The sequence below is a fragment of the Pseudomonas karstica genome (genome assembly GCF_009707515.1).
GTDB classification, from domain to species: Bacteria; Pseudomonadota; Gammaproteobacteria; order Pseudomonadales; family Pseudomonadaceae; genus Aquipseudomonas; species Aquipseudomonas karstica.
The window spans coordinates 1-43,313 of sequence record NZ_WLYI01000040.1; the positions used below are offsets into that span (position 1 = coordinate 1).

Genomic DNA, 43,313 nt, shown 5'->3' on the forward strand with positions numbered 1-43,313 from the left:
GCGTGTACTTGGCAATCGTTGAGCACGTGGATGCAAGACGAATCTATGGACAAGTATTTCCAAATATTTGGTATGGTGCAGCGCTTTCCACAAGGACTCAGTGTTCATCCGCAGGGAGCGGCGTCGACCTTCAATGAGATGCTGTAGAAATGCCTGAACCGATACCCATCAAGGATCACGAAAAGGAAAACCGCATGGTCAACAAGCGCCTGTTGGCCTGTGCGCTGTTTGTGGTCGGCATTACCTGCGCCCTGGTAGGTCGCATGTATTTCCTGCAGGTAGTGGAATTTGACTATCACTCCACCATTTCCGAAAACAACCGGCTCCATGTCCTGCCCATCACGCCCTCCCGTGGTTTGATCTACGACCGCAATGGTGTGGTGTTGGCTGATAACCGGCCCAGCTACAACCTGACTATCACCCGTGAACGCGCCCCCGACCTCAAGGGCGAACTGAACTCCATCATCAGCATCCTGCATTTGCCTGTCGAAGACCGGGAGCTGTTCGACAAGGCCATGAAGCAGGCCCGGCATCCTTTCGTGCCCGTGACGTTGTTTTATGAGCTGACTGAAGAGCAGGTCGCTTTGTTGGCGGTCAACGAGTTCCGGCTGCCTGGGGTGGACGTCGCCCCGCAGTTCGTCCGTCACTACCCGTTGGGGGCGCACTTTGCCCACTCCATTGGCTATGTCGGTCGCATCAACGAGAAAGAATCCAAGGCCCTGGACTCGGTGGAGTACCGTGGTACGCAATCGATCGGCAAGACCGGTATCGAGCGCTTCTACGAGTCGCAGTTGCATGGTCACGTCGGTTACGAAGAAGTCGAGACCAACGCTCAGGGCCGTGTCTTGCGAGTGCTCAAGCACACAGACCCGATCCCCGGCAAAAATATCATCCTTAGCCTGGACGTCAAACTCCAGGAAGCCGCCGAAAAAGCCTTGGGGAATCGGCGCGGCTCAGTGGTCGCCCTTGATCCGCAAACCGGCGAAGTCCTGGCCATGGTCAGCAAGCCAAGCTTCGACCCTAACCTGTTCGTTACCGGCATCAGCTTCAAGGAATACGCCGCGTTGCGCGACTCCCCTGACCGGCCGTTGTTCAACCGGGTCTTGCGCGGCCTCTACGCCCCCGGTTCTACTATAAAGCCGGAAGTGGCGATCGCCGGGCTCGACAGCGGTGTGGTCACTGCCCAGACCCGTGTGTTTGACCCCGGTTATTACCAGCTTCCGGACTTCGAGCACAAATACCGCAACTGGAACCACAGTGGTGACGGCTGGGTGGACATGGACGCGGCGATAATGCGCTCCAATGACACCTACTTTTACGACTTGGCCCACAAGCTGGGCATTGATCGCCTGCACGACTACCTGGCTGAATTCGGCCTTGGCCAGAAAGTTTCTTTGGACATGTTCGAGGAATCCGCTGGCTTGATGCCATCACAAGCCTGGAAGCGTGCCACGCGAGGTAAGCCCTGGTTTCCGGGGGAAACTGTAATCCTGGGCATCGGCCAGGGGTACATGCAAGTCACGCCGCTGCAACTGGCCCAAGCTACGGGGCTGATTGCCAACAAAGGCGTGTGGATCCGGCCGCACTTGGCCAAGACCATTGATGGCGTGCCCCCGGTGGACGACCATCCAATGCCCAATGTCGTCCTCAAGGACCCGCGAGAGTGGGAGCAGGTCAACCACGGCATGCAACTGGTGATGCACGATCCACGGGGTATTGCCCGGGCCGCTGCCGCCGGCGCGCAGTATCGCATTGCCGGCAAAAGCGGTACGGCGCAAGTGGTGGCGATCAAGCAGGGCGAGCGCTACAACCGCTTGAAGACCCTGGAGCGTAACCGGGACAACGCCTTGTTTGTCGGTTTCGCCCCGGCGGAGCGTCCAAGAATCGTCATTTCCGTGATGATCGAAAACGGCGAGGCGGGCGGTCGTGTGGCCGGCCCGGTTGTGCGGCAGGTTATGGATGCTTGGTTGCTGGATCAGAACGGTCACTTGAAGCCGCAATACGCGGCCCCGAGTAAGCCGCCGGGCTATCCCCACGTCTGAAGTTGGAAGGCATGAGTCCGTTCATGCCTTCCATTGCTCACACTGCTCAAGCCCTTCGTGAGACAGCCACGGCACATCATGGGACGTCCATATATGGCACGTCGGTTGCGTTCCTGGGTCGTCATCCAGCGTCGCAACCCGCACGATCACATGGGGCTGATGCTCTCGTTCAGCCATCAGATGCGAACCGCATCGCGAGCAGAAGTGCCTGAGCTTGCCCGGCGAAGATTCGAAGGACGATAAAAACTCCACACCCTGAGACCAGCGAAAGTGCTCGCGCATCACGCCTGCCGTGGTGACGAAAGCGGCTGCGTGGACCTTGCGGCAACTGTGGCAATGGCAATGGCTGATGGGCATATCCAGGCTATCCGCCTGGTAATGCACGGTTTTGCAAAAGCAGCTGCCATGGAGCAGTTTTACTGGGTTGTGCATAGCATATCGGCCTTATCGGAAGGAACCTCGGTCTACCATCTACCTTGCGGTTTGATGGAGTGGCAGCGCAATGCGTAATTTATAGGTTGCGCATTGATCGATGTCGCCTACTGTCAATAGAGGAGGTGACTTATGGATGTACCTGATCGCATTGAACGAAAAGTCCTGCTCAAGGCTCGCCGTGAGCAAGTCTGGCAAGCGCTGACCGACGCCGAGCAGTTTGGCAATTGGTTCGGGATCGCCCTTTCGGGCAAACAGTTTGTCGCAGGCCAGTCGATTGAGGCCCGTATTACATTCCCAGGTTATGAGCATGTCGTGTGGAAAGCCAGAGTCGAACGTCTTGAGCCGCAAACACGGTTCTCTTTCAGTTGGCACCCTTACGCGGTAGAGGAAGGGGTCGACTACGGCTCGGAAACTCCGACACTGGTGGAGTTCACCCTGGAGGACCATCCCGAAGGTATCTGGCTTCGGGTGGTCGAGTCAGGGTTTACCGCGATCCCCAAGGCTCGCCGTGAGAAAGCCTTCAAGATGAACTCCCGAGGTTGGGATGAGCAGATGAATAATATCGAAGCTTATCTTGCCTGACTCCCATAGCGTCGTGAGCCGTGGTGAACTCCAGGGTATAGATCAACTGTTCCTTGGCCTGGCAGTCGATACACGACCGACGAAAACGAACCCCTGGCGCCAAACTTGATCACAACAGTATCGACAGCTGTCTGACAAGGAGAACGTCCATGCCCCGTAAAGGCCCGTGCCCGGGATTTATCCCACCGTATATTCTCCACCGCTTGATCGACCATGGCTCCGAGTGGCAGCGTTCTCGGGCGCTCAATACGCTGACTCATATACGCCAGCTACTCCCCAATCCCGGCGTTGCACCGGTGATCGGTGCCAGGGCGGAGCAAGTCACGCCCGGTGCCCTGAAACGCCATATCTACGATGCTCAGCACCTGACTGTATTGCCCGGCGCCCTGGCGCGGGACGAGGGTCAGAGGGCCAGTGGCGATGCGGCGGTGGACGAGGCCTATGATGCGCTGGGGGCTACCCACGATTTTTTCTGGCAGGTCTATGGACGCGACTCCATCGACAACCGAGGCCTGGCACTGACTGGCACCGTGCATTATGGCGAAGGCTACGACAATGCTTTCTGGAATGGTGCGCAGATGGTCTTCGGTGACGGTGATGGCGAGGTGTTCCAGCGCTTCACCCGATCCCTGGATGTCGTGGCCCACGAACTGACCCACGGTATCATCGAGAGCGAGGCGAGCCTGGTCTACCGTAACCAGTCCGGGGCACTCAATGAGTCAATCTCCGACGTGTTCGGTGTCCTTACCAGGCAATACGTCCTCAAGCACACCGCGGACCAAGCCGATTGGCTGATCGGTGCCGATTTGCTCACAGACAAAGTCAAGGGCAAGGGCCTACGCTCCATGTCTCACCCTGGCACCGCCTATGATGACCCGGTACTGGGCAAGGATCCGCAACCGGCCCATATGCGTGACTTCATTGTTACCCAGGATGACAACGGCGGGGTACACCTGAATTCCGGTATTCCCAACCGGGCGTTTTACCTGGTGGCGACGCAATTGGGAGGGGCGGCCTGGGAACAGGCGGGACAGATCTGGTACGACACCCTGTGCGATAAGCGCCTGGACAACGATGCGGACTTCCAGGCATTTGCCACACTGACCCTTGAACATGCCCGCGAACGTTTTGGCGCGGTCCAGGGTACGGCGGTACAGAAAGCCTGGGCGGGCGTGGGTGTGAATCTGGCGTGAGGAGAATGCAATGAAAGAGTTACCACCCTTGGGCAACGATGCCACTGTTCGACTTTCTCGCCAGGGTGGCGTGACGGCCATGTTGAGTCGACCTCGTGAAATCGAGTTTGCCCAATGTAGCCTGGATGAGCGTGAGCAGATCTGCAGCCTGCTCAAGGGCTGCCTGCCATTGACCTCGTCTGAGTCGGGGCGAGGCGATCAGCGCTTCTATCAAATCGAAGTGCGCTTTCGTCAGGATGAGCGCGATGACCAGTTGATGCTCCAGGTACCTGAAGAGCAGGCACCTGGAGAGTTGGTGCTGTTATGGGATAAGGGGCAGGTATCCTGATCTTCCTTCGCTTTTGTCGGATTGCTATCGGTGTGAATGCAGGAAATTTCCGTTAACGTGCCGCGTTTTGCGGGATGCCGAGTAGAATCACGCCCTGAAAATGATTCTTGAGGTGCGGTACGGTGGATTTACAGCAGGGTTTTGTCCTGACCCGGCATTGGCGCGATACCCCGTCAGGGACGCAGGTCAGTTTCTGGCTGGCCACCGATCAAGGTCCGAGGTATATCTGCCTACCTGTGCAGCCTTCGGTGATGTTTATCCCTCTCGCCCACCGCACACCCACCGAGTTGCTGCTCAAGGGCGAGCGCGATGTCGAACTGCGGCCTCTTGAGCTGTGCGACTTTCACCACCGCCCGGTCATGGGGCTCTACACTCGTCAGCATCGTCAATTGATGGATCTGGAAAAGCGCCTGCGCAAAGCTGGTGTGGATGTCTATGAAGGCGACGTGCGCCCCCCTGAACGCTACATGATGGAGCGCTTTATCACCGCTCCGGTCTGGTTCGACGGCACGACAAGCGACAGTGGAATACTGGTGGATGCGCAGATGAAGCCCGCACCCGATTACCGTCCGCCGCTGAAGCTGGTGTCTCTGGACATCGAGACCACCGCCCAGGGCGAGCTGTATTCCATCGCCCTGGAAGGCTGTGGCGAGCGCCAGGTCTATATGCTCGGCCCGCCCAACAAGGGCGACGCGGTGGACTTCAAACTTGACTACTGCGACACCCGTGCGCAACTGCTCGAATGTCTGAATCTGTGGCTTGCCACCCATGATCCCGATGCAATCATCGGCTGGAACCTGGTGCAATTCGACCTGCGGGTCCTCCATGAACATGCCCAGCGCCTGAACGTGCCGCTGCTGCTGGGCCGTGGCGGCGATGCCATGGCCTGGCGCGAACACGGCAGCCGCAACCACTATTTCGCCGCGGCGGCGGGGCGGTTGATCATCGACGGTATCGAAGCGCTACGCTCGGCTACCTGGAGCTTTGAGTCCTTCAGCCTGGAAAACGTCGCCCAGACCTTGCTCGGCGAAGGTAAGTCTATCTCCACACCTTACCAGCGCATGGATGAAATCAACCGCATGTTCGCCGAGGACAAGCCCGCCCTGGCGCGCTACAACCTCAAGGACTGCGAATTGGTGACGCGAATTTTCCAGAAGACCGACCTGCTCAAGTTCCTCCTGGAGCGGGCCAGCGTTACCGGGTTGCCGGCAGACCGCAATGGCGGCTCGGTGGCCGCTTTCACTCACCTGTATATGCCGCTGATGCATCGCCAGGGGTTTGTCGCACCGAATCTGGGAGACAAGCCACCTCAAGCCAGCCCCGGCGGATTTGTCATGGACTCGCGCCCCGGTCTCTACGAATCGGTGCTGGTGCTGGACTACAAAAGTCTTTATCCATCGATCATCCGCAGCTTCCTGATCGACCCTGTAGGCCTGATTGAAGGGTTGCGTCATCCCGGCGACAGCGAGTCGGTGGAAGGCTTTCGTGGTGCGCGTTTTTCCCGTACCCGGCATTGTTTGCCGGCGATTGTTGCTCGGGTGTCAGAAGGGCGTGAAGTGGCCAAGCGCGAACACAATGCACCATTGTCCCAAGCCTTGAAAATCATCATGAACGCGTTCTACGGTGTCCTCGGCTCCAGCGGTTGCCGATTTTTCGATACACGGCTGGCATCGTCCATTACCCTGCGCGGCCACCAGATCATGCGCCAGACCCGCGAACTGGTCGAAGCCCAAGGTTACGAAGTGATCTACGGCGACACCGACTCCACTTTCGTCTGGCTTGGCAACGCCCATTCCCAGGCGGATGCCGCGCGTATCGGCCAGGACCTGGTGCAGCACGTCAATCAATGGTGGCGCGAACGTCTGCTCAATGAGTTCGGCCTGCAGAGCGCCCTGGAATTGCAATACGAAACTCACTTCAGCCGCTTCCTGATGCCCACCATTCGTGGCGCGGAAGAAGGCAGCAAGAAGCGCTATGCCGGCCTGGTCATCCGTGCCGATGGCAGTGAAGAAATGATCTACAAGGGCCTGGAAACCGTGCGCAGCGACTGGTCGCCCCTGGCCCGACAGTTCCAGCAGGAACTCTACCAACGGATCTTTCACCGCCAGCCTCACCAGGATTACGTGCGCGATTATGTATGCCGTACCTTGAGCGGTGAGTTCGATGAGCTGCTGATCTACCGCAAGCGCCTGCGCCGGCAATTGGGCGACTACGAACGCAACGTTCCGCCCCACGTGCGCGCTGCCCGGTTGGCGGATGAATACAACGACCGCCAAGGGCGCCCGCGCCAGTATCAGAATGGCGGTTGGATCAGCTATGTGATCACCGTCAACGGCCCGCAACCTTTGGAAGTGCGCCAGGCACCGATTGATTACGACCACTACGTTACGCGGCAACTGCAACCGGTGGCCGATGCGATTCTGCCGTTTGTAAACGATGACTTTGCCACCTTGGTCGGTGGCCAGATGGGACTCTTCTGAAAGACTTGCATTGAGGTTGCGAGAGCCTGCAATCTTGGCTTCCGACCACCACCACAGGGTGCAGTATCCTCAATGGGTTCAGCGTGAGGTCAGATCGGCCTCATGGCTCAGTTCTTCTACCAGCTCATCCATCCGGTCGGCAATTTTTGGCGTGGTCGACAGCACAAAACCCTTCTGGGTGCCTATGTAGGTCTCGACGATATACAGCGTATCGCCTACGTCCAGCCCCAGTTCCTGCAAGGCTTCATCCGGCAGGCGGATGGCACCGTCGCCGTCCCAGTCTTCGATGGTGACTTGTTTGCTGTGCATGATGGATTTTCCGTTAAGCGATTGAGCGTCCCAGCCTAACACTTCGACTATCTGCCAGGAGGTTCAATACCATGTATACCCTCTACGGAACCCAAGGCGCCGGTTCGTGCATGATCGAGATCGCTCTACAGCGTTGCGAAGTGCCATGGCATCAGGTCGATGCCTGTTCCTGGGAAGACACCGTGGGCAGCAAGGCACTGGCCAGGATCAATCCGCTTAAACAGATCCCCACCCTGCAACTGCCCGATGGCAGCGTGCTGACGGAAAGCGCGGCGATATTGATTCACCTCGGCCTGGCGTTCCCCGCTTCAAACCTGCTGCCTGCCAACGCTGCGCAGGTTATTCGTGGCCTGGTGTATATCGCTGCCAACTGTTACTCGGCAATCGGTATCATCGACTATCCACAACGTTGGCTGGACAGCGCAGACGAAAGGTTGCAAGCGCAACTGGTGGCAGGTACTCGCCGGCATCTGCACTTGGCCTGGGAGATGTTTGCCGATCAATTTGCCGGGCAATTGTTTAACGCATCCGATGTCCCGAATGCCTTGGGGATCATGGCCGCCGCCGTTTCTCGCTGGTCAGGTGGCCGAGGAGCGCTGCAGCAGTCGCGACCCGAGTTTGTCCTGAGTCTGGTACAGGTGGATATCGATCCGAACGTGGCGCCGGTGTTTGCCCGGCATTGGCCACAGTGGACTGGGTGATAATTGGACTATGCAATCAGAAGAAACAATGAGCCCTGAGGGCTCCAACCCCTTGCACCACGGGCATCCTGACCTACTCTTTCTGAAAGTCTTGTAGGAATCATCCTTGAATTTGACTGTCGCAGACATGAAACTCAAGAACCCTGTACGGAATTCAAAGGAGGTGTGCATGTTTATCCGGTCGCTGACCCTGGCTACTTTGGTGGCTTTTACGGGGCCGCTGTTGGCTGCCGATAACCGAGGCCCGCTGGAACAGGATCAAGGCAAGTTTCGCCCGCTGATTGTCATTGCGCCCAGCTCCATTGACCCAACGCAAGTCAAGCTCAAGGAAGACCTCGAAAAGGCTGACAACAAGCAAAAGTTCACCGAGCGCAACATGGTGCTCTACACCGTCAACTACACCAACATCGGCACCGTCGGCCAGCGTGATGGCAAGGATTTGGGCGCCCAGGACACCAATGCCCTGATCCGCGCACTCAAGCTCGGCGCCAGCACCGGCACCAAGGTGATCCTGGTGGGCAAGGATGGCGAGAAGAAACTCGAGAAGACCGTACCGCCGGATACCCTCGACCTGGCGGAGTTTTTTGGCGCTGTCGACATGATGCCAGCGGCTGAAAAAGACGCTGTGGCTCCCGCTGAACCAGAACCTGTGGCACCGGCCTCCGGCAAGGCAGGCACTAAAGCAGGTAAGGGCACCAAGCAGGCCGCCCCACAAGTATTGGAAGACTGAACGCTACATCCCTCGTAGGCGCTTGCTCCTACAAGAAACCTGCCTTAGCCCAAGCGTGTCGCCGCCCGTGCTGCGATCTCGCTGCGGGTCTTGCGTGACTCCACCGTGCGCTTGTTGGCTTCCTCCAGCACATGTGCAGGTGCGGTGTCCGGGCGGCCGGCGTTGAACGGCGGGGCAGGGGCATATTCCAACTGCAATTGCACCAGTTGCGCCGCCGCTTCGCTGTACAGCTCTGCCGCCAGGGTCAGGGCAAAATCAATCCCGGCGGTGATCCCGCCGCCCGTAAACAGATTGCCGTCGCGCACCACGCGCTCCTGCACCGGGAGCGCACCCAGGGTGGCCAGTATGTCGTGAAAGGCCCAATGGGTCGTCGCCCGCCGTCCGCGTAGCAGGCCCGCCGCCCCTAACACCAGCGACCCGGTACAGACCGATGTCACGTAACGCGCGGTCAGGGATTGCACATTGAGGAAGTCCAGGGTTTGCGGATCCTCCATCAAGGCACCGACACCAGAGCCCCCCGGAACGCAGATCACATCCAGCACAGGGCATTGCCCATAAGTCATGGTTGGCGCGAACACCATCCCGGTGCTGGAAGTGATGGGGGCGAGATCTTTCCAGATCAGATGGAGTTTCACATCCGGCAAGGACCCCAGCACATCGTAGGGGCCGGTCAAGTCCAGCTGTTGAATACCGGGGAACAACAGGAAACCGATTTGCAAGGTCATGGTGAAACTCCGCATAAGGGATAGACGGCTTCACTTTAGTGGCCTACGCTTGGCGAATACGCCATTAACCCCACGAATTGCGCCAAGCATGCCAAAAATCATCCATGTCCTCGCTTTTCCTAATGTGCAAGTGCTTGACGTTACCGGACCGCTACAAGTGTTTGCCTCGGCCAATGATTTGGCGCGCCAGCAAGGGTTACCGTTGCCGTACGCTATCAGTGTGATTGCCTCTCAGGCAGAGCCGGTGATGACTTCCGCCGGCCTGGCGTTGGTGGCCGAGCCATTGCCTGCAGCAGATGCACCCTGCGACACCTTGGTGATTGCCGGTGGTTGGGGCGTGTACGGCGCCGTTGAGGATCCTGCGCTGGTGGATTGGGTTCGGCAAAAAGCCGTGCATTCGCGACGCATGACGTCGGTGTGCACCGGCGCTTTTTTACTGGCCGCCAGTGGCCTGTTGGACGGTTGCCGTGTGGTGACCCACTGGACACGCTGCGAAGCATTGGCGCTCAAATATCCGAAGTTGCAGGTCGAAGCCAATCCGATTTTTATCCAGCAGGGCTCGCTATGGACCTCGGCCGGGGTCACCGCGGGTATTGACTTATGCCTGGCCCTGGTCGAGCAAGATCTGGGGCGCGACACGGCATTGGAAGTGGCGCGGCACCTGGTGGTGTTTCTCAAGCGCCCAGGCGGGCAATCGCAATTCAGCGTGACGTTGTCCCTGCAAAAGGCCGGCAATCGTTTCGCCGAGTTGCACGCCTGGATTACCGAGCATTTGAATCTGGACCTGAACATCCCGACCCTGGCCGCTCAGGTGGGCATGAGCGAGCGCAGTTTTGTGCGTCATTACCGCACCATAACCGGCCAGACTCCGGCGCGGGCCGTGGAATTGATACGGGTGGAAACCGCTCGCAGGCAACTGGCCGACAGCGGCGCGTCCATCAAGCGCATTGCCGTACACTGCGGTTTCGGCAGCGAAGAAACCATGCGACGCAGTTTTCTACGGGCATTATCGGTGACGCCCCAAGCCTATCGCGAGCGGTTTTCAGGTACTGTCGAGTAACTCAAGGATCGCCTCAAGTGTCGCTTGCGGCGCTTCCTGGGGAATATTGTGGCCAACCCCTGCCAGGATCCGTCGCCGATAAAACCCGCTGAAGCACCCCAGGTCTTCATCTTCCACCGAGGCCGGTCCCACCCCGTCATCCGCGCCGCATAAGGAAATACTGGGCGCCGAAATTGGCGGTGGCTGCACCAGTGCCTGCTCAATCTCTTCCAGCGCCGGATCGCCAGGGGCATACATGAACCGATGGCGATAAGAGTGAATCACCACCTCGACAAAGTCCGGGTTATCAAACGAAGACGCCGTCTTGCCGTACAGGCTCGGCCCCTTGACCCAGGACGGCGACCACAGCGCCCACAACAGCTCACACAACTCGCGACGGTTGGCGGTCAACCCGTCAACGCCGCGCTGGGTGTGAAAGTAGTACTGGTACCACAACCGATGCTCGGTGATGGGGGCTCGGGGCTTGATGGACTGGGCAATGTCCTGAATGTTGTAGCCATCGCCCGTTACCAGTGCGCGCACTCGGTTTGGCCACAAGGCGGCGACGATGCAGGCGGCGCGCCCGCCCCAGTCATAACCCACCAGCGTGGCCTGGGGGATAGCCAGGGCATCCATGAAGTCCAGAAGATCCTTGGCCAGCGCCGCCTGCTGGCCGGAACGCATCACCTCTGCGTTGATAAACCGTGTAGGGCCGTAGCCCCGCAGGTAAGGAACTAGCACTCGATAACCCCGCTCGGCCAACACCGGCGCAATTTCGTCATAGCCCCGGGGGTCGTAGGGAAAGCCGTGCAGAAGAATCACCACCTCGCCCTCGGCCTGGCCGTGGGCTTCATAGGCCATATCGAGCATCGTGGTACGCACGTTATGCAGTGGCGCGATGGTGTTCATCGGTGCTCCTTTCAGGTAGCGCAAGACATACCGACTTTAACCGTAAAGCGGCCTGAATGCTCATGGAGCAGCAACGCCGTTCGGCGTTTGGCAGATCACCCCTCAAGGTTGCCAGACCGTCTTCTCACCATTCAACTTACGATCCAGAAACGTCGCCGCACTGATCAGCGCCAGGTGGCTCAACGCCTGGGGCGTGTTGCCCAAGTGCCGGGCCTGGCTGTCGAATTCCTCGGCATACAGTCCCAGTGGATTGGCGTATCGCAGCAGTTGTTCAAACTCCAGATGCGCCTTTTCCAATTGCCCGGCGCGGGCCAGGCACTCCACGTACCAAAACGAGCAGGCGGCAAACGCGCCTTCGGTGCCTTGCAGCCCGTCGATCTGGCTGTCGTCGTTGCGGTAGCGATAGACCATGCCATCGCGCACCAGGCTCTTCTGGATCGCTTCCAGCGTCGACAACCAGCGTGGATCGGTGGCGGCAACGAAGCGTACCAAGGGCATTAGCAGCATCGATCCATCCAGGGCAGTGCTGCCTATGTGTTGCACAAAATGCCCGCGTTCCTCATTCCAGAAGTTGCTCCAGATATCCTGGTAAATGGCCTGGCGGGTCTGGTCCCAGCGGGCGAACGGGGCGGGCAGCGAGCGTTTCGAAGCCAGGCGAATGGCGCGGTCCAGGGCCACCCAGCACATCAGTCGCGAATGCAGGAAATGGTGCTGCTCGCCACGCATTTCCCAGATACCGACGTCCTGCCGGTTCCAGGTCTCGCACACTTGATCCACCACTTCAATTGTATGTTTCCAGCCCTCATGGGAGATGGCTTCGCCGTACTTGTTGACCAGGTACACGGCGTCCATCAGTTCGCCGAAAATATCCAGTTGCAGTTGCTCATACGCCAGGTTGCCAATGCGCACCGGTTGCGCGCCAGCGTGGCCCGAGAGGTGAGTCAATTCGGTTTCCGGCAGTTCCTGGCGGCCGTCAATGCCATACAGGATGTTGATTTTCATCGATTGGCCATGACAATCGCTGACTCGCCCACGCAACCAACGCATGTAGCTGTTGGCTTCGTCGACAAAGCCCAGGCGCATAAAGGCGTAGACGGTGAACGAGGCGTCGCGGATCCAGGTATAGCGGTAGTCCCAGTTGCGCTCGCCGCCTAGGGTTTCCGGCAGGCCGAAGGTTGCCGCGGCGAGAATTGCGCCGTGTTTGCGTGAGGTCAGAAGCTTCAAGGCCAGGGCCGAACGGTTGACCGTTTCGCGCCAGCGTCCACGGTAGTTGGACTGGGCGATCCAGCCACGCCAGAACTTCAGGGTGCGTTCCAGGCACAGGTCGGTGTCGTCGCTTCTGACCCGGGGGTCTTCCCGGGCGCCAAGGACAAATTCGGCGCCCTGTTCCTGTTCCAGGGTAATGCTGGCGACCGCAGCGTCACCGTCGATCTGCAAGTCGTGGCTGCTGGCCAGGCGCAGGCCGGGTTGATCGGTTGCTTCAAAACAGACATCACCGTTGTCGAGGGAGGCGTGGGTCTGGGCACGAGCGTAGTCATGACGTACCAGGCAACGCAGGCGAACCGTCGCTTTCCCGCTGACTACCCGCACCCGGCGGATCAGCAAGGGTAAATCTTCGACGTCGTCGCTGATAGTCAACAGATCAGTGATCTCCACCACGGCCTCATCGCTCAGCCAGCGGGTTTGCAAGACATTGGTATCGGGCAGGTAGATCTGCTCGCGGCGGGCGCCGGGCAAGTCTGGCGCGAGCTGGAAAATCCCGGCGGTGGGGGAGTCCAGCAATGAGCAAAAGATCGAGGGGCTATCGAACTCCGGCCAACAGAAAAAGTCGATGCTGCCCTTGTCGTTGATCAGTGCCGCACTGCGCATGTCGCCAATGATGCCGTGGGCATCAATCGCGCTTTGGGGTTCGTTCAAATCAACCATTGTGGCGCCGCTCCTAGTAAGAGCCTTGGGGATAAGGACTCATGCCGTCGTCGATGAACAGGAGCACTTGTTGTTCCAACGAGATGCGCATTGCCTATCCCATCATGAATCAGAGTATCCAGTTAGCTGACTGGCTGCGTGCAATGGAAGTTCACCGGTTGTCTGAAATACGACGATGGCTGTCCATATCTATCGTTTTCGCCACAAGGCTTTTCGCTAGACTCCAGGCCTGTGTGATGTGAGAGCTGCCAATGACGACCCCACCCCAAACCAAGCCCTGGCTTGAGGCCTATGCCGACAACTATCACAACGATGAAGTGGTGCACCCCCATTGCCATGCCCAGGCGCAGTTGATTCACGCAGTCTCGGGTGTGATGGTGGTCAGCACCGCCCAAGGCAGTTGGCTGGTACCATCCGGGCATGCGTTGTGGGTACCCGCCATGACAGCCCATGAAATTCGCATGGCGGGCGAGGTGCACATGCGCACGCTGTTCTTGATGCCCGAGGCCGAGCCGGGTTTGGGGAGAAGTTGCCAAGTGATCGAAGTGTCGGCACTGCTGCGGGAACTGATCGTTGCCGCCACCCTGATTGTCGGCAGAGGCAGTCCGCGCTTGCAGGCCATGATCGAATTGATCCGCATGGAGCTGATCGCTGCGCCGGTGGTGGCGATGCATGTTCCGGTTCCCGGTGAGGTGCGGTTGGCCAAACTGTGCACCCACTTTATCCGCAACCCGTCCGACGACAGCAGCCTGGAATCCTGGGCCGATACGTTGAACATGAGCGCTCGGACCCTGAGCCGGATTTTTCAGCGTGAACTGGGTATGAGCTTCGGCGAATGGCGCAAACGCGCACGGCTGGCCCTGAGCCTGAAATTGCTGGCGCAAGGCGCGTCAATTCTGGAAGTGGCCCTGGAACACGGCTATCAGAGCCCGAGTGCGTTCAGTGCTATGTTTCGCCGTTCGCTGGGGTATCCACCGAGTCATTTTCGGCCAGGTGCTTAGCCGCGAAGGCTGTCGTTGCGTTAAGCAAACATATTGTCCATTTAGCGACGATACATGGCCTTGGCGCGGGCGAATCTGCTAAGGCAACTGCCTAATCTGCAAGGCTCATTCTTGAGCGAGCCTTGTGATGTCGATCCGTGTTTTTTTTCTCCCTTCCATTTGGGTGATAGCACTTGGGCTGGCCGGTTGCAGTGCTACTTCCAGCGGGCCGTCGAGGTTGGTCGAGGCCCAGCCTGCACTGCGCCTTTCCAGCGAGTCGGCCACGCCGTTGCCCGCTCGTTGGTGGCAGCTTTACCTTGACCCACAGCTCGACGCTCTGGTGGAACGAGCCCTGCGCCATAACAAGAACCTTGAGGCGGCGGCTGCCCACGTCGATGCGCTGCTGGCACGTCTGGAACAGGTCGATGGCGAGCGTTGGCCGTCCACCTCCCTGGACTATGGCCTGGCGTATGGCCGCAGTCGCGATGACCAGACCCTGGCCCAGGCCATCTATCAGCCTGCCGACGGTCAGTGGAGCCATTCACCCGAAATTTCCTTGAGTTACACCCTCGACCTGTGGGGCGAGGTGCGTTATCGCATTGCCGCTGCCCGGGCCGATGCCGAGGCGGCGCGAGCGCTGGAAGATGAGTTGCGGGTGACCGTGGCTGCACAGACCGCCCGTGCCTATGCCCAAGCCTGTGTCTATGGCATGCGGGCGCAGGTGCAGGCCCATTCGGTGCAATTACTGGAGCAGAGTGTCGAGATCACGGGGAAGTTGCAGAAGGCTGGCGTGGCGACCGACTTGGATAAAGTACGTCTGAAGAGCTTGCTGGAAGAAACCCGCGCACCCTTGCCGATGTTTGCCGCGAAACAGAAGAGTGCCCTGTACGAATTGGCGGTGCTCAGCGGCCTGCCATCAAGGCAGGTTGCCACGCACAGTTGTACCCATGGCCCGCAGTTGCGGGCGCCGTTGCCGGTTGGCGATGGCTGGGCCTTGTTGCAACGTCGGGCCGATATTCGCCGTGCCGAGCGGCAATTGCAATCGGCGACGCTGTCCATTGGTGTGGCGCGCGCCGAGCTTTATCCCCGCATTACGTTCGGTGCGATGCTTGGCTCGTCAGCCAGCAGCCTGGGCAAGTTGGGCGGTAGCGATGCCATGGTTTATTCCATCGGTCCCTTGGTGTCCTGGCGCTTTCCCAATCGACAGATTGCCCAGTCACGCATCAAACAGCATCAGGCTCAGGCGCGCCAAGCCCTGGCGCAATTTGACGGCACGGTGCTCACCGCCCTGAAACAGGTCGAGCAGGCCCTGGCGCTGTACCAGGGTGAACAGCAGCGTCGCCAGGCACTGGAGGCCGCGCTGCGCAACAGCCGTCAAGCTCACACACTGGCCAGCCGAAGCTATCGGGCTGGGGCTCTGGGCGCCCTGCAACTGCTGGACAGCGAACGCAATCTGGTCAGCCTCCAGGCCAGCCTGACCCAGGCCGACTTGCGTTTGATCAATCGCCAGATCGACGTTTTCCAGGCACTGGGCGGTGGCTGGCAACGTAATGAAAAAACCATTGCCGACCTTGGAGCAACACCATGAATCAGGTCGTTGAACCTTCCACTTTCGACCCGACCGTGGTCGATCCTGTAAGTCAGACTTTCAGCCAGCGCCATCGCCGCGCACTGCTGCTATGTGCGTCCCTGTCAACATTATTGGGGCTTGGAGTATTTGCCAGCTATTGGTGGAACCTGGGACGGTACCTGGAAGAAACCGACGATGCCTATGTACGTGCTGATTGGGTTGCGGTCAGCCCACGTGTTGCCGGTTATGTCGCCCAGGTACTGGTGGAAGACAACCAGGCGGTCAAGGCCGGGGATTTACTGGTGTGTATCGATGGGCGTGACTTCACCGAACGCCGGAACAGCGCCCAAGCGCAGTTACAGCAAGCGCAAGCAGCGGCGAATGCACAGCAAGCCACCTTGCAAACCCTGGATGCGCGGATGAGTGAGCAGCAACAGCGGATCGCCCAGGCCCAAGCGGCCTTGCACAGTAGCGAGGCCGAGTCCCGACGGGCGCAATTGGACTATGTACGTTACCGCGACCTGGTGGCGCAACACGTCGCCACCGCCCAACGCCTGGAAGCCGCCAGCGCGGACCGGGCCCGGGCGCAATCGACTGTGGTCGCAGGACGTGCCCAAGTCGCCCGGCAACAGGCGCAGTTACAGGTCTTGCAGGCTCTCAGGCGGCAGGCGCAAGCCCGGACCCTCGAGCAGCAGGCCAGGATTGACGAGGCCCAGGCCAACCTGGCCCTGGCGCGAAATGCGTTGAAGGACACAGAAATTCGCGCGCCTTTCGACGGCATCGTTGGACAGCGAAAGGTGCGTCGACAGCAATACGTCATAGCTGGCCTGCCGCTGTTGGCGGTAGTGCCGGTGGAACAGGCTTACGTGATCGCCAACTATAAGGAAACCCAGTTGCAACATATGCTGCCAGGGCAATCGGTGGACATTGCGGTGGACAGCTTCACCGGCCAGCACTGGCACGGCCAGGTGGAAAGCATCGCCCCTGGTTCCGGTGCAGTGTTCGCGCTGTTACCGCCGGACAATGCCACGGGTAATTTCACCAAGGTGGTGCAGCGCTTCGCGGTGAAGATTCGCCTGGCGCCGGAGGGGGACAAGGCGCCCCGGATCTTGCCGGGCATGTCGGTGATCGCCACCGTTGATACGCGTTCGGGCGCCAGGCAGGAGCATATCCATGGAGGCTGATGGGCGTTCATCAACGGTTTCGTTGCGTGCCTGGGTCGCGGTGATCGGCGGGCTGTTCGGCTGCTTCATGGCCGGCATGAACGTGCATGTCACCAGTGCCGCCTTGCCGGAAATAGAAGGGGCCTTGGGCGCTACTTTCGAGGAGGGCTCATGGATTTCCACGGCTTACCTGGTGGCGGAAATCATCATGATTCCGCTCACGGCCTGGCTGGCCCGAGTGTTCTCGTTGCGTCGGGTGATGCTGGTGGGCTCCGGGGTGTTCCTGGTGGCATCGGTGGCCTGTTCAATGGCGCCGAACCTGACGACCATGATTATCATCCGGGTCGTCCAGGGGGCCGCGGGGGCCGTTCTGATTCCCCTGTCGTTCCAACTGATCATCACCGAGTTACCGACCAGCAAAATTCCATTGGGTATGGCACTGTTCAGCCTGGCCAACAGCGTTGCCCAGGCTGCTGGCCCATCGATGGGGGGCTGGTTGACTGATGCCTATTCCTGGCGCTGGATCTTCTACCTGCAACTGTTCCCCGGCATTGCGCTTCTGGCAGCTGTGGCCTGGTCCATCGATCGCCAGCCGATGAACTTGGGTCTGTTACGCCAGGGCGATTGGCTGGGCATCGTTTGCATGGTGCTGGGCCTGGGCGCGTTGCAGATTGTGTTGGAAGAGGGTGGACGCAAGGACTGGTTTGGGTCGGGTTTTATTGTCTGGATGACGTTGTTGGCGGTGGTCGGGCTAGTGGCGTTTATAGGTCGCCAGTTATGGGGGCCATATTCGTTTATCAACCTGCGATTGCTGGGACATTACAATTTTGGTGTTGCCAGTGTGGCGATGTTTATCTTCGGTGCCAGCACCTATGGCCTGGTGTTTCTAGTGCCCAATTACCTGTCGCAGTTGCAGGGCTATAACGCTAGCGAAATTGGGGTCAGCCTGATTGCCTATGGCTTGGTGCAGTTGATCCTGGCACCGTTTCTGCCCCGGTTGATGAAGTGGTTCAGCGCCAAGCTGCTGGTGGCGTCGGGCTTCGCGATCATGGCGCTGGGTTGCTGGATGGGGGCACATTTGTCGACGGACAGCGCCAGCAATGTCATCGTCCCCTCTATTGTCGTGAGAGGTATTGGCCAGCCATTGATCATGGTCGCCTTGTCGGTGCTGGCGGTGCATGGGCTGGCCAAGGCCGAGGCCGGGTCGGCATCGGGAGTATTTTCGATGCTACGCAACCTCGGCGGAGCCGTCGGCACGGCGCTGCTGGCACAATTGGTGGTGGTACGTGAACGAGTGCACTCGGCACGCATCGGTGAATCGGTGACGGTCTTTGACCCTGCCCTGCAACAGCGCTTGCCTGGTGGCGGCATGCTGGATGAGCAATTGCCGGATCATCAAATGGTATTAAACCTGCTGGACCAAGGGATTCGTCACCAGGCGTTTTTGATGGCCTACAGTGATGCGTTTTTTCTGGCCTGCGTGGCGTTGGCGGCGTGCGCCGTGGCGGCATTGATGTTGCGGCGTACTTGAACTTATGGTTTTAACCCCCGCAGAAGCAGCTCCAGGCCCTGTAGAGCTTCCTCCAGTCGCTTGTCTGGTTGCGGGCTCTGGGCGATCCACAGCGCTGTATCTACCAGGCTGCCATTGATCAGCCGCGCCAATGCCTGGCTGGGCGCCTGTTCGATGATGCTGGCATTCATCAGTTCGTCGAGCAACAGTCGCAATGAATCAACACACTGTTGCTGGCTGGCTGACGCGGCGTCCCCGAGCACCGCCGGCGCATCCTGCAGCACGATGCGTTGGATCTCGGGGTCCTGGGCCATGCGCAGATAGGCACGGCAACGTTCGCAAAAACCACTCCAGGGCTCCTCGGCCTGCTCCGTGATGTGCTGCAAGCGAGCGTCCATTTCGCTATCGAGTTGCACTACGACAGCTGCCAGCAAACCTTTCTTGTCGCCAAAGTGGTGGTACAACGCACCCCGAGTCAGGCCAGCACGGGCGGTGAAGTCATCCATCGAGGTGTTGGCATAGCCTTGGGTGGCGAACGCTTGGCGGGCGCTGGCGATCAGGCGGGCGCGGGTGTCTTCGATCATGTCAGTGCGGGCTCGGCTCATATGGGCAGGACTCGTAACAGTGAGTGATTGACATACGGTGCGTATGTTGCGCATGATTTGCTACATACGCACCGTATGTATTTTGCCCTGTTAACCCGAGATAGCAAGTTGCAGGGCGCTGAGGAAGAGGTCGCACCGCATGGCAAACCCTTACGCCGAATTATTCCAGGCGCCAGGCTCCAGGGCTTTTGTATTGGCAGGCATGCTTGCCCGTATGCCGATCTCCATGACGGGCATCGGGCTGATTACCATGCTGTCGCAAGTCCATGGTGGTTATGGATTGGCAGGTGCCGTGGCCGCCACCTTTGCCCTGTCCACGGCTTTTTGCGCGCCCCAGGTCTCGCGGTTGGTGGACCGCTATGGCCAAGGTCGCATCCTGCCGGTGGCTGCTTCCATTGGCGGCGGTGCGTTGTTGTTGCTGTTGCTCTGCACCCGCTTGCAGGCGCCGAACTGGACCTTGTTTATCTTCGCTGCCCTGGCCGGTTGCATCCCCAACATGTCCGCCATGGTCAGGGCGCGCTGGACCGAGCTGTACCGCGGCCAGCCCAGGTTGCAAACCGCTTTTGCCCTGGAGTCGGTGCTGGACGAGGTGTGTTTCATCCTTGGGCCGCCGTTGTCGGTAGGTTTGTCCGTGGTGCTGTTCCCCGAAGCGGGACCGTTGATTGCCGCGTTGATGTTGGCCGTTGGGGTCACAGCCTTTGTCCTGCAACGGCAGAGCGAGCCGCCGGTCCATGAATATCATGCCCACCATGGCCGCTGGTTGATTGCCTCGCCCTCGGTATTGACGTTGATGATTCTATTGATGGCCATGGGCACCATCGTCGGTGTGGTGGATGTGGTCAGCGTTGCGTTCGCCCAACACCAGGGCCAGCCCGCCGCCGCGAGCATTGTGTTGTCGGTGTATGCCATCGGTTCGTGCCTGGCGGGGCTGGCCTTTGGTGCGCTCAAGCTGCAAACGTCGCTGCCCCGGCAATTTTTGTACTGCGGCGTGGCCACGGCCCTGACCACACTGCCGCTGTTACTGGTGGTGAATATCCTCGGCTTGTCCCTCGCGGTGTTTGTGTCAGGACTGTTCTTTGCCCCAACCCTGATCGTGGCCATGGCCCTGGTGGAGCGAGTGGTTCCTCCCAGCCGCCTGACCGAAGGCATGACCTGGTTGATTACCGGGTTGAGCATCGGCGTGGCGATTGGCGCGGTCAGTTCCGGATGGATGATCGACCATTTCGGCGCCGCCAGTGGATTTTGGATCGCCTTGGTGGCCGGTGCCGTGGTACTGGGAGCGGCGGTGTTGGGGTATCGGCGGTTGGGTGATTATTCCGTCACGACCGTGGCGTGATGTTGCAGGAACTCGTTCAGCGCTTGTCGCGTCAGGTCGTTCAGCGTGACTTTTTGCCGGGTTGCCGCCAAGGCAGCGGCCAAATGAAGGTCATGGCCAACTCGCACGTTGAACGAGCCCTTGCAAGGCTTTTCGGGTGCCTGGCCGAGGGTGTGGCAGGTGCCGAGGTAGTCGTCCACTGCGTCGCGAAAGGCGGCGTCCAATTCGGCTACGGTTTTACCTTCGTAGCTGACCAAGGCCCTGATGAACAGCAGCTTTCCGAACAGACAATTGTCTTCGATGCTGGCTTCGATCGAGCCGATATAGCCTTTGTGCTTCAACTGGTTATTCACTGAATCAGGTCTCCTGATTTCAATTGTTCGATGATCTGGCGCCGGATGTAGTGTTTCAGCTCGTTGCCGGGGTGAGGTTTGTGCAGGGTGATCATTGCACTCGGATCGCCCTTGTCGAATTTGACTCGGCTCCCAGCCCCTTCGATTTGTGTGTAGCCCAGTCGTCGTAGCAGTGTGATGAGGTCGGGCCAGGTAAAGGCCATTTGCTCGTTGAGCAGGTTGGCCAGCAGCTTTTCATTTTTCGACACGGCGATCCTTGCCTGTAACTAAATATAGTTGCGATTGGTGGTGTCCGTCAATGATAGAGCCGCCTTGGCAGGCCTTCCGAATTTTGATGTAACCCCAGGTGACATCTCCCTTCGCTTGGGTTTTCTCCTTGCAAACCCCCGCTAATTTTTCCCGTCCGGATTCGTTTTATAGGGACGACGTGCCTTTGTGCTTCCCGCCTCTTGTTCCGGATCCCAAGAAATGAACGCTGAAGACTCCCTGAAACTTGCTCGCCGGTTTATCGGGTTGCCCCTGGAAAAACGCCAGATGTTCCTCCAGGCGCTGCAAAGGGAAGGGATCGACTTCTCCCGTTTTCCGATCCCGGCCGGTGTGGAGGCCGATGACCGTCAGGTATTGTCCTACGCCCAGCAGCGGATGTGGTTTCTCTGGCAACTGGACCCGCACAGCGGCGCCTACAATCTACCCAGTGCGGTACGTCTCATTGGCCGTCTGAATGAGTCTGCCATGGAACAGGCCTTTGTCGGGTTGATCGAACGCCATGAGACCCTGCGCACGGTGTTCGTCCAGGACGCTGACGACCAACCTCGACAAGTTCCGGTAGCGCAATCGCTGCATATCACCCGTACAGATATTTCGACGATGGCACCGGACACTCGGGAAACCTGGGTCCAGGCTGAGGCGGAGCGGGTGGCGTTGCAGCCTTTCGACCTGAGCCAGGGGCCTCTGCTGCGGGTGCAGTTGATCTCATTGGCCGAGCAGGAGCATGTGTTGCTGCTGACGCTGCACCATATCGTCTCCGATGGTTGGTCCATGGGCGTGCTGATCGAGGAGTTCATCCGGCTTTACGGCGCGGCCGACGCCGGCCAGGTCGCCGACCTTGCCCCGTTGCCCATCCAATACAGCGACTACGCCTTGTGGCAGAGACGCTGGCTGGAGGCTGGCGAACAGCAGCGTCAACTCGACTATTGGCGTGAAGCGTTGGGTGATGAGCATCCAATACTCAACTTGCCCGTCGACTATTCGCGTCCCGCTCGCCCCAGCCAGCGGGGCGCTCGCCATGAGTGGGTGATTGCACCTGACCTGGCCGACGGTTTGCGCCTGAGCGCCCGTCAGCAGGAAGTCACCCTGTTCATGTTGCTGCTGGGAGCGTTCGGCACGTTGTTGCACCGCTATACCGGTCAGGCCGATATCCGCATCGGCGTGCCGATTGCCAACCGTAACCGCAGTGAAATCGAGGGCCTGATTGGTTTCTTCGTCAACACTCAAGTGCTGCGCATTCAGTTCGATGCCCAAACCCCGGGTGATCAGTTGATACAACAGGTCAAGACTGCTGCGCTAGGTGCCCAGGCCCATCAGGACCTGCCTTTCGAGCAACTGGTCGAAGGCCTCAACCTGACCCGGGATGCCAGCCACCACCCGCTGTTTCAGGTGATGTACAACCACCAGCCGCAAGTCGCCGACCTGGGGGCCCTGGCGGTCAGCGCCGATTTGCAATTGAGCGCCGTGCAATGGTCCAGCCGCACCACGCGCTTTGACCTGACACTCGACACCTTCGAGCGTGGCGGGCAATTGTGCGCGGCTTTCACCTACGCCAGCGACCTGTTTGCCCCGCAGACCATTGAACGTATGGCCGGCCATTGGCAAACCCTGCTCGCGGCCATGGTCCAGGTGCCGAAGACCCGCGTGGGTGACTGGCCGTTGCTGGCGGCTGAACAACAGCAGCAAGCGTTGGTGCAATGCAATAGCGTCCATGCCGAGCGCGATCCGGCACTGTGCATTCATCACCTGGTCGAGCGCCAGGCCGCAACCGCGGCCGATACGACAGCGCTGGTATTTGCTGGTCTTTCATTGAGCTATCGGCAACTCAACGAACAAGCCAACCGCCTGGCGCACCGACTGATCGCCCTGGGGGTTGGCCCCGACATGCCGGTGGGGATCGCTGTCGAACGCTCCCTGGACATGATCGTCGGCATGCTGGCCATTCTCAAGGCGGGCGGGGCCTACGTGCCGCTGGACCCGGACTTCCCGGCCCAGCGTCTGCTGCACATGGTCGGGGACAGCGGTATTCACTTGCTCGTGACCCAGGCGAGCCTGAGTCATCGACTGCCCACCCTGGCCGGTGTCCAGCATCTGCTGATCGACCCGCATGACGAGCAGCCGTGTGGCAACCCGAACGTGGTCCTCGATCCCGATCACCTGGCCTATGTGATCTACACCTCCGGTTCTACCGGCAAGGCCAAGGGCGTGTCCATCAGTCATCGCTCCCTGGTCAATTACGTACAAGGCATCCTGCAGACCCTGCCATTGGCCGAGGCCAGTAGCATGGCAGTGGTCTCGACCCTGTCCGCGGATCTTGGCCATACCACGCTGTTCGGTGCTTTGTGTTCTGGCCGCACCCTGCATGTGCTGGGCCTGGACTTGACCTTGGATGCGGAACGCTTTGGCGCCTATATGGCCGAGCAGCAGATCGATGTGCTGAAGATCGTGCCATCCCATCTGGAGGCACTGCTCAGTGACGACCCGTGTGCCAGCGGGCTACCGCGCCAGTGCCTGATCCTGGGTGGCGAAGCGGCTTCAGACGCCTTGCTGAGGCGGATTTGCGCCCTCGACGATGGCTGCCGGGTGATCAATCACTATGGGCCGACCGAGACCACCGTAGGCGTACTGACCACGGCTAGTGAAGCTCCGTCGCAGTCAGGCCTGGCACTGGGTCGGCCGCTGCCCAATACCTATGCGTTGATCCTCGAAGACGGCCTGCAACCGGCGATGGTTGGCGCGTCTGCCGAGCTGTACCTGGGGGGGGCGGGGCTTGCTCGAGGCTACCTGAGCCGCGCGGCCATGACCGCCGAGCGCTTTGTGCCGCATCCCTTCGGCACCGCCGGCGAGCGCTTGTACCGCAGCGGTGACCTGGCCCGTTATCGGGTCGATGGCAGCATTGAATTCAAGGGCCGGATCGACCATCAGGTCAAGGTCCGCGGCTACCGTATCGAGTTGGGTGAAATCAACGGTTGCCTGCGCCAGCACCCCGGTGTTCGCGAAGCGGTGAGCCTGGTAGCCGACGTGGCGGACAACCCGCATATCGTCGCCTACGTAGTGCTCAAGGACGACTGCAACGGCGATGACCTGCGCCAGGCCTTGAGCCGTGAACTGCCGGACTACATGGTGCCCGCCGTGTTCGTCAGCCTCGACGCGTTGCCGCTGACCCTCAATGGCAAGCTCGACTTGCAGGCCTTGGCAGCGTTGCAACAGGACCTGCCGCAAGGGGTGTACCAGGCGCCAGTCACCGAGCTGCAAAAGCGCCTGGCCACGGTGTGGGCTCAAGTACTGAAGATCGAACAAGTCGGCTTGCAAGACAACTTCTTCAATCTTGGCGGCCATTCCCTATTGGCCACGCAAATCATTTCCCGGACCCGGCGTGTGCTGGGCACTGATGTTGCCCTGCGCGCAGTGTTCGATACCGCCACCTTTGGTGAGTTCTGCACAGCGGTAGAGCAGGGCGATCCGTCCAGTGCACGCCCGGCGATTACCCGGTTGACCGGTCAACAGCCCCGCCTGGCCTCGTTTGCCCAGCAACGCCAATGGCTGTTCTGGACCCTGGAGCCGGACAGCGTCGCCTACCACACGCCGATCATCGTCAAGCTGCAAGGCGAGCTGGATCGTGCGGCCCTGGAACAGACCTTCGCCGCGCTGACCACTCGCCACGAAGCCTTCCGTACCCGCTTCGTGCTGGACGGCGATGTGCTGTGCCAACAGGTCGACGCCCAATCCCGCGTCGACGTGCAATGGCAAGAACTGGAGGGGCCGGTGGAACCGGCGGTCTTGGCAGAAACCCAGGCCCTGTTTGATCTGGCCGAGGGCCCGCTGATGCGGGTCAAGGTGCTCCAGCTCGACCCACACCAGCACCTGTTGGTGGTGACCCTGCACCACATCATCTCCGATGGCGCGTCGATGGGTGTATTGGGTCGTGAATTCACCGCGTTATACGCCGCGTTCCAGGCACGCCAACCATTGGAACTGCCAGCCCTGACGGTGCAATACGCCGACTATGCCCAGTGGCAGCGCGACTGGCTGGCCGACGGCGAAATGCAACGCCAATTGGACTACTGGTGTGGGCAATTGGGTACCGAGCATCCGCTCCTGGAACTGGCCACCGATCACCCGCGTCGCGATGGCCAGGGCTATCGCGAAGGCCGGGTGGATTTCGCCCTCGACCCGACGCTGGCCTCAGGCGTCCGTGCACTGGCCCAGCGCAGCCAATTGACCCTGTTCCAGTTATTCGTCGCCTCGTTTGGCCTGCTGTTGCAGCGCTATTCGGGCAATGACGACCTGCGCATCGGCGTGCCGGTCAGTAACCGCAACGCCCAGGAATTGGAAGGGGTGGTGGGCTTCTTCGTCAACACCCTGGTGCTGCGCCTGCAACCCGACGCCCGGATGTCGGTGTTGGCGATGCTGCAACAGACCAAGGACACCGCCCTGGCGGCCCAGGCTCATCAAGACTTGCCGTTCGACAAACTGGTGGAAGCCCTCAACCCGCAACGCAGCCTGCAGCACAACCCGTTGTTCCAGGTCATGTACAACCACCTCAACACCGTCGGTGCCGCAGGCAATGACAGCTTGCCGGGGTTGCGGGCCGAGGAGGTAGTGCTGGAAGGTGGCATGGCGCAGTTCGACCTGACCCTGGAAACCCTGGAAACCGATCACGGCATTCGTGCAGCGTTCATCTACGCCGCCGACCTGTTCGATGCAGCCACCCTGCAAACCCTGGCCCGGCATTGGCGCCAATTGCTGGCGGTGATGGTTGCCGATCCGCAGCAAGCCATCGGCCAGTTGGCCCTGCAAACGGACGAGGAACAACGTGCCCTCATCAGCCTGGGCCAGCGGCCCGAGGGTGAGTACGCCAGCGTCATCAGTCTGTTTGAACAGCAGGTAAGGCAGGCACCCGATGCCATTGCGGTGATTGCCGGCGATCAACGCTTGAGCTACCGCCAATTGGACGCCCGGGCCAACCATCTGGCCCTGCATCTGCTTGAGGCGGGGGTCAGTGCCGAGATGCCGGTAGGCCTCGCCTTGCCGCGCAACGCCGAGCTGGTGGTGGGCCTGCTGGCGATCTTCAAGGCCGGTGCCGCTTTTGTCCCGCTGGATGTGCAATACCCCGCAGAACGCCTGGCCTACATGATCGAAGACAGCGGCATCGCCGTGCTGTTGAGCCAGGCCTCAGTCGTCGGGCAACTGCCAGCCATTGACGGTGTACACACCGTGTTGCTCGATGGTACGCAGGAGCAAGTGGTCGCGCCTGCCGTGAAGGGCATCCGAGGTGAAGAGTTGGCGTATGTCATCTACACCTCCGGCTCCACCGGCCAACCCAAGGGCGTCGGTATCGAGCACCGGGCCCTGGCCATGCATTGCCGGGCAGCGGGTGAGCGTTACGCCGTCACCCGCGACGATTGCCAGTTGCAGTTTGCGTCCATCAGTTTTGACGCGGCGGCCGAACAGATTTTCATGCCGTTGATCCACGGCGCCAGCCTGGTATTGGGGGACGTGGGGCAGTGGTCCTTCGAGCAGTTGTTGGCACAGATTCGTCAGCATCGCATCAGCATCCTTGACCTGCCACCCAGCTATTTGAATGCCATGGCCCAGCACGCCGATCCAACAGAGACCGGTGTCGATGTGCGGGTGTGCATCCTCGGTGGCGAAGCCTGGGGCGCGGGCCAGTTGGCCGCATTGAAGGTTATCCGTGCGGCGCAGTTGTTCAACGCTTACGGCCCGACCGAGGCGGTGATCAGCCCATTGATCTGGGCCTGTGATGAGCAGCGCCTGGCGCAGGGAACCTACGCCGCCATTGGTACGCCAGTGGGCACGCGTTCGGCCTGTGTGCTGGATGGCAATTTCAACCTGCGGCCAAACAAGGTGGCCGGCGAGTTGTGCGTCGGCGGCGAAGGCTTGGCGCGGGGTTACCTGGGACGTCCAGGCCAGACTGCCCAGCAGTTTGTCCCGGACCCGTTCAGCCTCACCGGCGGCCGACTGTACCGCACGGGCGACCTGGCCCGACGTGATGCCGACGGGGTATTCGATTACCTCGGACGTATTGACCATCAAGTGCAGATTCGTGGCTTTCGTGTCGAGTTGGGTGAAATCGAGGCGCGGCTGCAGGCGTTGTCGCAGGTCCGCGAAGCTGTGGTCCAGGCCTCGGCTGCCCGGCAACTGGTGGCTTACGTGGTGCTGGACAGTCAGTCAGCCCTGGACGCGATCAAGGTCCAACTCGGCGCCAGCTTGCCGGACTACATGCAGCCGTCCCACTGGGTGCTACTGGACGCGCTGCCGCTGTTGCCCAATGGCAAGCTGGATCGCCAAGCCCTGCCGGAACCGCAGGTCAACCTGGCCGAAGGTGAATACGTAGCGCCGCAAAACCCCATGGAACAACAACTCGCCGAGATCTGGGCGCAAGTACTCAAGCTCGAACGGGTCGGGGCGCAGGACAATTTCTTCGACCTGGGCGGCGACTCGATCATCTCTATCCAGGTGGTCAGCCGGGCGCGGCAGGTGGGGATTCATTTCAAACCCAAGGACCTGTTCCAGCACCAGACCGTACAAGGCGTGGCCCGTGTTGCCGTACGTGGTGATAGCGTGCAGCACATTGACCAGGGCGCCATTGACGGTGAGCAGCCACTGTTGCCGGTACAGCAGGTGTTTTTTGAAGAGGTGCGCAGCCAGCGCCATCACTGGAACCAGTCGGTGATGTTGTTGTGTCGCCAGCCCCTGGAACCACAGTACCTCGAACGTGCCTTGCAAGCGCTGATCACCCATCATGATGCCCTGCGCCTGGGGTTTGTCGAGGGCGACGGTTGGCAGGCTCATTACCCTGAGTGGCAGCCGCAACCCATCGTCCTCTGGCAAGCCCAAGGCTGCACGCAGCCGGGCTGGCAAGCCTTGTGTGATAAAGCCCAGCGCAGCTTCGACCTGGCCCATGGGCCGCTGGTGCGTGGTGTGCTGGCGACCTTGGCGGATGGGCAGCAGAAGCTGTTCCTGGCGATTCATCACCTGGTGGTGGATGGCGTGTCTTGGCGCATTCTGTTTGAAGACCTGCAAACGGCCTATCGACAGCTGGCCGAGGGTGATCCGGTGAAACTGCCCCTCAAGACCAGCGCCTTGCAGACCTGGGGCCAGCAGTTGGCGCTTTATGGCTCCAGCCCCGCGTTGCGGGCCGAATTGCCATTCTGGCAGGCCCAGCAGGCGATGGATGACCAGACCTTGCCCGGCGCTAATCTCGCTGGCGGGCAACTCAACCGCCATGCCGTAACCGTGTACAGTCGCCTGGACCAAACCTTGACCCGGCGTCTGTTGCAGGATGCCCCGGCGGCGTACCGTACCCAAGTCAACGACCTGCTGCTGACCGCGTTGGCCCACGTCATGTGCCGCTGGACCGGGCGTGACAGCACGGTGATTCAACTGGAAGGCCACGGCCGCCAGGAGCTGTTCGACGGCATTGACCTGACCCGCACCGTGGGCTGGTTCACCAGCCTGTTCCCGGTACGCCTGACCCCGCAGGACCCGCTTGGTGCCTCACTCAAGTCCATCAAGGAACAACTGCGCGCCGTGCCCAACAAGGGGATCGGTTACGGCGTGCTGCGTTATCTCGGTGATGATGTGTGCCGCTCGGGGCTGCAAGGTGCGCCAGCGGCGCCCGTCACCTTCAACTATCTGGGTCAGCTCGACGGCAGCTTTGATGATGACCAGGCGCTGTTCATCCCGGCCGGCGAAAATGCCGGTGCCGACCAGAACGATGAGGCCCAGTTGGGCAGCTTGCTGACCCTCAACGGCCAGGTCTACGACGGCGAACTGAGCCTGGGCTGGACCTTCAGCGCTCAAGTCTTCGACCAGGCTGTGATCACCGGGCTGGCCGACGAGTACAGTGCCACCCTGGCGGCGTTGGTCGAGCATTGCTGTGAAGCCGGTGTGCATGGGCTGACGCCTTCGGATGTGCCGCTGGCCGGTTTGACCCAGGTGCAGCTCGATGGCCTTGGAGTGCCCCTGGCCGAGCTGGACGATATCTACCCGTTATCGCCGATGCAGCAGGGCATGTTGTTCCACTCGTTGTACCAGCAGGACGGTGGTGACTACATCAACCAGATGCGTGTCGACGTACACGGCCTGGATGTGGCGCGCTTCAAGGCGGCTTGGCAGGCGACAGTGCAGGCCCATGACATTCTGCGTTCCGGGTTTGTCTGGCAGAGCGACCTGGGGCGGGCGCTGCAATGGGTCCACCGGCAACCGGCGCTGCCGTTTGCAGAGCATGACTGGCGCGCTCATAACGAGGTGCCGCAAGCCTTGCAAGCCTTGGCACTCAGCGAGCGCCAGCGCGGTTTCGAGTTGGCCGAGGCGCCATTGCTGCGCCTGGTGCTGGTGCAAACCGGCGACGATGCCTGGCATTTTATCTATTCCAATCACCATATCCTGATGGACGGCTGGAGCTATTCGCGGTTACTTGGGGAAGTCTTGCAGCGTTACCACGGCCAGTCCGTGGCGGCGCCGGCGGGGCGTTATCGCGACTATATCGGCTGGTTGCAGGCCCAGGATGGCGCCATCAGCGAGCAGTTTTGGCAGCAACAACTGGTGGCTCTGGAGGAACCGAGCCGACTGGCCCCGGCCCTGGCTGCGTTTGGCAGCCTTGATACGTCGGTCAGCCGTGCGGCGCATATGCGCCAACTGGATGCTGTTGCCAGCGATCACCTGGCGGCTTTCGCCCGAGGGCAAAAAGTCACGGTCAACACCCTGGTGCAAGCGGCGTGGTTGCTGCTGTTGCAGCGCTACACCGGCCAAAAGGCCGTAGCTTTCGGCGCGACCCAGGCCGGGCGACCCGCCCAGGTGCCGGGTGCCGAGCAACAGATCGGCCTGTTCATCAACACCCTGCCGATCATCGCCGAGCCATCGGCTCAACTGACTGTCGGCCAATGGCTGCAACAGGTGCAAAGCCTCAACCTGGCGGTGCGCGAGCACGAGCACATGCCGCTGTTTGAAATCCAGCGTCTGGCTGGCCTGGGCGGTGAAGCACTGTTCGACACGCTGCTGGTGTTCGAGAATTACCCGGTGGCCGAAGCCCTGCAGCAAAGCGCGGCTACCGGGCTGACCTTTGGTGAAGTGCTCAGCCACGAGCAAACCCACTATCCACTGGCCCTGGCCGTGGAAGCGGGGGAGACGCTGATCCTCAGCTTCGACTACGCCACCGCACAGTTCAGTGGCCAGGCCATCGAGCGTTTGGCGGTGCATTTGCTCAACGTGCTGGCGCAACTGGTGCAAAGCCCGGATGCCTTCCTGGGTGGTATTGCACTGATGAATGCTACGCAGGAAGCGGCGGCAGTGGCGGCCAGTTCGGCGGCCAGCAGCGTACCTGGGCTGTTGGTCCATCAGCGCATTGCCCGGATTGCCCGCCAGGCACCCGGGCGCACGGCGGTGATTCAGGGCGAGCGCAGCCTGGACTTCGCCAGCCTTGACCGTCAGGCCAACCAACTGGCCCACGCACTGATTGCCCAAGGGGTGGGTCCAGAAGTACGCGTTGCGGTGGCCTTGCCTCGCAGCGAACAACTGCTGGTGGCCTTGCTCGCGGTACTCAAGGCTGGTGGCGCCTATGTGCCGCTGGACATCACCCATCCGGCGGAACGCCTGGCTTATCTGATGAGTGATTGCGCGGCGGCGCTGGTGCTCACCGACTCGACCTTGGTTGCCCGGATGACCCTGGCCACTTCCGCTCGCATCGTCGAAATCGACCGCCTGGACCGGGCCCCCTGGCCGCAGGCCGAACCGGTTGTAGCACTGCACCCGGATAACCTGGCTTACGTGATCTACACCTCCGGCTCCACCGGCCAGCCCAAAGGCGTGGCGGTGACCCATGGCCCGTTGGCGATGCATTGCAGCAGCATCGGCGAGCGCTACGGCATGACCCCGGACGATTGCGAACTGCTGTTCATGTCGTTCGCCTTCGACGGTGCCCATGAACGTTGGCTCACCACCTTGACCCATGGCGGTCGCGTGCTGCTGCGGGACGAAGAACTGTGGACCCCGGAGCAGACCTTCAACGCTTTGCATCGTCATGGCGTGACTGTCGCCGCTTTCCCGCCGGTGTACCTGCAACACCTGGCCGAACACGCACAGAAGGTCGGCAACCCGCCACCGGTACGTGTCTATTGCTTTGGCGGCGATGCGGTACCCCAGGCCAGCTTCGAACTGGCACGACGCGCCCTCAAGCCACAGTTCATCATCAACGGCTACGGGCCGACGGAAACGGTGGTCACGCCACTGATCTGGAAGGCCGGCAGCGACGATCACTGTGAAGCCGCCTACGCCCCCATCGGCACGCGCATCGGCGAGCGTAGCCTGCAAGTACGTGACCTGGAACTCAATCTGCTGCCCGACGGCCTGTCCGGCGAGCTGTACCTGGGTGGCTACGGCGTGGCCCGTGGTTACCTGAATCGCCCGGCCATGACCGCTGAACGTTTTGTGCCGGACCCGGCCAGTAACAATGGGGAGCGTCTGTATCGCTCCGGCGATCTGGTGCGCCAGCGGGAAAGCGGGGTGATTGACTGCCTGGGCCGTATCGACCACCAAGTGAAGATTCGCGGTTTCCGCATCGAGTTGGGTGAAGTGGAAGCACGGCTCAAGGACCAGGCCGCGGTGCGTGACGCACTGGTGGTGGCTCAAGACAGTGCCCACGGCAAAGTGTTGGTGGCCTACCTGGTGGCCGAGCCGTTTGTGCAGGCTCCCAAGGAACTGGGCAAAACGCTTAAGGTCGCTTTGGAAAGCGTGTTGCCGGGCTACATGGTGCCGACCCTGTGGGTGGTGCTGGAGCGTTTCCCCCTCAACCCCAACGGCAAGATTGATCGCAAGGCCTTGCCGTTGCCTGAAACCATGGCCGCCACCGATTACACTGCGCCGGTGGGCGAGTTGGAGCAGCAGGTTGCGGCGATCTGGGGCGAGATTCTCAAGCTTGATCGGGTGGGCCGCGAAGACGCGTTCTTCGAGCTGGGCGGCCACTCGCTGATGGCGACGCAAGTGGTGATGCGCCTGAGTCAACAATTACAAGTGGATGTACCGTTGAAGCTACTGTTTGAAAGCCGGGACCTGGCCGACTTCTGTGAACAGGTGGCGCTGTTGCAGGCTGGCGGCGATGACCTGATGGATGAGTTGACTAAATCGTTGGGGGATCTCACACGTCTATCAGCTGAAGAGCTTGAGAAACTGATTTCCTAACGAGGGACCTGGCGTGCAAAAGTTAATTGAGTCTGTGGGAGCGCTGTCCTCTAAACAAAGGAAAGCGCTGGCGGTCCTGCTCAAGCAAAAGGGCATCAACCTGTTTGGGATTGCCCCGATGTTTACCCGCGACCCGGACGAGCCACTCCTGCTGTCCTACGCTCAGCAACGCCAGTGGTTTGTGTGGAAGATGGACCCGCAGAGCCCTGCCTATAACATTCCCCTGGCGATTCGCTTGCGCGGGGCGCTGGATATCGACGCACTGCGCCGCAGTGTGGCGGCGCTGGTAGCACGCCATGAAACCCTGCGCACGCTGTTTGCCGAAGATGAACAGGGGCGAGTGTCCCAGGTGATCATCGAGCAACATGAGGTGCCGCTGGAGGTGGTTCCGTGCCCGGCGGGTGAGTCACAACGCAGTATCGACCAGTTTGTTGCGATCCAGGCCGCCGCCCCATTCGACCTGGCAAGCGGGCCACTGTTACGCCTGGCACTGTTGCAAGTGGCCGATGACGACTGGGTATTGACCTTGACCCAGCACCACATCGTCTCCGATGCCTGGTCCATGGGGGTAATGGTCGATGAGTTGCTTCAGGGCTATGCCGCCTTCAGCCAGGGCCAGTCGCCAGTGCTGCCGGACTTGCCGGTGCAGTACGCCGACTACGCGGCCTGGCAACGCCAGTGGATGGACAATGGTGAGCGCGAGCGGCAATTGGCGTATTGGGTCGAGCACCTGTCCGAGACGCCGATCAAGTTGCAACTGCCGGGGCAACGTGTGCCCGGGTTGCAGCGCAGTCATCAGGGCGCGAGGCTGAACCTGACTCTGGACGGTGTCTTGAGCGAGGAGCTCAAGGCGTTGGCGACGCGCGAGGGAGTGACACTGTTTGTGTTGCTGTTGGCGAGTTTCCAGGCGCTGTTGTATCGCCTCAGCGGGCTGGGTGATATCCGTGTCGGCGTGCCGGTGGCCAACCGTACGCGGGTTGAAACCGAGGGCCTGATCGGCTTTTTCGTCAACACCCAAGTGCTCAAGGCCCAGGTCAGTGGTGAGCTGCGCTTCAGTGAGTTGTTGCAGCAGATGCGCGACACCGCGCTCAAGGCCCAGACCTTCCAGGACCTGCCGTTCGAGCAACTGGTGGACGCTTTGCAGCCGGAACGCAGCCTGAGTCATTCGCCGCTGTTCCAGGTGATGTTCAACCACCAGCACGATGCACCGAGCCAGGCGCGTTCACTGGCGGACGGCCTGACCGTGGAGCATGTAGTGAGCGAGGTGCGCAGCGCCAAGTTCGACCTGACCCTCGACACCCTTGAACACGGCAATGGCATCGATGCCAGTTTCATCTATGGCTGCGAAGTGTTCGACGCCACCACGATTGAACAATTGGCCAGCCAGTGGCAGCGAGTGCTGGAAGCGATTGCCCTGAATGCACAGTTGCGTATTGAAGACCTGCCGGTGGTGACGGTCCTCGATCAACAGCGGGTGGTGCTGGCGGGCACTGGCGAACATCGCGAATTTGCGGCGAGCAATGTGCTTGAACTGTTCGCTCAGCAGGTGGCGCGGGTGCCGTACGTGCTGGCCGTAGTGGATGGCGAGCGTAGCTTGAGCTATCGGCAACTGGACCTGGAAGCCGGGCGTCTGGCCGGGCGTATGCGTCAGGCCGGGGTAGGGCCGAATGCGCTGGTGGGCGTGGTGCTGGAGCGCTCGGTGGAGCTTGCAGTAGCTATCCTGGCCGCGTTCAAGGTAGGCGCGGGCTATCTGCCGCTGGCACCGGACACTGCCGCCCAACGCTTGCGCGGGCTGTTGCACGACAGTCAGGCCGTGTTGGTGCTGACCGATTCTCGCCAACTGCCAGGTTTGGAGTTGAGCGACGAAATCGCCGTGATGTGCATCGATGACACTCAGCCGTCGGCGCCTGAGGTTCTGGTGCCTACGTCACTGTTGGCGGGGCAGACTGCCTACGTCATCTACACCTCTGGCTCCACGGGCGCAGCCAAGGGCGTGATGATCAGCCATGGCGCCCTGGCCAACTATGTCCAGGGACTGTTGCAACGCTTGCCTGAAGACTGTGGCCGCAGCATGGCGATGATCTCCACCGTGGCCGCTGACCTGGGTCACACCATGTTGTTCGGCGCCTTGTGTTCCGGGCGCACGCTGTACCTGGTCGCCAAGGATTTGGCGATGGACGCCAACGGCATGGCGCAGTACATGGCGGCCCAAGCGGTGGATGTACTGAAGATCGTGCCGTCGCACCTCAATGCCTTGCTCAGCGCCGACGATGCGGCCAGCGTGCTGCCGAAAAAACTGCTGATCCTCGGCGGTGAAGCCTGTCCGCCAAGCCTGTGTGAGCGCGTGCAACAACTGGCGCCGCAGTGCCGGATCATGAACCACTACGGTCCGACCGAAACCACCGTGGGTGTGCTCGCCACCGTGCTGGAAACCGACGGGCGATTGCCCCTGGGCGTGCCACTGGCTAACAGTCGGGTCGAAGTGCTGGACGCGAGCCTGCAACGGCTCGGTACCGAAACGGCCGGGCAGTTGTACATCGGCGGCGCCGGCCTCGCTACGGGTTACCTGCATCAGCCGGGCCTGACGGCCGAGCGTTTTGTACCCAATCCTTTTTCCACCCGTGGCGAGCGACTGTACCGCAGTGGCGATGGCGTGCGCCTGGTGGAGGAAGCATTTGAATACCTGGGGCGTATCGACGACCAGGTGAAAATTCGCGGTTTCCGCGTTGAGCCGGGCGAAGTCGCGGCCTGTTTGCGCAGCCTGCCTAACGTGCTGGATGCAGCAGTAGTGGTAGGGAGCGGTCCGCAGTTGTGGGCCTATGCCGTGAGTACAGAGCAGGCCCCGGCCTTGCTGGCGCAATTGCATGAGCGCTTGCCGGCCTACCTGGTGCCCAGCCATTTACAGGTGTTGGAGCAGTTGCCGCTGACCGCTAACGGCAAGCTCGACCGCAAGGCGCTGCCAGCGCCGGGTGCCGGTGTGGCACCTGCGTACCTGGCGCCTCAGGGCGAGCTGGCGCAACGTATCGCGGCCATCTGGGAAGACGTTCTGCGGCTCGAAAAAATGGGTGCCCAGGACAACTTTTTTGAACTGGGCGGCGACTCGATCATCTCGATCCAGGTGGTCAGTCGTGCCCGCCAGGCGGGGATACATTTTACCCCTCGCGACCTGTTCGAACACCAGACCGTGCAAGGCCTGGCCAGTGTCGCGCAGGTGGGTGAGGCGGCCAGCCAGACTGATCAGGGACCGGTCACGGGCGAGTTGCGCCTGTTGCCGATCCAGCAGATGTTCTTCGACACGCCGATTCCCGAGCGTCAGCACTGGAACCAGTCGGTATTGCTGGTGCCGAGCCGAGACCTTGAGCCTGCTGCCCTTGAGCAAGCATTACAGGCGCTGGTCATTCATCACGATGCGCTGCGCCTGAGCTTTGTCGAGGGGCCCGACGGCTGGGCCGCTCACCATCGCGGCCTTGAAGACACCAACCCGCTGCTCTGGCAGGAGGCGGCGCAAAGCGAAGCGCACTGCCTGGACATCTATCAACGTGCCCAGGCCAGCCTTGATCTGAGCCAAGGTCCGCTGTTGCGCGGTGTATTGTTGGAGCATCCCGACGGCCAGCAGCGCTTGCTGCTGGTGGTACATCACCTGGTAGTGGACGGGGTGTCCTGGCGCATTCTCTTCGAGGACCTGCAAGTAGCCTACGACGCCGCGAGCAACGTCCAACCCCTACGTCTGCCGGCCAAGACCAGCGCTTTCAAGGACTGGAGTGAGCGGCTGCATGCCCTGGCAGCGGAGGGCGGCTTGCAAACGGAAGTCGCCTATTGGCAGGCGCAACTGAGCCTGTCCCATACCCTTTTTCCGGGGCGTCGCGAGGTGGCGGTGGCCTTGATGCGTGAAGCGCTTACGGTCTCCACGACTCTGGATGCGCACACCACCCGGCAACTGTTGCAACAGGCCCCGGCGGCGTATCGAACGCAGATCAATGAACTGTTGCTGACGGCCCTGAGCCGGGTCATTTGCCGCTGGACCGGTCAACCGAACATGGGGCTGATGCTGGAAGGACACGGCCGTGAAGACCTGTTCGATGACCTGGACCTGACCCGCACCGTCGGCTGGTACACCAACAAATTTCCGGTCAGCCTGACCCCCGGCACGACCTTGCAGGCCGGTATCAAAACCATCAAGGAACAACTGCGTGCGGTGCCGAACAAAGGCATCGGCTTTGGTGCGCTGCGTTACCTGGGTAGCCCGCAGGATCGGCAACAGCTGGGAGCATTGCCGTTGCCGTGCATCACCTTCAACTACCTGGGCCAGTTCGACGGCAGTTTCGATCAGGACCAGGGCGCGCTGTTTTCACCGTCCACCGAAGCCTGCGGCAGCGAGCGCAGTGATGATGCACCGCTGAGTAACTGGCTAACCTTGAACGGCCAGGTGTACGGCGGCGTGTTGAGTGTCGGCTGGACCTTCAGCAGCGAGATGTTCGACGCCACGGTCATCGAGCACCTGGCCCAGGACTACGTCCGCGAGTTGCAGGCCGTGGTAGAGCATTGCGTCACCCCCGGCAACAGTGGGCTGACCCCGGCGGATTTCCCGCTGGCGCGCCTGACCCAGGCCCAACTCGACCATCTGCCACTGCCCGCCAGCAACGTGCTGGATATCTACCCGTTGTCGCCGATGCAGCAAGGCATGCTTTATCACAGCCTGGAGGCGGGCGAGGGCGACCTGTACATCAACCAGACCTGCGTGCCGGTGCAAGGCCTTGACGTGCAGCGCTTCGCGACGGCCTGGGACCAAGTGCAACAGTGTCACGACATCCTGCGCACCGGTTTCTGGACCGCCAGCGAGTTGGCCGAGCCGTTGCAGATTGTCAGCAAACAGGCGCCGTCGGCGGTGCGTATTGTCGATTGGCGCCAGCGTGAAGTCGGCCCCGATGACTTGGCTGATCTGATCAGCGCCGATTGTCGCGAAGGCTTTGACATGCTCCAGGCACCGCTGATGCGGGTGACGCTGGTGTGGCTGGACGAAGTGCGTTGCCACCTGATCTGGACTCGTCACCATATCCTTATGGACGGCTGGAGCAGCTCGCGGTTGTTGGGCGAAGTGTTCAATGCCTACAACGGCCAAGCCACCGCGAAGCAGAGCCGCTACCAGGATTACATCGCCTGGTTGCAACGTCAGGGCGGCACCGCCCTGGAAGCATTCTGGCGTGGCCAGCTCAGCGATTTGAACGGCGCCACCGAGTTGGCCGGCAACGTCTTTCCACGCCCGCAAACCCAGCCCGGTGGCCACGACGCGCTCTACCTCAAGTGGGACGAAACCCGCACCCGCCGCCTGCGCGAGCGGGCACAACACTGGCGGGTCACCCCCAATACGTTGATTCAGGCGGCGTGGTTGCTGCTGTTGCAGCGCTACACCGGCCAGCAGACGGTATGCTTCGGCGCCACTGTCGCCGGGCGTCCGGCCAGCTTGCCCCAGGCCGACGAGATCCTCGGGTTGTTCATCAACACCCTGCCCATCGTACAGACGCTCCGACCGGATCAACTCCTGGGTGAGTGGCTGGTGCAATTGCAGGCCTTCAACCTGGATGCGCGAGACTACGAACACGCCTCCCTGGCTGATATCCAGCGCTGGGCCGGCCAGAGTGGCCGAGCGATGTTCGACAGCATCATCGTCTTTGAAAACTACCCGGTGGATGACCGCTTGCAGGAAATGCGTCAGGGCGCCTTGCAGTTTGGCGAGGCCACCGGGCGCGATGTGACCAACTACGCCATGGACTTGGCGGTGAACCTCACCGAAACCTTGGGCATCGAGTTTCTGTACCTGCGTAACCGCTTCTCGCAAGAGGCCGTGTCGCGTATTCGCGGCAGCTTTGAAGCCTTGCTCGAGGCGATACTCGACGACACCGGTGGCTCCACCGGCCGTCTGTGTATGCTCACTGCCGAGCAACGCCAGCACCTGGTGACGAGCAATCCGTTGCAAGCCCTGCAACCTGAGTCGCCTTCGTTGCTGGAGCGGATCGAAGCTCATGTCGAGCGTCAACCCGAGGCGCTGGCGGTGGTCTGTGGCGACCAGCACTTGAGCTACCGCGCCCTGGAGCAACAGGCCAACCGTTTCGCTCATCTATTGCGTGAGCGTGGCGTGGGACCGGAAGTGCGGGTCGGCGTGGCGTTGAATCGTTCCACCGACATGATCGTCACCCTGTATGCAGTGCTCAAGGCCGGTGGCGTGTACGTGCCGCTGGACATCGACTACCCCCGCGAGCGCCTGCAATGGATCGTCGAGGATTCGGCGATGGCAGTGCTGGTGACCCGCGACGAACTGCGCGAGCGTTTACCCGCCATCGACAACGTGCTGGACATCGATCACCTGGACTTGCAGGCCTATCCCGACCGCCGTCCGGGGCTGAGCATCGATGCCGATCACCTGGCCTACCTGATTTACACCTCGGGTTCCACCGGCAAACCCAAAGGCGTGGCGGTGGCCCGTGGCCCGTTGAACATGCATTGCCAGGCGATTGCCCGACGCTATGAAATGGACCGCGATACGCGCGAGCTGCTGTTCATGTCCTTTGCCTTCGACGGCGCCCAGGAACGCTGGCTGACTACCTTGCTCGCCGGTGGTTGCCTGGTGCTGCGGGATGACACCCTGTGGACCCCGGAAGAAACCTGGCAGGTGCTGCACCGCCAAACCATCAATATTGCCTGCTTCCCGCCGGCTTACCTCAAGCAGCTGGCCGAGTACGCCGAAAGCCAGGACGAAACACCGCCGGCAGTGCGGGTGTATTGCTTCGGCGGCGATGCGGTGGCCGACGAGACCTTTGAACAGGTCAAGCGCGCCTTGCGCCCGACCTGGATCACCAACGGCTACGGGCCGACTGAAACCGTGGTCACGCCACTGCTCTGGACCGCCGACATGGACCAACGCTGCGAGGCCGCCTATGCACCAATTGGTGTGCAGGTGGGCAATCGCACCTTGTACGTGCTGGATGACCAGCTCAATCTACTGCCCGATGGCGTGGCCGGCGAGCTGTATATCGGCGGCGAAGGATTGGCGCGCGGTTATCATCGGCGCGCCGGGCTGACGGCCGAACGCTTTGTCGCCAGCCCGTTCGAGGCGGGCGGGCGCTTGTACCGTTCCGGTGACCTGGTGCGTCGTCGTCCAGACGGGGTGTTCGACTACCTGGGCCGCCTGGATCATCAAGTGAAAATTCGCGGTTTCCGCATCGAACTGGGAGAAATCGAAGCTCGCCTGCGCACGTTGCCATCGGTGCGCGACGCCGTGGTGGTAGCGCGGGACAGTGCCTCGGGCAAACAGTTGATCGGCTACGTGGTTGCCGAGGCCCACCTGGGCTTGAGCGAACAACTGCGCCAGGCCCTGGGCAGCCAACTGCCGGACTATATGGTGCCGTCACAGATTGTCGCGTTGCAGGCCATGCCGTTGAATCCCAGCGGCAAGGTTGATCGCAAGGGCTTGCCGGACCCGGACTTCAAGGGCCAGGTCTATGTGGCGCCGCGCAACCCACTGGAGCGCATCCTGGCAACCATCTGGCAAGAAGTGCTGGAGATCGAGCAGGTTGGCGTCACGGATAACTTCTTTGAATTGGGCGGCGATTCGCTGCGCACTCTCAAGGTCCTGAGCAAGATCCGCAGCCAGGCCATGCCCGGTTTCGAACTGAAGCTGCGGGACATGCTGGCCAAGCCGACCATCGCCCAATTGTCTGGTTTCGATGACCAGCAGGAAGCCGATCTCGATCCGCTGCTGTTGCTCAACAGCCAGGTGCCGGGCACAGCACCGTTGTTCTGCCTGCATGCCGGCTTTGGCACGGTGTTCGACTACGAGCCCCTGGCCCGGCAACTGGATGGGCAGTGCAGCGTGTATGGCCTGCAATGCCGGATGCTGCTGGACCGCGATTGGGAGGATGGCTCCCTGGCGTCCATGGCAATTGATTACGCCCAGTACATCCGCCAGAAACAGGCGCAAGGCCCGTATCGACTGCTGGGCTGGTCATTGGGCGGCACCCTGGCGGTGCTGGTGGCCAGCGAGCTGGAAAAGCAGGGCCAGCGCGTCAGCTTCCTCTGCCTGGTGGACAGCTTTATCCCGGCGACCTCGGCGCTGCTGGATGACGACGATTGGCGCGAAGGCTTGCCGGTCTTCCTCAGCCAGACCCTGGGATTGATGGTCGATGCAGGATTTGTTGAGAGCCAGTTGCCGATGATCGAGCCGACCCTGACGGCATTGACCGAGCAGTTTGCGGCGCTTGCCGCGAGTTACCCGTCTTCAGGTGCGACCTTTGGTGTGGAGGAATCGGCCCGGGCATTCCAGGTCGGCCTCAAGCTCAAGGCCTTGTCTCGCCGTCAGGCCGAGTTGCCGAGGGTTGCCAGCGAAGCCTTGTGCTGGTGGCGCGGCGAACTGCCTGCGGAGTCGATCAAGGCCCGTGAGGCCGGACTGAGGGTGGAGGAGAGCGCACGCATCGCCGCCGACCACTACGCAATCATCAAGCACCCGCAGTTGCTCAAGCAGTTGCACCAGCGGTTGCACTCACTGGCACCGGTTGCTAGCTGAAATAACGGGCAGTGCCGCCTGGCACTGCCCAGTTGCCCTTTTGAATTGGATACTCCCCATGCCTGTACATCCCGACTTGTCGGCGTTTCTGGAACTGGCGGAATTTGGTCGCCTGACTGGCAACAGCCAACCCATGCACACCTTGCCCGTCGCGCAGGCCCGTGCCGACTTTGAACGTTCCTCGCAGATCCTCGATCCCAACCCACCGGGTGCCGTCCAGGTGCAGGCGCTGCAGTTACCGACTCGTGATGGCAGCGTGTTGGAAGGGCGTCTCTATCGGCTGGCGTCGAGGGCAGATCAAGTTTTGCCGACCATCCTCTACTTTCACGGTGGCGGCTATGTGGTCGGCAGCCTGGACTCCCACGATTCGGTGTGCCGTCGCCTGGCATTGAGCGGCGAGTTTGCGGTGTTGGCGCCAGCCTATCGATTGGCGCCGGAATACCCGTTTCCTACGGCGGTGCATGATGCCCTGGACAGTGTCGCGGCCTTGAAAGAACAGGCCGAGCAACTGCACTTGGACCCACAGCGGTTGGTGGTGGCCGGTGACAGTGCGGGGGCCACCTTGGCGGCAGCCCTGGCGATCACAGCGGCCAATCACCCGGCGGACATCGCCCTGAAACCCCAGGCGCAGTTGCTGTTCTATCCGGTGACCGACATGAGCGTGCAACGCGCCTCCCATCGCACCTATGCCGAAGGCTATTTGCTAGAGACCGAAACCCTGGAATGGTTCTACCAGCATTACGCTGGGTCAGCGGCTGAACGCCAGGACTGGCGTGCCTCACCGTTGCTGAGTGGGCAAACTGCCGTGCAGGCCCCGGCCTATATCAGCCTGGCGGAATATGATCCGTTGTTCGATGAGGGGATGGTGTATGCCGAGGCTCTGAAGTTGAGCGGTACGCCGGTGCAGTTGACGGTGGAGCAGGGCTTGTCCCACGACTTCTTGCGTATGTCCGGCATCGTCGGGTCGGTGGATGATATTTATCGGCGGGCGTTGCAGTGGCTGGTGGCGAACGTCTGCGGATAATTTTGCCGAAACCTCCTACCGAACCGCCAGATAACCTCTACTCCCCCCGCATAAGAACCTCTGCAAAGTCTCTCGCCTGAACACACAGCGCGAGGGACCGCCGATGTTTTTTCCTACTCATGCCCAGTTCCATGGGGCTGCCTCTTGAATCCCGCCATTGGCTCCTTAGCCCTGGCACCCATGAACACAGAGACGGTGGATGTTGAAGTCGTCCTTCGCGACTTCAGGCACTGCCTTAACACGTTTGATGAATGGGCCGAGAGCTTCTGGAGCTTTTCGGCGCTGGACGTCGAACAGGTGTTCAAGGTTGGGGATGAGGTGGCGCTTGTCGCGCCCATCAACCGCTCCATCCTCCCCAGCAGCACCGTCGCGATGTGCCCGGCCAGCGGTTCGTTGACTCTGGTGCATATGTTCCAGAGCGTGAGATTTGTGCCCATCGGCAATACGCCGGTGATGCTGCAAAAGGTCGATCCGAAGGGTGGTCCGCTCGGCGACCCGATTCATAAAACCATCGGCCCCAGCGGCATTCTTGAAGTCACCGAGTGCACTCGCGGCCAGCCGTATCGGGTGAGCTTTTACCCCAATGTTTCCAAGGCGCAGGTCAAGGCGCTGTATGCCTCCTATCAGTCGGTGATCGAGGCGCTCGAAGCCCGCTTGCGTGATGAGTGGACCCATACCTTTGAAGCACAGTGGAAACACTATGCCCAGACCACCTCCCTTGACCGTCGCAAGCTACTGGATGCGGCGTTTGTACGAGGGATTGCAAACACGCTTTACAACCTTTGGGACAGTATTCCAAAGCTGTATGAGTGGCTGGCGGACCTCAAACCCAACAGCGAAAAGTTGCTGCAATACCTCTCCCAAGCCGAACTTGAAGAGTTGCTCAAGCTGGGTAGCGACGCCATTGCCAACGGTCTGCTGATACTCAGTGATGACCCCCTGCTGTTTATCCACGTGTCGGCAATGTTTAGTTGGATGCAGTTGCTGCCGCCGCCTGACATGAGGGAACTGCTGGGCGAAATCACCGCCGAGGTGCTGATCAATCTGCTGCTGATTCGGGCAATGGGCGCCATGGGTGTGGTGGTGCGGTTGGGTCCTCAGGTGCTGGGTAGCGTCAGGTCGAGGCGTGCGCGGCAGTGGCTGGAATTGATGGCCAAGCAACTTGAAGGACCCAGGCTGGAACCGCATGCCGAACGGGTTAAGCCATTGCTGCTCAGTAGCCCGGCGACGCCGATCAAGGTAGTCCCGAGTGTGCCGTTGAAGGCCGGGGTGCATGAAGTGCCGAACCCGGTGCCGTTGGTGCGGGCTAACAAGCGGCCCAGGACGACGTTGGTCAGGCACGAACACGTCGATGACGTGCCGGTTGCT

At 60.8% G+C, this 43,313-nt stretch carries 24 protein-coding genes and 1 pseudogene; 17 read left to right on the forward strand and 8 right to left on the reverse strand.

Features of this window, described 5'->3' with window-relative positions; translation table 11 throughout:
* The first annotated feature begins 149 nt into the window (after nt 1–149).
* Nucleotides 150–2,042 (forward strand): penicillin-binding protein 2, encoded by a 1,893-nt coding sequence (mrdA, locus tag GIR22_RS22780; RefSeq protein WP_154745528.1) that lies wholly within the window; start codon nt 150–152, stop codon nt 2,040–2,042.
* Between the two features lie 21 nt (nt 2,043–2,063).
* On the opposite strand, the gene GIR22_RS22785 is transcribed toward mrdA, so the two are convergent.
* Complete coding sequence (locus GIR22_RS22785) at nt 2,064–2,474, reverse strand: GFA family protein (RefSeq protein WP_154745529.1); 411 nt, start codon at nt 2,472–2,474, stop codon at nt 2,064–2,066.
* A 132-nt stretch (nt 2,475–2,606) separates the two neighbouring features.
* Here GIR22_RS22785 and GIR22_RS22790 point away from each other — a divergent pair, with 132 nt between their 5' ends.
* The 4 genes from GIR22_RS22790 (at nt 2,607) to GIR22_RS22805 (ending at nt 7,060) form a co-directional block, all read left to right on the forward strand.
* Nucleotides 2,607–3,059 (forward strand): SRPBCC family protein, encoded by a 453-nt coding sequence (locus GIR22_RS22790; RefSeq protein ID WP_154745530.1) that lies wholly within the window; start codon nt 2,607–2,609, stop codon nt 3,057–3,059.
* Between the two features lie 149 nt (nt 3,060–3,208).
* Nucleotides 3,209–4,252, forward strand: a complete 1,044-nt coding sequence (locus GIR22_RS22795) for a M4 family metallopeptidase (protein ID WP_154745531.1) — start codon at nt 3,209–3,211, stop codon at nt 4,250–4,252.
* A gap of 10 nt (nt 4,253–4,262) precedes the next feature.
* Nucleotides 4,263–4,580, forward strand: coding sequence for a protealysin inhibitor emfourin (locus GIR22_RS22800; protein ID WP_154745532.1), 318 nt, complete (start codon nt 4,263–4,265; stop codon nt 4,578–4,580).
* A 122-nt stretch (nt 4,581–4,702) separates the two neighbouring features.
* The gene (locus tag GIR22_RS22805; protein ID WP_178122429.1) at nt 4,703–7,060 is read left to right on the forward strand and encodes a DNA polymerase II; all 2,358 of its coding nucleotides are present in this window, start codon (nt 4,703–4,705) and stop codon (nt 7,058–7,060) included.
* Between the two features lie 78 nt (nt 7,061–7,138).
* On the opposite strand, the gene GIR22_RS22810 is transcribed toward GIR22_RS22805, so the two are convergent.
* Nucleotides 7,139–7,369, reverse strand: a complete 231-nt coding sequence (locus tag GIR22_RS22810) for an AbrB/MazE/SpoVT family DNA-binding domain-containing protein (RefSeq protein ID WP_154745534.1) — start codon at nt 7,367–7,369, stop codon at nt 7,139–7,141.
* 71 nt (nt 7,370–7,440) lie between these two features.
* Here GIR22_RS22810 and GIR22_RS22815 point away from each other — a divergent pair, with 71 nt between their 5' ends.
* Both GIR22_RS22815 and GIR22_RS22820 read left to right on the forward strand, forming a co-directional pair.
* Entirely contained in the window at nt 7,441–8,070 is a 630-nt protein-coding gene (locus GIR22_RS22815; protein WP_154745535.1) for a glutathione S-transferase N-terminal domain-containing protein, read from the forward strand.
* 169 nt (nt 8,071–8,239) lie between these two features.
* On the forward strand, nt 8,240–8,800 hold the full coding sequence (locus tag GIR22_RS22820) for a DUF4174 domain-containing protein (RefSeq protein WP_154745536.1): 561 nt from the start codon (nt 8,240–8,242) through the stop codon (nt 8,798–8,800).
* A gap of 44 nt (nt 8,801–8,844) precedes the next feature.
* Here GIR22_RS22820 and GIR22_RS22825 read toward each other — a convergent pair whose 3' ends face one another.
* A complete protein-coding gene (locus GIR22_RS22825; protein ID WP_154745537.1) occupies nt 8,845–9,525 on the reverse strand; it encodes a DJ-1/PfpI family protein in 681 nt (226 codons plus the stop codon).
* Between the two features lie 88 nt (nt 9,526–9,613).
* Between GIR22_RS22825 and GIR22_RS22830 the strand changes: the two genes are divergently transcribed.
* The gene (locus GIR22_RS22830) at nt 9,614–10,585 is read left to right on the forward strand and encodes a GlxA family transcriptional regulator (RefSeq protein WP_154745538.1); all 972 of its coding nucleotides are present in this window, start codon (nt 9,614–9,616) and stop codon (nt 10,583–10,585) included.
* On the opposite strand, the gene GIR22_RS22835 is transcribed toward GIR22_RS22830, so the two are convergent.
* Together GIR22_RS22835 and GIR22_RS22840 are read right to left on the reverse strand one after the other, a co-directional pair.
* Nucleotides 10,568–11,473: an alpha/beta fold hydrolase gene (locus GIR22_RS22835; protein WP_154745539.1), complete on the reverse strand. Its 906-nt coding sequence runs from the start codon at nt 11,471–11,473 to the stop codon at nt 10,568–10,570. The two genes, GIR22_RS22830 and GIR22_RS22835, sit on opposite strands and share 18 nt — an antisense overlap.
* A 102-nt stretch (nt 11,474–11,575) precedes the next feature.
* Entirely contained in the window at nt 11,576–13,399 is a 1,824-nt protein-coding gene (locus GIR22_RS22840; RefSeq protein ID WP_154745540.1) for a glycoside hydrolase family 15 protein, read from the reverse strand.
* 251 nt (nt 13,400–13,650) lie between these two features.
* Between GIR22_RS22840 and GIR22_RS22845 the strand changes: the two genes are divergently transcribed.
* The 4 genes from GIR22_RS22845 (at nt 13,651) to GIR22_RS22860 (ending at nt 18,643) form a co-directional block, all read left to right on the forward strand.
* Nucleotides 13,651–14,400 (forward strand): AraC family transcriptional regulator, encoded by a 750-nt coding sequence (locus GIR22_RS22845; RefSeq protein WP_154745541.1) that lies wholly within the window; start codon nt 13,651–13,653, stop codon nt 14,398–14,400.
* Between the two features lie 127 nt (nt 14,401–14,527).
* Nucleotides 14,528–15,967: an efflux transporter outer membrane subunit gene (locus GIR22_RS22850; RefSeq protein ID WP_154745542.1), complete on the forward strand. Its 1,440-nt coding sequence runs from the start codon at nt 14,528–14,530 to the stop codon at nt 15,965–15,967.
* On the forward strand, nt 15,964–17,133 hold the full coding sequence (locus GIR22_RS22855; protein WP_154745543.1) for an HlyD family secretion protein: 1,170 nt from the start codon (nt 15,964–15,966) through the stop codon (nt 17,131–17,133). Before GIR22_RS22850 ends, GIR22_RS22855 begins: the two co-directional genes overlap by 4 nt.
* Complete coding sequence (locus GIR22_RS22860; protein WP_154745544.1) at nt 17,123–18,643, forward strand: DHA2 family efflux MFS transporter permease subunit; 1,521 nt, start codon at nt 17,123–17,125, stop codon at nt 18,641–18,643. Before GIR22_RS22855 ends, GIR22_RS22860 begins: the two co-directional genes overlap by 11 nt.
* A 2-nt stretch (nt 18,644–18,645) precedes the next feature.
* Here GIR22_RS22860 and GIR22_RS22865 read toward each other — a convergent pair whose 3' ends face one another.
* The gene (locus GIR22_RS22865) at nt 18,646–19,227 is read right to left on the reverse strand and encodes a TetR/AcrR family transcriptional regulator (protein WP_154745545.1); all 582 of its coding nucleotides are present in this window, start codon (nt 19,225–19,227) and stop codon (nt 18,646–18,648) included.
* A gap of 139 nt (nt 19,228–19,366) precedes the next feature.
* Between GIR22_RS22865 and GIR22_RS22870 the strand changes: the two genes are divergently transcribed.
* Nucleotides 19,367–20,563 (forward strand): MFS transporter, encoded by a 1,197-nt coding sequence (locus tag GIR22_RS22870; RefSeq protein ID WP_154745546.1) that lies wholly within the window; start codon nt 19,367–19,369, stop codon nt 20,561–20,563.
* Here GIR22_RS22870 and GIR22_RS22875 read toward each other — a convergent pair.
* On the reverse strand, nt 20,539–20,895 hold the full coding sequence (locus GIR22_RS22875) for a toxin-antitoxin system HicB family antitoxin (protein WP_178122430.1): 357 nt from the start codon (nt 20,893–20,895) through the stop codon (nt 20,539–20,541). The two genes, GIR22_RS22870 and GIR22_RS22875, sit on opposite strands and share 25 nt — an antisense overlap.
* Nucleotides 20,892–21,143: a type II toxin-antitoxin system HicA family toxin gene (locus GIR22_RS22880; RefSeq protein ID WP_178122431.1), complete on the reverse strand. Its 252-nt coding sequence runs from the start codon at nt 21,141–21,143 to the stop codon at nt 20,892–20,894. The genes GIR22_RS22875 and GIR22_RS22880 overlap by 4 nt, the downstream gene beginning before the upstream one ends.
* 220 nt (nt 21,144–21,363) lie before the next feature.
* Here GIR22_RS22880 and GIR22_RS22885 point away from each other — a divergent pair, with 220 nt between their 5' ends.
* The 4 genes and pseudogenes from GIR22_RS22885 to GIR22_RS22900 all read left to right on the forward strand — a co-directional run.
* Complete coding sequence (locus tag GIR22_RS22885) at nt 21,364–32,364, forward strand: non-ribosomal peptide synthetase (RefSeq protein ID WP_154745547.1); 11,001 nt, start codon at nt 21,364–21,366, stop codon at nt 32,362–32,364.
* A 13-nt stretch (nt 32,365–32,377) separates the two neighbouring features.
* Complete coding sequence (locus GIR22_RS22890) at nt 32,378–40,921, forward strand: amino acid adenylation domain-containing protein (protein ID WP_343039663.1); 8,544 nt, start codon at nt 32,378–32,380, stop codon at nt 40,919–40,921.
* Nucleotides 40,922–40,979: 58 nt separating this feature from the next.
* Nucleotides 40,980–41,945, forward strand: a complete 966-nt coding sequence (locus GIR22_RS22895; protein WP_154745548.1) for an alpha/beta hydrolase — start codon at nt 40,980–40,982, stop codon at nt 41,943–41,945.
* A gap of 180 nt (nt 41,946–42,125) precedes the next feature.
* Nucleotides 42,126–43,313, forward strand: a pseudogene (locus GIR22_RS22900) (type IV secretion protein Rhs); the annotation flags it as partial.

Bases quoted from the DNA above. Each gene is read 5' to 3' on its own strand.
- mrdA (WP_154745528.1), top strand. From the start codon at position 150: ATGCCTGAACCGATACCCATCAAGGATCACGAAAAGGAAAACCGCATG.
- GIR22_RS22785 (WP_154745529.1), bottom strand. From the start codon at position 2,474: ATGCACAACCCAGTAAAACTGCTCCATGGCAGCTGCTTTTGCAAAACC.
- GIR22_RS22790 (WP_154745530.1), top strand. From the start codon at position 2,607: ATGGATGTACCTGATCGCATTGAACGAAAAGTCCTGCTCAAGGCTCGC.
- GIR22_RS22795 (WP_154745531.1), top strand. From the start codon at position 3,209: ATGCCCCGTAAAGGCCCGTGCCCGGGATTTATCCCACCGTATATTCTC.
- GIR22_RS22800 (WP_154745532.1), top strand. From the start codon at position 4,263: ATGAAAGAGTTACCACCCTTGGGCAACGATGCCACTGTTCGACTTTCT.
- GIR22_RS22810 (WP_154745534.1), bottom strand. From the start codon at position 7,369: ATGCACAGCAAACAAGTCACCATCGAAGACTGGGACGGCGACGGTGCC.
- GIR22_RS22815 (WP_154745535.1), top strand. From the start codon at position 7,441: ATGTATACCCTCTACGGAACCCAAGGCGCCGGTTCGTGCATGATCGAG.
- GIR22_RS22820 (WP_154745536.1), top strand. From the start codon at position 8,240: ATGTTTATCCGGTCGCTGACCCTGGCTACTTTGGTGGCTTTTACGGGG.
- GIR22_RS22825 (WP_154745537.1), bottom strand. From the start codon at position 9,525: ATGACCTTGCAAATCGGTTTCCTGTTGTTCCCCGGTATTCAACAGCTG.
- GIR22_RS22830 (WP_154745538.1), top strand. From the start codon at position 9,614: ATGCCAAAAATCATCCATGTCCTCGCTTTTCCTAATGTGCAAGTGCTT.
- GIR22_RS22835 (WP_154745539.1), bottom strand. From the start codon at position 11,473: ATGAACACCATCGCGCCACTGCATAACGTGCGTACCACGATGCTCGAT.
- GIR22_RS22840 (WP_154745540.1), bottom strand. From the start codon at position 13,399: ATGGTTGATTTGAACGAACCCCAAAGCGCGATTGATGCCCACGGCATC.
- GIR22_RS22845 (WP_154745541.1), top strand. From the start codon at position 13,651: ATGACGACCCCACCCCAAACCAAGCCCTGGCTTGAGGCCTATGCCGAC.
- GIR22_RS22850 (WP_154745542.1), top strand. From the start codon at position 14,528: ATGTCGATCCGTGTTTTTTTTCTCCCTTCCATTTGGGTGATAGCACTT.
- GIR22_RS22855 (WP_154745543.1), top strand. From the start codon at position 15,964: ATGAATCAGGTCGTTGAACCTTCCACTTTCGACCCGACCGTGGTCGAT.
- GIR22_RS22860 (WP_154745544.1), top strand. From the start codon at position 17,123: ATGGAGGCTGATGGGCGTTCATCAACGGTTTCGTTGCGTGCCTGGGTC.
- GIR22_RS22865 (WP_154745545.1), bottom strand. From the start codon at position 19,227: ATGAGCCGAGCCCGCACTGACATGATCGAAGACACCCGCGCCCGCCTG.
- GIR22_RS22870 (WP_154745546.1), top strand. From the start codon at position 19,367: ATGGCAAACCCTTACGCCGAATTATTCCAGGCGCCAGGCTCCAGGGCT.
- GIR22_RS22885 (WP_154745547.1), top strand. From the start codon at position 21,364: ATGAACGCTGAAGACTCCCTGAAACTTGCTCGCCGGTTTATCGGGTTG.
- GIR22_RS22895 (WP_154745548.1), top strand. From the start codon at position 40,980: ATGCCTGTACATCCCGACTTGTCGGCGTTTCTGGAACTGGCGGAATTT.